The organism is Lysinibacillus mangiferihumi, from assembly GCF_003049665.1.
Classification (GTDB): domain Bacteria; phylum Bacillota; class Bacilli; order Bacillales_A; family Planococcaceae; genus Lysinibacillus; species Lysinibacillus mangiferihumi.
The window spans coordinates 1-46,349 of the sequence record NZ_PYWM01000036.1 but is presented as its reverse complement, the minus strand read 5'-3'; the positions used below and the strand labels follow the sequence as shown (position 1 = coordinate 46,349).

The following is a 46,349-nucleotide window of genomic DNA, read 5'->3' as shown; positions in this document are numbered from 1 at the left end:
CCATTCTTCCATGATATCACTCCTCTTTTATGGTTTAAGTCTTTCACCGTTATTATGAATAACTTCCAATTCAATATTCTTATATTTATTAGCAAATATTCGTCTCAGCAGGTTTACTATCTTTTGATGGTGGTTTAGAACTATTCGATGGCTTATTTTTGCCAACTGTTCCCGTATCCGTTATTCGGCCCATATTCACACCGGCAAACTCCAACGGCGGTGTTCCCAACTGACGGAATTGGTCCTTTACTTCGGCTACTTTGGTTTGGAACTTATCTTTTACGGTCTCTAGGTGTTTATTGGCTTTTTAGATAGAACAAAATCAACAAGCCTAAATCAGAATTGTTCTCCGATTTCAGACCTTAGCTTCTTCGTTCATTCCTTTTTGTTTAACTTGAGTGCTAATCTAGTTTACCTGACTTCTTTCATAATCACTTCATACATCGCTTCAATATTCGCATCGACTGGTACCCAGGCATAATAATTCTGATCATTATTTAATATAAATTGAACTAACTTTGTTTTTGTGTTCCACTCATTTTTCATGTTCGAAAGGTAATCTTCCAAATCTTCTTTATAATCCAATTGCAGTACATATTCTTTTTCAGTCATGGCAAAGACAATTAAAGTACCTAAGAGCTTTTTTTGTTCATTTTCTTTTTGGTACTCTTGTAATAAAAACCAGATTTGATCTAATCCTATCAGCTTTTTATATTTTTCATAAAACGCACAATCATCCAATTCTTTATAATCCTGTATCAACGAATTTACAAATGAGTGCCATCTGATTGGAATAAGCTTTTCCAATAAAGGATTATGTTCAATTCCTTCTTTAATTTCATTTGTCTCTTCACTCTCATGCTCATTGTCGAATTCACTTATGGAAATCGGTTTAAATTTCATTGCATTCTTATAATGTGCCAAATCATATGGATAGTGATTATTATTTATTAGGCTTGTATCATCAAGTTCTAGTATCTTCGCTAGTGCTGCGGTTTCAAAGCTCCAAAACCCTACATATCCCGGCTCTTTATGGGCATTTTTCCACTCATAATCATAATGGCCTTTAAACCATTCTTTTTCCATATACGTATGTAATCTTTTAGAAGCTTTTTTCTTATCGGTTTGCGCAAGTTCTATAATTTCTCTTGTTTTTGAATATGGATTTACTTTAAAATAATCATTTGTGATTTTTGTATATCCGATATCACTAGCATATAATAAATAGTCAATTAGTGAATCATTAATATTTTTCCTCTCAATTATTTCACCTAATTTTTCTATATTTTCCTTATCTGTTTCTAACAAAGTTCCTAATGAAACCATCCAAAGTAAATATATATATCCTACTTTTCTTGTACCAGTATGCTCTAAATCATAAATTGCATGATAGAAATCTTCTTCTAGTGCACTTATATCTTCTCCTAATGAGTACTTTGCCCGAATATCATTTACCTCATGATTAAAATTAGATAGAAATGATTCTTCTATAATACTTTTATTATCCATAAGATATCTTTGCATACCGTTTTTTTCATCTTCTTCTAAACCAACAATCTCTTCTCTATTTTCTTCAATAAACTTTTTATGATATTCAATCCCTTCTCTACATTTTTCTTCTATACATAGTTTATCTCTCATATTTGATTCCCCCTTCTTCTGAATCAAGGCCATTCTCCTATAATATTACCATGAGCATCCATTTTGTATGTTTTTACATTTCCACTACTATCTACTTTTGATAGTACTCTCTCTACTTCACCTTTTTTCAATGCTCTCGTAATCTCATTTGCTAATTGTTTGTCTCAGTCACATTGCGTGTTTTCAGGATGATGGTGAATTTCTTCAATTTCAATCCCATCACGAAAAGAATCATTCCGTTTTTTCTTATGTAGTTTACGGTAACAGTGTAAGTAATCGTCGCTGTGCTTTGTTCTTCTGTGTGCTCAGATTCGTTAAAAAACGGATCGTCATCGAGCCTTGTCCGTCTGGTGCTTGATACTTTGATTTTTCTGATTTTGAACCGTATAAAGCCTTGGTTAATTGGCGAACTTGTTCAGTTAGCACTTAAATTTTTTGATAAATCTTTGTTTTGGTTTTTCAGATACGCAAGTTGTTCTTCAAGAAGTTGGTTCACTTTTTCGTTAGAGGTGCTCAAATCATCCACCACATTTCGTTCAATATGGGCGGCTTGCTCAAACTGCGGTTTCTTGGCTGTATTATATGTCCTTTTTAAGGCTGTAAACTTGGTCTACATTTTTTGAGTAACATGGGTTGTTATTGATTGGTTACACGAAAAACTAAAGACTCATTGGGTAACACGCCAATATGACTACCTAGTAATTTATTCAACAATAAAAAAATACCTCGGAAGAAAAAACAGTTTCCGGCTTATTCTTCTTGTTCATCATATAGTGAATTCAAAAATTCATTAAGATCACTTGCAAGATAGAACATATTACTCATATTATCTGGGTTATCAGATTCTTGTTCGTGATTCCAAAAATATATATTATTACAGTACTTTTCGTTTAATCCCAAACAAATCACATTACCTGATGGGTCATTTCCAATAGGAATAAACCCTGATGGAAGTCTGCCTTCATAAATATCCATGTACTCTTCTAAGTTACTATGCATGTCTCCAATACCATAAAAAATATTAAGTACTCCTTCTCCTTGCTCATCAGAAATTTTGAACATACTTGGTGAGGGATCTCCTCCATTCGATTCTAATAGGAAATTTATATATTGCTCAGGAAAACTCAAATTAAGCTTCTGCTGAAATTTATTAATTTCTTCTACTGTGATAGGTCGATGTGATCTATCCATTTGTATCATAGTTACACCTCTTGATTATTTTATTCATTACCATTACCATTAACTTTCGATATTCCCCCACTAGGAGTAAATTCAGCGTGTACCTTTTCTTCAACTAAGATTATTGTCTTACCGTCTTGATGATGCCAAATGTAACCTGATGGTGGTTTATTAGGCTTTAGTACAGGGGGAATAGAGTCCTTACTCAAACCGGCATCCAGATTTGCTGCTTTATAATCTGCTGGTCGGTTTGTTGGTGAAGCGAATTTAATTCCATCTGGCTTGACAGTTGGATGATAATACTTTGAAAAATTAAGGTAGCCATCTGGATAACTCACAGATTGCCCCTTCTTATTAGTGTACGTCCAAATTCCATCTTCATCACTTGGAATGTTTCCATCTTTATAATACCGTTTTTTGGTAACTAAGGGGATTATCCAGCTTAGTCGGCGCTGGCTTATTTTTGCCAACTGTTCCCGTATCCATTATTCGGCCAACGTTCACACCGGTCAACTCCAACGGCGGTGTTCGAGTTGGAATAAGCTTTTCTGAAATTATCAAATAATTGTCAAGTTAAAATCATTATGTAATTTAGACTCTTCTATCAATTGTAGAGGGAGATTAAAAAATCGGATAAAGTATCACTGATCTTATTAAAATCATCTAATTCTACACTTTCATCATAAAAATATACCGCTGGATCGTCCCCATCATTTAAATTAAAAAACCAGAACATATACCCTTGATGCATCATAAATATAAATTGATTATCTGTGAGCTTTTTTATGAAATTATTTTCTTCCAAAAGTTCAAAAGCCCACTCTTTTAAATTAAAAATGTACTTCATGCAATAATTCGTACCAACTAAAAATTCAATTCCGTTACCAGCTTTATTCATAAAATCCAAATAAGTTTTAGGAAGTGTTCGAGTTGGAGACAATTTTACTAATTTTGATATATCATCCTTACTGCAGGGTTTCATTGGATAAGAATCCTTCTCTAAGGATGTCAAGAAATCCTCTATATTACTACTTTTATAAAAATTCAATAAATCTCCTCCATAGTTTACTCATCTAATATTTGTCCTCTCGAAATAGTTATGTTTGGGAAATCCTTTTGAAATTGATCAATAATATCATTACAATTATCGTTGGACGCCCCTTTTTCTTTGACTGAAGAGCATCTATACCATGTGTTGTTTTTCCAAACACTAATGGTTGAAGGGGCAGGTATCTTAAAAACCGCTGCCGTTTCGTTTAAGGACGTACCCTTTTCCATCATAAAATTTAGTACATCCATTTTAATCGCTAGTGTGTAATTTGTATATGGCTGAATAAAAGCTTCCACACCATTGTATTCATATTTTATGATCATTTTCCAAAGATTTAGCTATATCAAAGGGACTTTACATTCCACTTAAGTAACGCTCAACAGCTTGTATTTTATCTTCGGCAGTAGTTGACCATAGAAAAAACTGCACCTCTAATTGTTAGACGGTGTCTAACATTTAGGCGCAGTTCAATATCAAGCACTCAATCAAGGTTTTTTAGTATTAATCTTTAGGTAAAAATAAGTTGCCTATAAATTCTGTAAAACTTTTCGCGATCAAACTCATATATTTATAAGAGGGGTGGAAATCTTCTTCATCAAACTCCTCCATATCCAAACTCCAATAATAAACACACCCAACATCCTTACCCGAAGTGGAAATGCAAATTATATTATCTATAGGATCATTTCCAATAGCAAGTAGATTTAAAGGTATAATTTGTTCTCGATTAAATTCATTGTACGCTGAATTTAAATTTGGTTCGAAATTTTTAGCAATTGGAAACAAGAGCATAAGTGATGAGGTATGCTTCCCGTCCATAGTTTCAAATCTCCTAACAGCCGGTTTTCCTCCATTAAATTTCATTAAAAAATCCTTATAATCATCCGGCAATATGATACTCTGACTTCTCTCGAACATATTTATTTCTGTTATATTAGTAGATCCAAAGCTTACTTCGAATTTTATATTCATAATACCCTCCAAAAAATAAATTATTCATCATTTTCATGAAGCTGCTCAATTAATTCTGTAAATGTATCACATATCCTTAAAACTTATTCTCTTCGTTCTCTGTTTCGTGATCGTAAAAAATAATAATCGACGATTCTTTATCTTGTCTATTTATCAAAACAAATAAGATTCCGAAATGGAGTTTTTGCAAATGGAAAAATCCCTTCTGGTAAAAATTTAGAAGCTATATCGTTAACTTCTAAAATATTTGCTTCTTCATTTGTAAAACTTAATAAACATGAAAATACTATTTCATTGTCTTCATCGATATTAAATACGCCTGGTTCTGAGTATCCACCGTTAAAAAGCTTAACACATTCTTTAAAGTCCTGTGGGAACTTTATTCTAATATATCCCTCTTCTCAAGCTAAGAATATGAAAATACGAAAAAGCACTTGTCTCCTGTTGTAGGCAATCAAATGCTTTACGTTCATTATGTTAGCTGATTATATCATCATGATTCAAAACCAATTACTATCCATTCATCAACAATATCCCAAAAGTTAATATTATATCTAGGTTCTTCATCAGTCCACCACAAAACTGCATTTTCATTATCACAATTATTAAAATCTATTGCTACATAACCACCCATACCACTTTTAAAAAAACCAAATGTTGTTTTTAAATCTATTTGTAAAGGCTCTTCCAATTCTTCAATAATACCCCACTCATCCTCATCAAAAAAGGTTACATTTTCTAAAGGAACTAGACCCAAAGACTTACTTGCATATAAATAGAAGCCATTATGAATGTTTTGATAAAAACTTCGTAATGATAAAGGGAATTTATCCCAATTTTCTCCTAATTCTATATTATTAAATGCTTCTTTAGGATTTCTCCCTTCATAATATTGTATTTCACCGTTATCTGTTTCAATCGTATATAAAATAGAATATTTGTTATTCTCCATGATAAGATCTATTTCTTTAAGATGCCGGGATAAATAAGAAATAGTATTTCTCAGTTCTATTCCTACATATTTATTCCATATATATAAAATTCTCTCTACTCTCTTATTTAGACTTTTTTCTTGAAACAAGTCGTACCAAAAATCAGGTAATTGACTATAATCAAATGTATTAATCTCATTACACAAAATCAATTGTGCATTCTTTCTATATTTCCTCAGAAATTCAATTTTTTTATTCATATTAATACCTCATTTTTTTATTCCTGTACTACTTTTATTAGTTTATTTTTAACCATAAAATTTTATTATACTAAATACTTTGAAAGGCATATAGCCAATCAAGTTAAAGTAATATATTCTTTTTTATCTACTAATAAACCAAGACGGTACTTATCATTTTCTTCTATTTTCATTAAAAATTAGCAGTTTTTCCCATGTCGTAATCCTAAAATAAAAACCACTTGTTGCCTTTAATTGACAATCAAGTGATTTAAGTTCACCTGTTTTTAAGTAGCATAAGTTTTATAGTAAAAGTACAACACCTTTTATATATCGTGACAAGTATTTCATTAAAACATACAAGCTTGTATGGGATCGGTAGTTTCATATACATTCCATGTGTTTATATTCATCACCCAGCAAAATGTTATCTCGCTTAATCTCGTACTTCTTTTTCTACTCTATCATTGAGTATGTACTTTTAACCAGCCTATTCTTTTTCTTTCCACTTCAAACATACTTTATTCGTATTAATCTATATATTCTGCCGTACCAATAAAGTCCAACTTGTAGGTGTTCTTATCTACGAAGTTAACAATTTTACCTTCTTTATTATAATCATAATTATAAATTAAAATGATAGTATTGTATTTAGACTTTAACTTAATGTTATTGTACTGTTGTATTAATTGAATATCATATGAAAAATCTACTAAAAGCTTTTCTATGTCATCTTCGGCATCAGGAATCCAATCCTTTTCAACTAAGTCCTTATCATAATAACCTAATTTAAAATCTTTCTCAAAAATAGAGGGAATACTATCTCCATCTTCATTATATTTTATTTCAGTGTACGTTTTGAGTTCATCAAAATCACTAAAGCATCCTAACCATAAAGAAACATTCATTTTTTACCCCCCTCAAACCTTCTGGTAAATCCATAATGCCATTTTTCATTCTATTTTTAGCCCACTCATTAAGCCCTTTAACATTTATAGTCAGAAGCAGAATCAATAATCTTTAACATTTCATTATGTGCTTTTGTCGAACCTCTGCTTCCATGACGACCAGGTGGATTTATAATTTCAACATCTTTAGTCAGAGACCTCATTTCTTTAATGTCATCCATACTAATTCCTTACTGCTTAAATTTTTGAATCTCGCCCTTAATGCTTTATTATTAAAATAGCGCTTCTTGATGGTCTAGCCTTCATAAGTTATTAATTCAAATTAAAGATATCCTTGTAAACAAGTTAAAATTAAGTGTCTATCATTGTTTTTCGTGTTAAGTATAAATCGAGAAATTTTATATGGTAGTCTTTATACCACCACTTCAGCCACTCTCATGTGTCCGCTTACCATTATGAATTATTGATAAAATATTTAGTTTTCTTTATTTTTAATTGTCTGAAGATACTTTTCTAGATGTTTCTTTCCTGAGTTACTTTTTGGAACAATACCCATATTTTCGTATCTCCATATTGTCGCTTTTTCATGGGGGTCCACATTTGACAGGTCGTCATAACTAAAATCTATTTTAAACTTTCCTGTATTATCAAAAATCAAAGTGAAACTTGTCCATGGCGCTTCATCATTATCGATAAACTCTCTCCATAACTCTTTTATGCTATCCAGCAATTGATGCCATTGTATGGAATACTCCTCTTCACTTATGGTAAAGAGCTCGGTGATATCATGACTACAAATAGGATTATCATTATCTTTAGGATCGTAATAGAAGTCAGCTGTTTGAGAACCGTCATTCACTTCGGCATAAAGATATACCTTTAACCACTCCTCAGGAATTGTATCTATTATGATTCCGACTATTTCTTGATATAATCTGCCTAACTTTTCATCATTCATCTAATTTTCCTCCCGATACATTATCAAATCTCTTTTTCTCCCAACCATCTTCACCAATTTTATACTTAATTTCAAAACTATCTGGACGACGTTTTGATTCGCCTTTATAAATAGATGTTATTTTTCTTTCACTTCATCTCTTTGTCTAAGTGCGTCAGCTCACGAACTCACAAGCTTTTCCATTCACCTTTATTTAGGTTACCATTCATTGGAACAAGATTATCTATATTACCAGAACCCTTGAAAATACTTACATTCAAAAGGCCACCTTCATCGTCAGCTATGCAATCTTCTCGTCCCACTATCCTTTGAGCATAATTATTTCTTTTCCCTTTGCCCAGTTCAAGGTTACCTTCACAGCTTGAAATACGTCCTTTACTATTAGTCTTCATGAGTTATTTATTCAATTTCAAAGATATTACAAATTAAAAGTGTGCCTGCCTAATCAAGGCTTTCGTAATCAATATAAGACTTATTCGGAAATTTCTATATAATTCATGTATTTAAGTTCTTCATACTTGACCTGCAATTCTTCAATTCCCTCAATTAAAACAGATACATATCCGGTTATGTCTACTTCTATTTCATCCGAATCATCTGGTTCAATATGAATTGGATGTGAACAGACTTCCAAAGTGTAGCCTTCTCTCCCCCCAAATCCCTGTATTATTATCTGAAGCCCTAAAATTGGATAATCAATAAAAACAGCAGGGACTTCTTCATAAATATGTTCCTCTAAACCTCCGAAGGGGAGTCCACCAAATAATTTTTCAGAGATTATTCTTGCTACTTCATTTATGTCCTTATTTGAATCAATTGGAAGTAAGCATTTAAAATACGGATATTTTTTTTTCATCTCACACTCTCCTAGTCATCTTCTATTATTTTGCTTCCTTTACTCTTATTAATAAATTCTTCTTGTGTATATATTCTGAAAGTAAACTTATCTGGTCTCCCTTTTTTATCTACCTTTCTAATTCCATCTAAAGAACTTTTCAGTGTTTTGTCTATCTCTTTTTGCATCTGTCTTATTTCTTTAATCTGAGTACCAGCTTTCCATGTCGTGCTTGGCGGAAACTGAGCTGCCAATTTATCACTAACAATGAATGCATCGATATCGAAATCTGTAGGATCAAATGGAGCGTAATACGCTTTAATCCTTTTATATACAATAATTTTAATTTTATCAAATTAATTGTATTGTTATGGTATCTCACTTTTAGAATTAAGGTTTACTATTTTTTTACTACCTTGATGGTACTGCCTTATTACTTCATAATTTTAAACACCACATTGTTTTATCTCTACCAATTTTAATTTCCCCTTACTATGCAATAAGATTTCATTAACATCCTTCGATTTCTTTTTAAATCTTTGGATGTCTAATAAAATTTGTTTTGCATTTTCAGAACCTACTTCCTCTTTAGTAGGTATTGATTCAAGTTCATTTATCATACTCATTAACTCAGTTTTAATATCTTCACGAAGATGATTTCTTTCAATACTCAAAAGAGCAATTCTTAGATATATAACTAATTTTTCAACTTTACCATTCACTATCCCCCTATAGTATTCTTCAAGAAGTTTTTCAGTTACTTGTGAAATGGATAACCCTTCATTTAAAAATTCATCAAAATCTTCTATAATATATTGATTAAGCTCTTCATAACTACTCAACATTGATTTATATATCCCTTCTAATTTTTAAATTCTCCCGAGTATACATTTAATTTGATATTCGGATATTCTTCTCTAAACTGCAAAATTATATCTGTACAACTTCCACAAGCAGGTAATTGTTCCCTTAACAGTCCTATCATCGTCTAATTGCCTTGATATATCTTCAAGGATTTTACGTTCAGTATCATTAGCTCTGAGGAAGTGGCAAGTCGTTTATTTTATGCAAGCCAAAAGCTCATTCCTTAAAACAAGGAGGAATGAGCTATGAAAATTTATTAAATGTTTTGTAAAACTTTTTACCTATTGATTATATCAGGACTTACTACTCTATTATGCTAATGTAATCTTTGCTTTTAATTTCCTTATACTTTATTTTTATTTCAGGAGTTCCCTCTAAAAGGGAAGCAATATATCTTGTTATATCAATATCAATATCAATTTCATTCATATTATCTGGTTCATTGTTACTTGGATGGGAACTTACATCTAAATAATATCCCTTCGCCCCTCCATATCCTTTTAAAATAACTTCAAAGCCTAAAATACTTGAGTTTATATAAATTGCAGGAACTTCATCGTATATATAATTTTCCAGTCCTTCAAAAGGAATATTTCCAGCAATTTTACTAGAAATAACTTTTGCTAAATCTACGATGTTTTTTTCTGAAATTACTGGTAAAGAACTATAAAAATATGGATATTTTTTCATGTTTAATGACTCCTAATCTTCTATTTGATTACTCGACTTATATTTTTCCCCAAATTTTTTTGAGTGTATATTCTAATTGTAAATTTATCAGGTCTTCCCTTTTTATCAACTTTTCTTATACCTTCTAAAGAATCTTCAAGTGATTTGTCAATTTCTTTTTGCAAATTTTTAATCTCATTAATTTTTGTTCCTGCTTTCCAGGGATTGTTTGCTGGAAAATTTGATGCCGATTTATCATTAATAATAAAAGCATTAATATCAAAATCCATTGATGGAACGTCCCCCTTTGTGGGCCTTTCTGAACTGTACCCAATGTCCCTATATCCTACCTTGGCATTCGGGTTGATTAATTTTCTTCGCTGCAGGACTCATTGTAATTTTAAACGATCTTCATTATCTCAGTTCGGTTTTGAACTTTACCCGTACCCTATGTTGTAATGTTAAAATGCACTCATAAAAACAATCTATCTTCTTTTGCCATAAGTAAAACCTTGAAAGGTAATAGCCTCTTAAGATTTCATTGAAAACTTTACCTTATATTAATAAATATCTAATCTTTGACAACAAAAACTTACAAAATCACCTTCATTTATATCTCCTGGTAACAAATTGTTCTCCAATTCTAATAATAGTTCACCTAATTTCACTTGTTCATTTTGCTTATCAATTAATTTTCCTATTAATCTATAGGCAAAATAATTATCTAATTTTTCAATACTATACTCTGACTTTTCAGCTTTCACTAGATCTGAGACATTAAAACAATAAATTGACTCTATTAAATTACTTTCTTCCAAGTAATTTAATGGTTGTGCAAAACATATTATTTCAAATTCTCCATCTGTTACAACAACTTCAGCTTCTAAAGATTCTTGAGAAATCCAATGTATTTTTTTAATTTTCAAAATATCTACCCTTTCCTTACTTCTTTATTTCTATAACTAAACATGGTACTTTATTAGCAAGATCTTTAACCGACTTTTTATCGAACATGGTTATATTTCCTGTTTTTCTATCTAGCCCAACAAATCCGTATTTTGCACTTCCTTTTCCCCCAACAAGTTTCACATATCCATTCAATTTTTGTGCATATTGTCCTGTCTGAATAACGTGATAAACATCTGCAAGATATATCTTTAAATTGTATTGGTTTTTGCCTATTGCATCCATTACCTCTTTACTATGGGTTTTCATAATGTCTCATAGCCTCATTACCTTCGAATTTAATAAGTTTACTCGTACCCTTATCCTCGGTAGGCTTTTTATTCGAGCCATTTTGTGATGGTTGGGTATTAGACGGCTTCGGACTTGGAGTTGGTGTGTTTCTTCCAACTGTTCCTGTATCCTCTATGTTTATACCTGCAAATGAAAATTCATGCTGCTGTGATTGTACCATCTGACGCAGTTGCTGTTTGACTTCGGCTACTTTGGATTGTATCTGGGTTTTCACGTTCACTACTTGCTTTTTGACTTTGTCTACTACACTTCCTACTGGACCTTTCAGCGCTTTTTGAACACCTTCAGTGACACTCTTAACTACCCCGGCACCTTTTTTCACAAATTTTCCACCTGTCGCCGCCCAGCCCACAAACGGAATCATCGCGCCAAAGGAAAGGGCCGCATTGACTTTGTCACCTCTGGCCAGATAAATAATGCCATTCACGCCATCCGCTATTTCACCGACACCTGGGATTAACCCTACAAGATCTAATCCTACTTGTAGCGTATTCAACAGATTTTTAGGTTTTACAGCATTTTTCACTGCTTTGGTCGTTGCTTGCGCAGCTTTTTTCACGACTGGTAGTACCTTTTCCTTCACTACCTGCTTCGTTTGTTTGACAGCGGCCTTTACCTGTTGCTTGGCTTTTGTCACAGCCGCCTTTGCTTTTTTCACAACCTTTTTCGTGGTCAGAATCGCTTTTTTAATGGCCTTCTTCGCCCGTTTCACCAATTTACTCTTGGATAAACTATTTTCAATTTAAGGGGCTTTCGAAAGGTTTAAACTGTTGTTTTACCTATTTTCAATTAAAATAAAAGCCCTAAACCGTATGGTTTAAGGGCTAGAGCTTACCAATAATAATAACTTTAGGAGTTTAACCTAGTTAAAATGAGATTTATTCGTTCAGATAATTCGTCTTGTTCTTCTTCTGTAAGTTGTTCATCAGTTATATCTTCAGCACTAAATTTTTCCAATTCATGTTTAATCTCATTAATATCAAGTACATTTGTTAATTCAAGATTATATAAAGTTTCTGCTAATGTTGTATAAATAATAAATTTTTCACTATTAGTGTTTTTACAGTCCCTATTAAATCGTTGTAACACACCTGAAATAATAGATTCTACATTTTCACTTTTTTTTATATAATTGTCAATAAATTTCCGTACTTCTTCGTTTAGTTCGTTATAATACCAACAAACTCTTTGATAATAAGTTAACGGCTTTTTTTTCAGTTCTTGTAAAACAAAATCTTTCCGGTAAATTAATCTATTTAATTGTTCAATTGTTAAACTATTTTCTTGTTTGATTACGTTAAAATCTAGTTCATTTATTAATTGTTCAATATAATTCATAAAAGAATATAAAACTTTTTCATGAGTTATTATTATTTCTGATATTATTATACAAAACATAGCTTTATCTGTTTCACTTTTTTTTGCTAACATATCATATTCATTTAATGTTCTAGCAATCGCCTCCCCTTTACTCATTTTTTCCTCTATTAAATCATTATAATCTTCTAAAATATATTCTTCATATTCTTCATAACTATAGACCATAAGAACCCTCCTGATTATTTTGGCAATATGCTATTGTCATTATTATGAATTACTTCAATTGTAATATTTGGATATTTTTCATCAAATTGTTTGATTATTAAATTACAGCTATCACATGTATCTTTTTCAGTAAATAACCTTATTGACCCTTTAACCTCATAATTAGTTCCAATTTTATCTGCTAAATCATTTAAAATTTTATATTCAGTATCTACATCTCTTAAAAAACTTTGTCCCGCTTTATTAGGTGCTTCAGTAGCTTGAAATATTGGATTGTCTGTTTTAAAAGAAAACTCCTCAGCTCCAGGTATTTTTTTGGAAGCATCATGAATTCCACTATGGGCATAAAAATCTTTCTTATCTATGCCTGAAATATTAACTTCTGCATAGGCAAAATTACCTTTTTCCTTATATTTGTTAGATAATTGACCTCTCGCTTCTGCTACTTTATCAATAATATGTTGGTCTACTCTAGGATTAATTTGTTTAGTTGGAAATCTTGTTTCAGTTCCTAAAGTACTTTGTACATTATTTTTAGAATCATTACCCGTACCCTTATCAAGCTTCTTTGCATACTCGACTAGTTGATCAAACTATTTTTGAGTATTTTGTGCATCCTGTGCTTTTTTACTAGTATTAGCGCATATAAGCGGCACTCCATGATGATATAACCATCATAAGCTCTTTATTTCACATAAGTCTTCTTTACTGTGTTTATCAATTTTATTACATGCAAAAAGCACCTTTTGTCAACTGACAAGTAGTGCTTTCCTTACTTCATATAATACATTAATAACCCTATTCAGTTACTAATCTTCATAAATAACAGACCCCATATATTTAAGGTCCCTACCATCAAGTTTTGCTTCCTCAACAAGTTTCTCATATTCAAAATCATATAACCGAATAACAATATTGTACTGTTCTTCTAAATTTTCACCATAAAAGTCTTCAAATTCACTTATAAGTGAATCAGAATAAGAAACATTCTTTAGTAATTCAGACAAGGAAGATGTAGGATATTCATTACTTCCGGGCATAGTATCTGATGTAAAGGTTCTAGTCCTAGAAGTTTCTTTAACAAAGTTATCTTTTACAATTTTATTTAATTGCGCATTTGACAACCTTTTTCCTTCTGTTTTTTACCTGTAGAAGTTTTCTTTCTTACGCTGGGTTTCACGCTACTTTCTTTAGGTCTTATTGGTTTAGGTATACTAGTTTCACCAGTACCCTTATTCATATCAGCAAGTTTACTATCATTTGCTGGTGGTTTAGAACTATTCGATGGCTTCGGATTCGGCGATGGCTTATTTTCCCCAAATGTTAACATTCACACTGGACAACTCCAACTGTGGTGCTCCCAACTGACGGAGCTGCCCCTTTACTTCGGCTACTTTTGTTTGGAACTATTTTTTACATTCTTTAGGTGTTTATTGGCTTTTTCTTTTAATTGGCCTATAGAATCTTTGCGACGTTTTTAACACCATCAGTTATATCCTTCGTTGCATTGGCCTTTTTTTTATCCATTTCCTAACCTTGGCACTCTTTAGGCCTTCTGCTATTTCTCCAGCTCTACGAGATCAAATCCTGTTTGAAGCGTGGTTAGCAGATTTTTAGAAATATGGGTTTTTAATTCATATCAACTACTACAGTTATAAATACTAAAAGCTTATTCCTTTTTATCGTTCGAGTTGGAATAAGCTTTTCTGAATTTATCAAATAATTGTCAAGTTAAAATTATCTATTATTTTACTTAAGCATGGTAGTATTTCATAATTTCTTTTACAAAATCAGCTTTGAATACACCAACATTAGGGCAAAAATTTGCATATACGCTCGTTGAAAACTTTAATTCTTTTTATTAACATTTAATTCCACTAGTAAAGTTTCGGCAATATTGTCGATTTGTTTATTTAAATCACCTGCTATAAATCCACACAACGAATTATCTCTATGTTCAATGTAAAAGCTAATGCCGTCTTTAAAACCTATGTGATGGGTCAGGTCACTAAACCATGCTCTTTGGAAATGATATTTTTTTGAAAATTTTTCAATTATGTCAAAAACATCCGATTCATTGTGTCTCTTTATTGCTTCTTTAAGCATGTTAGGTGATCCAGCAAAGATTATACTCTTATCATAATTTAATCTTTCGTATTGACTAAAGGCACATTGAAATAAGAATTTTTCAAAGTTATCTGCAAAATAACTTACAAACTGGCTATCCTCATCAGTCATAACAATCTGAGGATTATCAGTTTGGGTAAAATCAAATGATAGTTGACCACAGAATAATTCAGTTTGAAAAAAATGTATATATTTATCACTTAAAGTGTCTGGTTCTTCTTCATGTATCCCTTCATAAGTATCAATTATCTCAGAAACTGAAGCATAACCTGGAAGTTGAGTTTTTAGTAAACCCTTATCATCCTGCCCCATATACTTTAAATAAATCTCATATTCTTTAGGAAAATGATAGTTATATTTATTAATTTGTGTTAGATTTCTTAGCGTATCTATGTCCTCTATTTTTGCGGGTTCTATTTCATCTACCCATTTCTCATCAAATTTAGATATATATTTTGACAATCGTTCAAAAAGATTTGTACAATCTCCTATGGATGGGATGAGGTTACTTTTTATTGGCATTTGCATATGTACTCCTCTATATTTTTTTATATCACTCCATGTTAAACATGGATTCATTTGGCTAGAATTATGATATGGGTTACTTTTTTAATGTACGCCAAACAGTATCCACCTGTCACTCAAACGTCTTGTCGTCTTTGAATGACCCGACCACATAGTAAGCATTAATTAAATTTTCCATTATTAAGTGTTCTATACTAATTCAATCATAGGAACCTAGTAGTTTATCCATTCATCTTTCTCCTATTGTGTAAGTGTGGATGGAAAAATGATGTAATTTCATGATACATCCATTCTAGTCCAAACGTGCAGTAAGACATGTGTTGTTTCTTTTTAAAGCATTGTTAGTAGCTTACGCCCCTCTCTCAATATATTCTTTAGCTACGGCTGCAACATAATACCCATTCTGTTACGGCGGTATTATACTTTTGCAATAAAAATTCTAGTACATACAACTTCTACATTTAATGGTGGCATTAAAATATTACACTTTAATAAGTTTTTTCCATCCTCAATTTCCAAATCGCTGACTTCAATATCCTGAATAAAATAAGGAATCTGAGGTTTAGTTAATTCTTTTAGAGGTTTTAATCTATCCTCAACACTTGTTATAAATGAAAACTTTGAACAACCAGTGAATAGTAAATTTACATTGTAATCTGTTTCCTCAAACATAATAGTAATCTCGTCACCAAAAAAACTAGTGTCCATTTGCAATACTCTTGCATCCCAATAATGCAACGCTTCTATATCACTTTGAATTTTTTTTGCTTCCAAATAAATCATCTCACTTTTTATGTATATGAGCATCGGAGCTCTTTCAATCCACAATGTTCAAGTTTAAATCAAGAGGATGACCATTTTCATCAAGTATATGAACATGGTCTTGTCTAACAGTATGCATTGTATTCTAATTGTCTGACAGTCATTAACTAATTATATATTTCATCAGTTATAAAATATTAATCAATTTTTAAACTTAAGATATATTCTACCCTTGCTTTGGTAGAATCACTAGTTTCTCTAATATCATAATTATTTTTGTTGATTAATTCTTTACAAATATGAATGTCTTGCAACAATTGTTCAACATCATGCTTTTCTACAGTCTCTTCAAATGTAATATTTTCTAGGTAATTAGCTAATTTTGAATTTACAAAATCAGCAATTTCTTTGTATTTTAAACTCTCCATTGCAATAGAAACAAAATATAATGTTTTAGTAAATAAACTAACATTTACTATTCTCCAATCTTCTTCCAAAGTTTTTGCTGCCACCTGTGCTACATTTAACCCCTCTTCTTCAATATATTCCTCAAAATCTAATACTATAGAATTTTTTATTGATTCATAACTTGTCATATTCATCTCATCAATCCTTATCTCATATTTTTAGAATAAACATTTAGTTCGATATTTGGATACTTCTCCTGAATTCCATAATTAATTTTGTACAACTTTGACATGCATTGCAAATGCGCTTTTATGTACGTACAAAAATGCTCGTTTAAACATGTACATTTTTGATTACAACTTTACTTGGAGGAGCGAACAAGAGAGCCTTGTTCGCTCAGCCTCCTCTTATTATAGCTGGGTTTTGGCTGCCGAATGATTCGAGTAGATGTCTCCATGTCAAGTTGTCATTATTCACTCATATGAATAGAGGAAAGCATTTTGAGCATGATTGTACATGCTTAGGAGAGCAAAAATGTACATCTCGATGCGGACATTTAGAATGCATCTAATTCCGTAGACAAATCTATTCGACCTTTCGTATTAGGATCTTTTATTTGAGAAGCAATATCCTCAAGAATCTTACTGTATCAGTGAATCGCGGAAACTCATCATCAACATACGATTCCAGTAATCTGTCTGTTTTGGAATAACTAAAATCTCCAACATTACTACCTGACTATCAGAAAAATGAATCTGTCTGTGTGCTTGGAATTCTTTTTTTATACCTAAAATTCTCAGATACGAAACTGCCTACACTAGATTATTAAGGACACCTAGGGGTTGGTCACCAATTCTGAATCCCCTGCACAGCAGGAGGTTTTCAAAGCATACAATAAATAAACAGCTAGTTATCGATTTATCGTAACTAGCTGTTTATTTCTATATATTAGAGTGTTCAATAAGAAACTTTACAAGTATTTATTCTATTAATATCAATAATATCATTAATATTCAATTGATCAAACTTCTCAAGTAAGGCTCCAAATCCATTTTTTAAATGATACTCCATTTCTTCTTTATATATCGGCATTACTACTAAAAATCGGACCGATTTTTCTTCACTTATCTTTAATTCAAAAAAATGTTCGTCCTCTCTAATAGGTGGTAGTAATAACATACAACAGAAGTTAGTATTATCTGAAATTGACTCAGGTGGATCTCCATTAGGAATTGTATCTCCGTAACAAAACCATGTATTTCTTTCATGAGTAAATCCCCCTAATTTCCTAAGCCATCCAAAAGGCCAATAATCATTAAATTCCATTATCTGTTCTTTCATTACTGGCCAAGATTTCGGAAGGTACATCATCAACTCTGTATGACCCCACTCATTCTCTTCCAAAGGAACATTAGCTGAAACCAAACTCATCCCATAAGTTATAAGAGTATGATAGTCTCTTTCAGCATTTGCCTTAAAAATTATCAAATGTCTATTCATATCTGACACTGTTTCAAGATTAATAAGGTTTGGTTCCCCAATATATTTTTTAATATGTTGGTAAAATTCATTGTTTTCATCCAAATCGTTAATTTTATCCATTTTATCTCCTTCTTATTAGCATAACCTTACAAAAGCTTTAATAAATAAGCAACTTACCTTCTGGCCACTTTCCTTTCCAACCACATGGAATATGTCCGCTTTCGTAAACTTTTAATAGTTCTGTATAAAAACCAACACCAACATAAGGTTCATAATAAGATTCCATAATAACAGAAAGCAAATCCCATTCAATACTTTCATATATATTTTCATCTAAGTCATTATCTTTAATAAATTGAAATCCTCTTAGTAATACATCTTCTTTAAGTAAACCTTTTGCTTCAAGAGTAACAGCATTCCATTCCCTATATTTCTCAGGCCAATTCTCATGAAGATAGGATGTTATTTTATTTCTAGCTTCTAATTTCAAGTTATCCCATTTGTCATTACAATTCTTTTCAGCATCACTCCAATTATTAACAAATTGATAATTAAAATGAGTATGTATAGTTGATTTTTTTCCACACATTGAAAAAAATTTAATTTTCTTTATACGTTCATTAATCACTTGTAACGTTTCCATAGTATTCACCTATCTTTTTAATTTTATATGTTTATAGTTGGTATCTATTTTATTATTTCCTATCATTCTCTTCGCTTCATTTAAATCCTTAGTGCACGGAATCATAGAAATTTTATCATGTAATTGGGTAACAAGTTCATTTAAAAATTTCATCATTCTTCTTTATTTTAGAATTACTTCAACACGAACCACCTTAATATTTAGAAATTATCCCCATAATTAATCAACCAATTTTAGAAACAACCGCATTGCTGCAGCAGCTCGTAACGGATATTACGTACTTGCCATTTGGGTCAGAAACCGTTGTATCTTTCAAGTATACAGGATTTATTTAATGATGAAATGATTGCCTATTCCTTTGGGGTCTGCCAAGATACTGATTTTTAACTGTAGACGTTAATACAACTTCATCATTGCCCTAAAGGTTTACGTTGCACAGTGACCAAGGCGTAGTGTATTATCTTATTACTATCAACAAACTGTAATCGCTAAAGCATTACCTTGGGCATGTCCCGTAAAGGAACGCCCCCTGTAAGCTATCGGATCACCTCATTCTGTCTTAAAGTATGAAACGTTCTACTTAGAAAATTTGCGAAATACTACGACAGCCCTAGTAGATTACTCCGTCAAAGATAGATTATTCAGACTTAGTAACCAAGTTTTAAAACATCCCCACTTCATTACTCTTCTTAATAAATATTAAGACATCCCAACATTTATTCTTTGTATATCCAAAACATCTGAGACACACTTTTCATTCATTCTTTTAAGTAAATACTGATAATCCTTTTCTAAAGCCAAATTTCTTTCTTCTTCATAAATAGGAACAAGTGTATAAATGTTAATATTCCCCTGTGCAATTTGAATTTTATCTAATCCAACTTCATGGGGACGGCATACCATTATACATGATAACTTTGTATTTGCTGCAAATGGCTGTGGAGGTTCTCCATTTGGAAGAATAACTCCTTCATCTAACCATCCATCATAAATATGCGGAATATGAGCTACCTTCCTTAACCATTGAAGAGGCCAATAATAGTTTTGATCTTCCGTACTTTCTTTTCCAACAACCCAACTTGAAGGCAATTTCAATAATAATTCTGCATATTTAAATTCACTTTCTTCATTTGAGTATTGCATAGGTGCATCACTCATACCTGTAGTTACAAGAGTTACAAAGTCTTTATCCATTGATGGAGGAATTATATGAACATTGACTGAAACCCTGCTACCAGGAATAATCGCACTTATAGTATCTTGAATAGTCCCAAAGTATTTAGCTACATGCTCCAAAACCTCATCATGTTGATTGTGATTATTATCACTTACTTCAGTCATAGTTGTAGTCAATCCTTCTTGGACCTCTAATAACTTAACAATCTCCGTTTGGCCTTGTTTCCTTGCAAAAGCTAATGCATCCATAGCCTTCATCGATTCACCAGTATATTTAACACTAACATCTATACCACTTTCGATTAAAAGTTCTGCAATATCAGGATACCCATTACTGATTGCCCCAAACAACGCGTTTCTTATTGGATCACTTATATCCAATTCAGCCCCACAAGACACTAAATATCTTACTATCTCAATATATCCTTTAGAAGCTGCGACATTTAATGCTCCGCCTCCATATGTTCCACCTAATATATTTATGTTTATACCAAGATTAATTTTTTTACTATATCTAATTGCCCTCTAGAAGCTGCGACATGAAGCCACGTTCCAAAGGGAGTTATCATATTTAAAACTTCAACATTACCGTCGATTAATTCAACAACCTTTTCAAGATTGCCACTTTTTATAGCTGAACGAATCTCTTTTGAAATTTGCATTTTATCCATAGTCTAGTTTCTCCTCATTTGTACAATATCACCAAGGTCCCTAAGCTCCTCCACTATTCAAGTAAGCTCCATAATCAAATCAATTTTACCTACGTTTTTAATAACATTATCTGTATCTTTATTTTTAAAATCTCTTTTCACCCAGGCCCTTCTTCGACATTAAGCTCCACCTCCTTCGGAAGGATAATGCCCATTATGTCGAGAGCAGAGTCTAAGTGATTAACTTTGCCACAAACGAATAGCCCCTCACGATTTACGCTAAGGAGCTGGAGTGATACTAAGTTTTATATCATTATTGCGTAAATATGTGTGCTTTTTCATTTTCTTAGCTATTTAATTTATTTTAATTTTCAGTTATTAATCACGGAATTCAAAATCATTAACATTCATACCACTTATTATCTTTATATTTTTCTATTAAATTCATAGTTTCAGGGTCATTTTCGGTACAAAAATTTAGTATTTCACCAATCAATAAATCTACTTCTTCTTGTTTTACTTCAAAACCTCTATGTTCATTCCAGTCACAATTGACAATCACATCAAAATAATTATATTCTTCCATTTCATATAAAAACTCTCTTATTATCATTGGAAAAGCTATATTATAACCTTTAAAATTAACCCAAACAACAGCATTCCCTCTATCTAATTTACTTACTTTAAATGCATAATCTCCATACCTATACCACACCGTATTATTACATCTATTTTCTTCTTGCATAAATTACTCCCTTCAAAAGAACCTAGAATCCTGAAAGAACGTCCATCCCGAACTGCTTTTTGTATTAACATATATAACTTCCCACATCAATCATACTTCGCAAATAATTAATCGGAATCTACCAAGTTGTTCAAATTCTTCTTATGAGGCTAGCTCAATACCCTATTTTAATTCATATTATTTCAATAGGTATTTCATCAGGTAGATACTTAATTTCTTTTATATCCATGGTTAATACCACTTCTACTGAAGTATTCGAAGAAATAATTGATTCCAAACTAGAAGACATACTCACTTCTCAATTTTTGAATAGGATATTTTAAGTAGTATATTTGTCCTTATAAAGCTATTTATATAACAATCACCTTCCAATATTTTGAATATAATACATAAAAATAACTTTTTCCTGTTAGAGGCAACGAAGCCCTTTTTTTAAAACTAGGTTAACTTTTAGTTAGATAAATACTGTTACAAACTAATTCATCTATATATCTCAACACTTGAACCTTCTTTTCGGGATTTTCATCAACAAAATCCAAACAAATTTCTTCCAAGCAACTATAGAAATCTGAGCTATCCATAGTAATTTCGTTATAGGATGCTGTGTTCATAAATATCATTATTCCCTCTTTAAATTCTATCTCATCAGAATGCTCTGGAAGTTCATATCCCATCATATGATCTTGCCACGGTTCTCTATTGGATAGACACTCAAGTACATCAAGCAAATCACTTTTCAAAAAAGAAAAAAAATCTTGAATAACTGGTTGTTTGTCTATTAACATGAAAGCCCTCCTCATTACCATACCTTTTCCCTTTTAATACAGGGTATACATTTCAACAAACAGTTATTAGAGTTTTTTATATACTTTATCTTCAGTAAAAAGTAATTTACCTTTTATATCTTTATGTAAAGGCTTTTTTCATAATTAAATCTATTATTTTTTCTTCAATCTTCACTAAGTAGGTTGCTCTTATTACGTCCCATTTCGGCAACTTCCATAGGTAATAATGAAGTCTTAGCTCGCGCCTCTAATTCAGTACCAACAAATTTTTGTGCCTAAAAATAATGCTCGCTCATTCCATGAGGAGAAGAATTTGGGCAACAGCCTATTTGTCGTTTACTTTGCAAAAGTTGCATTTGAGATGGATATTTGACGCAGCACCATTACACATAACCTATATTTTTTTCTCTTCTAAATTTTGACGCAAACTTTGAAGCGCTTAAAAAAAGTTCTCATGTTTATAACTTATTGAGTGTCCCAAAATAGATAGCTCTAGTACATACTCCTTTTGGTATTTTCATACATGCAACTTTTCTGACTATATTAATTGACTTTTTGATACGGTACTTCAACACCTTCATCGATAAATAATTGATTCTCGATATCTACATAACTCATCGTATTACGTATCCAATAATACGACTCATCTATTTTATAAAGCGGCACAGGCAACTGATGTTCAAATGAAATCATAAATTGTCTTTCTTTTATAATCGTAAATCTTGTGCCAAGTTCATCTCCTAATTCATATCGACCTGTAATCTCATCCTTTTTAGAGAGCGATAATATTTCGATATGTTTTGGTGCTTCTACAGAAGGTTGTATTCCCATTAAGTAATTCATAATTTCTTGTTCATATTGAGGAAACACTTCTTGATTCGTTGCTAAAACGATCACTTCCTTTGTGGATGTGTTAAGAAAAGCTTGTGCTGAACAACCAAGCCATCCTCCTGTATGACCAACCCAGCCATCTTGAATGATAAAACCATAGCCATAATTCTCAGCTAATTCTGTTGGTGTTAACATCAATTGGACATGCTCTTTGCTAATGAATTGACCTTGCAAAAATGCCTTTAAAAACCTCGCCACCTCTGCCACTGTTGCATAAATACCACCGTCACCATATGCATCATTATATTTTTCAATTTCATGAAAATACGGGTCATCCGAAACTTTTCTATATCGTTGCTCCTCATAATCATACGTGTGACCATGCGCTTCCCATTGTTTAGCAGGTTGAGTTGTTGTATAGGTAAGATTTAATGGTTCTGCAATATATTGTCGTAAATATGTTTCATATGATAAATCGCTAACTTTCTCAATTATTTTCCCAAGCAAAACATAATTCGTATTACTGTAAGACCAATACTCTTTTGGCGGAAATTGTGGTAGCCCTACTACTTCAATAAATGCTTCAACACTTATTGTTGTATCTTCTGCTATGTACTCTGGAATACCGGATGTATGTGTTAGTAATTGTGCTACTGTTACTTCTGTAAAATAAGGTGTATTAAACCAATTTGAAATTTTATCTTCTAACTGTAACCGTCCTTTTTCAATTAGCTGGAACGTCATTACGGCAGTAAACATTTTACTTAATGATGCTAAATTAAATTGTGTATTTTGGTTAATAATGTTCTTCTTCTCGAGTTCTTGATAACCATGATAATAGTGCTTGATTTGTCCGTTTTTTTCATAATACACTGCACCTTTAAAAGCAATATTTTTAAGTATACTCTCCATTCGTTAATCTCCTAAATAAATTAGTTATCTAACATATTTGGTATGAAGAAGCTTTATAATAACTCCTTCATCGAAATCTCCTTCAATTTTTTAACAATCCGCTCTAATTCATCTAACTCATCAGATGAAAGTTTGCAATAAATTTTTTCAGCAATTTGTTGTTCTACATAATCTTGCTTCGAAAAATACTCTAAGCCATTTTCAGCTAACGATATAAATACTTCACGCCGATTTTGTAGATTAATTTCTCGTTTGATATATTTATTCTTTTCCAACTTCGCTATTAATTGGCTAACCGCGCTAGAGCTAATATTCATTTCAATCGCAATTTCACCGACAGTAATACGTTTAGATAAGTATACAATATCTAATACAACCGCTTGTTGCGTTGTAATACTGCTATTTAAATATTGCTTATAATGTTTATAGATCAAACGGTTTATCGTATATTCTGCTTCATTAATGCGCTTAACCTGTTCGTATAAAGACAAAAAACCACCCACTATTATGTTAGATATCTAACATATTAGCAAGTAATTTGTCAAACGTCAATTTTATATAGAAATGTCTTTCCGTTAGCTATGTTCATTAATTATACAAGAGGTAAAAGGCTGATTTAGTGATAAATATCTTGTCACAATTATGTATGTGGTTCGTGTTACAAAACAAAGGCCGTAATCAAGGTCATAACTTTCTTCATAATCCATATATTGATTTCGCCTGTTTGAATACCAAATCCACCAATCAGCAACAGGGATATGGAATAGAACAAAATTGTCAAATTCCTCGAATAATCTATCCTTCTAGCTCTTTCAATAGAAGTTGTATCTGCCGAATCATCCTTATATTTAAGTAGTGGGATATAATAACTACCAATTTCTATTGAAGTAAGGTAAAACTCTTTATATTTATTTAGATATTTATTAGCGTTTCCTTTTCTCACGGTTTATACCTTTAAGGATACTTTTCCCCACTTTGCTGAACGGTGTTTATTTAACCAATCGTCCATTTTACTTCCCTTTGGGTAACCAGTTTTCGGATATTTAATAGGAATCAGTAGCAACAAACTAACTTCATTATCAACTTCCTTAACTTCCACAACGTGCTCAGAATGAGGATTAAATTGATAATCTGTTAGAATAAATGCATCAATGCTTTCTGGCCATTCTAGATGATTCCATTTCGTATCCGTCTTTTCAATAACCATCCCTTCATGAAGTTCATTGCCACCCAACCTATATTGGCCCAACAAAAACATTAATTGTACTGGAAATGATTCAACACATTTTTCTTCAACGAGTTGTAGATTTATTGGCCAATCATATGGGACACTCATCATCAATTCAATTCTTGGGAAGGATTCAAACACACCAATAGTAAATAGTAACTTAAATTTCTTGTCTTTTTCTATTAAGGCTGTTCTTAAATCCAGAGTATCTTTTTTTAATACTGTAGATAGTATTGAACCTACGTTATTATCAATGTGTGCTAAAATACCGTCTCCTCTTTCAATCATTAAATCCATTTGAACTTGTGCCGATAATCCACCTCTTGTCTTCAATAACTCAAATATGTCTTGATGTCCATACGAGGTGGCCAAGTCTAATGGTGTTTGATTCAATCTACGATGTAATCTATTTATGTCAGCTCCACAGTCCAGCAGATACTTAACAATTTCTCTATGTCCCTCAATTACCGCAGAGATTAATGGTGTAATAATTCCTCTGCAATCTCCATCTACCCATGCATTTATTGACATAAGTTTTTTTACCCATTCTATGTCACCCTGTCCTGCAGCATATTCGAGTGGTGTACAGTACCAACAATCAACAATATTTACACTAATACCTTTATCAATCAAATACAAACAAGTATTTTTCTTCTCACGTGATGCAGCAAAGTGGAGTAAACTTTCATTTCGCTCGGTATTTCCATATACTGGTACATTAAGGAGTTCGGGATATTTGATAAGAATATTATCAAGTGATTTTACATCGTCATTGCGAATGGAATCATAAATCTTGTAAAAAATATCAGCATTATCATTAAATATCTTTGTTATATTTTCCATTTAAAAAACTTTCCTCTCTCAGCGTTTTCTCCCCAATAATTTAAGCGCTTCTTCAGTTATCTATCTCTCTATTTCTCACCAGCTTACTTGTCATTCTTCACCCAATAAAGATTTTTCACCTTCATCCTATATTAACAAAATAATCATTTATATGTAAATATAACCATTTACAACGCAAGAAAAGAGTAGAACAACGACTCTTTTTAAAGGTTTAACTACTCTAAAACCGTTGTAAAAATTCCTCCAATTATCTAAATTGGATATAAAAAAATTTCTAACGCTTCTTTAAGCATAGATAGTATTGTTCGTATAGTTCTTTCCCAAGGTCGTCTAATGGTGCTACTGGATGATCTTCTTTAATTTCTCCTATCCAGCTACAAGGTTACCGTATTACGTTTACTATATTTTGAAAGTTATAGAAACTAATAGTATCGCATTCATCTCTTAACTAATAAAATTATATAACTCAATGACCTTCTCTTTATGAATTACTTCCAGCATATTAAATAATAACTTAACATTGTTACTTTTATCAGTATCAGTTAAAATTGTATAGATATAGTTATGAACTGGACAACAAAACTTATTATCCTCAGAGACTACACAATAGCCTTTATTATCATTTTTCTCTACATGCATCCATTTCCAACCATATTCTTTTTCTATAATAGTTCCATATAAAGAACCAATTTCAAATGCTATTTCGACAACTTCATCGTCTTTTATTTCATTATCTCTATAATCAGACAACGTTAATTTAATCGTGTCGAGTGACTTTAAATTATCAACACTATCTGTTAGAGCTAATTTTTCCTTACTTAACACAGATAGTTGTTTTATTTCATCCATCTCTTCTGTTTTTAATTCACGTACCTTAAGATTATCCTGGTAAACTACCCAATTTTCTTGCATGATTCTTTCCTCCTTAGGTATTTATTCTTTATGATTTATACACAACTGCTTTATTTGATGAAACAATAGAAATCCCCTTCAACTTTAGTTTCTCAGCTTCTTTTTTTAAATGCTTCTGAACACAGAATACAAGATTTGAGTAGAAAAGCCGCCTATTATCAATATTTTGACTACTTTTTCATTATGGATACTACATTAAAAGTCTGTATCGAATAGTCCTATATAATGAAGACCGTTGTAGAGCTTATTAACATCAGTAACCACTATTTCTGGATCGTAATAATAAAACATTGTGTTCACTTTGTTTAATCCTTTATGAATACAGATGTTTTTAATTTCAACCATCGTCTTATCGTCTACTGATAGTTCTTCAATAAATTCATCCACGTCTGTCAATTTATCTTCCCAATAGACGCCAATCCAATCCTCATCATAAAATTTTTCATTAATATCCTTACAAAATTCACAAATCTTATAGTTTGGATCATCAATATCCATGTCTGGATTACTATAGTCTATTTCAAAATATTCATTAAAGGTACCGTTATCTACGTTGCTTATTCCCATCCAAACATGAACCTTACTCATAATCGCCATAATTATTTGCTACTCCCTTACATATGTTATAATATTTTTAAATCTTGCTTCCTTAAGAATTCACCTTGTAAGAATCCCATCACTTCTTTACATATAGTTGAAATCCTCCTAATATTACCATATAGATGATTTTATAACAGAGGAAGAAGGTCTTACAGTGGACAACTTAGATGAATCCCTTACTATTATTGTAAATTTTAACGAAAAGCAGTTTGCAATATTAATACTAATCAATTCTGTCTGTGAGATAGGAAAATTCGCTTTTTTGAATATGGACATCAGATATTTTCACTAACGGGAACCATTATAGTAGCTATTATAAGAAACAATGGTATGTTTAAAATATGCTATTTATTACAGTTTAAGTCCTGTCCCTACTTTCATAAAACGCAATCCATTAATGCTATTTTTTTCAATAAAAGCTTTAAAATTTTGTGTACAGAAATAAAAGTTATTAATTCTAGTATCTCTAAATATAGTTTCATTTTCTATTTTTTCTATATTAAATCTAATGTTTTCACCTCGCAACATTGCAAGAGATTCTTGCATATCTAAACCATCAAAATTAATTGCTGTTACAACATTTATTACATTTATATAAATATACTCCTCTGAAATACCTTTAATTTTAATCGGAAAGATTTCTATAAGTTCAGAGAATTCATCAATAAAAAGCTTTGCAAATTTCTTTTTTACTATAAATGTAGCTCCATAACAACGTGAATCAAAATCTAACAATTTTCCTTTATTCAGTTTATCTTCCGAAATACCAAATACCTCTTCATTCCAATCTAGAGTAATCTTTTGTCCAGTAAAAGTTGAAAATCGACGAACATCATCCATATTCAAAAAGGTTAAATCTTTAAAATCATCATCAGGTACAAATCTATATACATCCATTACCAAAACTCCCTTTACCAAATTTTAAATAATAAATCATTCCTTACTAACTTTTATTGTCAATACCTTATGCCTACATTTCAATAATTTCAGGTCTTTTGGTAATTCCCTCTTTGACAAACAGACTTTTAGCACTTTACATGCTTATAGAGAAGTTTAATAATGGTGCAAGTTGATCAATAACAGAAAAATTGATCCCCTTCATCCATTCTAATCCTTTATATAATCAAAGATTATGGCCCAACCATCCATTGGGCTGCCATATCCCCATAGAGGCCCCGTCATTTTATCCAATTGATGAATCTTATCCTGATATTGCTTCACCATGGCTTGACGCTCTTCTTGTGTGTACGCATTCAAACGATCTTCACTTACTTTATGTCGTATATTGTGCAGGAAGTTAATCATGTCACAATAAAGTGAATTATCCTCAAAAGTAATAAAATCTGGAAAAATTGCATAGACTTCGTCAAAAGCATGCTGCAAATGCTGCAAGCCAAATTTCGCCAAAACTTCTGAAATATGCGGTACGAGTTCCGACTGATACGCAAAGATACCGTCCCAACCATCCGACTGCCAGTTGCCAATCGTATTGATAGCAATGTGAAGTTGAAATAACTCTGGCGAAACCTTCTCTTGAATCGCGTCCAGTCCGCCAATCTCCCATATTTTATCAGATAGCTCCGCTAAAGCCATTTCATCCGCTGGGATTTCCCCATCCCATATCTCTTTCAAGCCAATACTCATCGTAACGCCTCTCCTCAAATCATAATTCTACTAGTTCGCACAGCGCTATTTTCATAGCCCTCCATAAATTCCTATCCTTGCTTCTTCAACCGCTGTTTACATGTTTAGTTCTGCTATAATTTCCTTACAGTGTTTTGCAATTTCTCTCATATCATCTTCAGAACAAAACTCAGCCAAATCATAACGTAAAGGGTGATGAACAAAATCCTCTAATATTCCCCTTAGCAGTGCCAGATCTTCTTTTTCTACTTTTAAAGAAATAACAGCATTTTTGTCCAAGTTGCCTCCATCCAAATCCACAAGGCGAACCTTTTCGTTTTTTTGACATTCAACAATAATAGCTGTAACATCCATTAAAAAATTGATTGCACAACCTATATCCTGACGATGGCCGTTATCGTTACTAAAGTAAATATCCTTCGTTTGGCGAAAGTCTTTTATTTCCCGAGCATTAGTCAGTTGGAAGTCTTGCAACATATTTTTAACGTTTATCTCTACGGGGATTTCTATCTCAAATTCTCTGTTAACCAAATAATCAATTAAAGTGCAAGTATCATCTGTTCCGCCAATATATTCTCCCCACCATCGTTCAATGTACATCCTCGCTTCCATTTTGATTCCCTCCAAAGTCTTGTTATTCAAAGTAGTTCTTCAAATGACCTTTTTCTTCTCTTACAAATTTAATACTCTCCTAGCTTGTCCGTATATATTAAACAATGGACTTTATTCATATCAGAAATCATCTTCTACTTCGTCATCCAAACATTCCTCAAGATTATTGATGAATTCCGTAAAACTATTTGCTAAAAATTTAATACATCTGTTCGTCACTTCTCCTAAATCTAAATAAACTAATACAATTTCCTTTGAATCAAGGTTTATACAAAAAACATTCCCTCCTGCGTCATTTGCAAATGGAAGATACTTTTCAGGAATAATCTTTTTGGACTTAAAATCCAAAAATCCCTTTTCCAATGTGTACCCTAAATTGTTATTAAATTTTAAAGGAAGAAAAACATGGACCCTAGTTTCCAGACCTGAATTTTCTTCAAAAAAGCATGGGTTATTAGGTACACCACCATTATATTGAAGGTAATGTTCCTTCAATTCTAAAGGTAATTGAAGGTTTAATAGGATCTCAACTTCTTCTAAATCTTTTTGTGTTAACTGAGATGAGCAACAATAAAACATTTATACTCCCCCTATGCTCTATAGTATTTTTATGTCCTTCGATTTTCTGGGTCAACGACAAAATTATACTCATCGATACTCTTTGTAAAATCAAAGTGAGGTAGTATTTGAGTAGTCCTAAAATGGAAAATATATCCAAACTCAGTATTTGATTTCAAATTATTTCCACAGTAACCCGTTATTTTAACTGAATAATTGTTTTTTGACAACTGAACACTGTCACAATTGTCATAGCTTTCATCTTTTAAATTTTCATAGTTTAAGTAATAGTCTTTATCCCAATCAATTATCGCAGAGATATCTGATATAATGACATTTCCGCTTGTGACTTGTAGCGGATAAGGTATTGAAGTAAAAATTAAATTTTCTTTAGGTATCGCAATATTTTCTTTTTCAGGGTTAATTATTAATCGATAATAATCATCAAGTTCAGGAATTTCGTATATTGGAATAATGCAACCTTTTGATATAACCTCTCGACCCATTTTTTCATTTTCACTAAAAAATTTTAGCAAATCGTTTTCAAAAATATTATTTTTCTCCAAATAGTTTGTTAATGTTAGTGGATCAAATATTACTAACCCCGGAGCATATAACATCAATTTTAATTTTTTCACTACTACTTCTTACAACTCCTATTAAATTTTCATTATGTATTCTATTACAAATACGGTGCGGGAAGGTTGTTCTTAAAAATCCGCTACTCGATTTCCATCTTTAATCTCCTAGACAGAAATTATTCCTTTCTTTTTTAAAAACATAAACCAATCATCATTTTCAGAATTCGGGATAATGTTACAATAACCAGATCCCAAAACGGAATTTTTTAAAAAGAAATTAAATTCTCCAAAACATTCCATAGAATCTTCATCTACGATATATTTAAAAACATTTCCATTAAATCTGTTCATTATTAATGGTTCATAAAGAATCTGGCCAATGGATAACCACGATTCTTTGTCATCCTGTATATTTAAGAGAACAAATTGATTTTTTTCTAATTCACTGTAACTCCACAAATCAATATCGCCACACCGTGCTCCATTAGTTAAACGTAATAAATTGTAATAAACGCCTAATTTCAAGGTATTTGTTTCATTCATTTCTCCGATCCCATCATTTAATTTTCCAAAAACAATACTTGAAGGATCTTCTTCTAATCCTTCTTTTAAGCAATCTATAATTTTTTCTATTTCTTCATACATTAAAATCAACCCCACTTCACTTTTTGGGACGCGCATTACTTTTTTGAATCCACTTTTTGATTTATGGACTTATTTGATGAGCATATATACCCCAATAGTTTTTGCTTTTTTAAAACCTAAGGATGTTGTATCTGGACAGCATATTAAGTTGTAATTACTAAACCTCAGTACACAAAAATTCCCATTATTTCTTTTAACCATATTATTTTCCCTTCTATTATTCAACATAATTTTGAAAAAATAATACTTAAGTAACCTGCTGCCCTCTTTCTAAACATGATTATTGTATAAATTCCCTTTTGTTTCTCATGTAAAAAGTTTTACCACATGCAGGTTATATTTCTAACAAAAAACACATGTAATGAAATCACTACATGTGTTTTGGCATTGAAAAATCGGACACTTTTAAAAAGATTTATTATTCCTAAATATTACTCATAATAAATTTACATTCTTTCAGTACTGTTGCTTATTTATTTATTAAGATCCACTGACCAATCAATCTCTTCATTAAACCAATTACCCAATTTTGTTGAACCATTATCCATTTTCAAAGGGATTTCTCCAGCCCATACTTTAATGTCACTTATGAACCTTTCTTTTTCAAGCCCTTCAAAGGTGTATTTTTCTAACGCAGTGTTTAAAAATTCTATAAATAGTTTTCCTAAATTATACCTTTGCTCTACTTTATACATTTTTTCATATTCTTCTACCGTAACTGCAATATCAATAGTCAGATAGTTATCTTTTTTAGTATATCTAATAAATGACTTTCTTCCATATGATTCAGGTAAGCATCTAAAGACTATCCCAATCGAAACATCGACATTACTATATTTTGAATTAATATTAGTTTCCAATGCGTTTCTTAATTCACTAGCTAATTCACCAACTCTTGCACCAGCGGTATCTGTAACTATTGAAAAAACCATATAATAAACCTCTACTTTAAATTTAGTGTTTGTAATAAACTTAACGGTTATATTTTTATGTTTATATGCATAACTTTTATTCCAGCAAACTTGACGAAATAAATTGAAGTTCTGCTATCAATGTTAAATTATTAGACCGACTGCATATTTCCCACACCATTTCAACTTACCAATCATAAAAACCTTTTAAATCAATTAAGAGAGTAAAGATTTTTACTATTTATTAGGAAAGTCATCGGGAAATATAGGACAAATAATGTTTTCACTTAATATGTCATAGAGAAATTCAATCATAGAGCCTTTATATTTAAAATAATTACCTGAGTTATCATCTACCATTATAACCCAGTCCCTTTGATTAATATCCACAATCCAATTCAATGTATCTCCATTTTCTGTTCGCCCCCAAGGCAATAATCCGCCGCCATTTGATGGGAATACTTCATATGGAAAGTCCTCTGGGAAATTCACCTTTAACGTTAGATAGGCTTCTTTATTTATTTTTTGTTGATTCAATAAATTTATATTCTCATTTTTTGTAAAAGGAGAGTAAATCATTATAAAGCCGCCGATAGTACAAGATCCATATAAATTGATTAACTTTTTATAGTCTGATGGCAATACAATGCCTAATTTATTTTCCACTTCCCTCCATTCACAATCATTATATGGAACTTTTCTTGAAATAGATTCAGGTAAAATATATTTTAACTTTTCAAAAGACATAGTCCCTCCTAAATTAACCTTTAGTATTTGCGCTTGGCTGGTTTACTTTAATAGCTCCCCGTTAGCATTGAAAGCTAATAATCTCTCTTGTTCCTTCGTATTTGTTTATCAAAGGCTTCGATAGGAGTTTTCCAAAAATAATTAACTTCTCTCAGTTTATACCTTTAAGGATACTTTTCCCCACTTTGCTGAACGGTGTTTATTTAACCAATCGTCCATTTTACTTCCCTTTGGGCAACCAGTTTTCGGATATTTAACTGGAATCAGTAGCAACAAACTAACTTCATTATCAACTTCCTTAACTTCCACAACGTGCTCAGAATGAGGATTAAATTGATAATCTGTTAGAATAAATGCATCAATGCTTTCTGGCCATTCTAGATGATTCCATTTCGTATCCGTCTTTTCAATAACCATCCCTTCATGAAGTTCATTGCCACCCAACCTATATTGGCCCAACAAAAACATTAATTGTACTGGAAATGATTCAACACATTTTTCTTCAACGAGTTGTAGATTTATTGGCCAATCATATGGGACACTCATCATCAATTCAATTCTTGGGAAGGATTCAAACACACCAATAGTAAATAGTAACTTAAATTTCTTGTCTTTTTCTATTAAGGCTGTTCTTAAATCCAGAGTATCTTTTTTTAATACTGTAGATAGTATTGAACCTACGTTATTATCAATGTGTGCTAAAATACCGTCTCCTCTTTCAATCATTAAATCCATTTGAACTTGTGCCGATAATCCACCTCTTGTCTTCAATAACTCAAATATGTCTTGATGTCCATACGAGGTGGCCAAGTCTAATGGTGTTTGATTCAATCTACGATGTAATCTATTTATGTCAGCTCCACAGTCCAGCAGATACTTAACAATTTCTCTATGTCCCTCAATTACCGCAGAGATTAATGGTGTAATAATTCCTCTGCAATCTCCATCTACCCATGCACCTTTTAATATAAAATCTTTTATACACTCTAAATCACCATGAGAAGCGAAAAATTTTAATGGTGTATGATTAAAACCGTCTACGAAATTAATATCAATCCCAGATTTAATTAAATAGATGCATATATTTCTTTTTTCAAGAAAAGCAGCAAAATGTAACAAACTCTCATTTTTTTTCTCATCTCCATAAACGGGAACATGAATAAACTCTGGGTTTTTAGACAATAAATTATCTAATTTGTTAATATTGTTCTCACGAATTGCAGTATAAATTTCATAAAAAACCTCTTCGTTTTCTTGAAATATTTGTTCAAGTTTTGTCATGTTAAACACTCCTTTCTTGGCCGCTTCGAATAGATTTTTATGTAACATTCCATTTTTTACCTATTTATATATTAATCAACCTCAGATGCTTCAAGGTTATTTATAAAAGTGACAAAGTTATTAGATAAAAAATTAATGCTTCTTTCTGTAACCTCACCCAGGTCCATCCAAATAAGAACAACACTGTCGTTTTCTAAATCTATACAAAATAAATTTCCACCCCAATCATTTGCAAATGGGAGATATTTATTCGGGAGTACATCTCTATTTATTAAATCTAGGTACCTTTCTTCTAGTAATTTTGAGCTATTTTTATGTTTTATAGGTGAAAACTCTGCAATTTCCGTTTCAAGATCAACTTCTTGCGCGTAATAACAAGGTTTGACTGGTACACCCCCATTAAATTGTAAATAATGTTCTTTAAGCTGTTGTGGTAATTTAAATCCCAATATAGTCTCAACATCATTTACATCACTTATCGTTAGTTGAGTAGAGCATTCCATAAACATCCTTTTCACTCCTTAGTAACTGCTTACATGGCACTTTTGGGTTTAATTCTGATTCCGCGTTGATTTCAAGTCTTTATGAGCATCGTTAGATTATAGGGCGATAAAAATCTTTCCAGTAAGGAATCATTTCTTCTGAAAAAATATAAACAAAATCTTTAGAAGAAAGGTTTCCTAAATTGTCTAATGCAATGCCAAACTTGAAAAATATTTTATAGTTTCTGTTGATAAAGTACTCTTCATTTTTCAAACTATCCAATTTAGAGCCGATTTTTGATAACAATTTATTATCAATAAAAACATCCTCTTTACAATTTAAAGCTATTTGAATTAACTGTCCTTTTTCATTATAGATTGCTTGACTATTCTTCCAGTTTTCTGTTGTTATACCTTTTTTAGTATTCTTGCTTGTTTTTAAAGGCATTCCCCATATATTTTCAACTTCACTCGGCTGCATACCGAATTTCAATAATCCCACAGATTGATACGGAGTAATTTCATATTTTAAGTTTTTCAGCTGATTCTCAATACTTCTGAATTGAGTACCTAATTTTATTCCTTTCTCATAAATATATTTTTGGTTATCTAAATAAATTGTTATTTGAATGCCATCATTAGTACAGTCTAAACCGTAAATCGTCATGTTATATTGTGGAAATATATAGCATCCATCCACAAAATACGGATTTTCTTTGAATAAAAATTGCTTTGATTCATTCATTAAATCTATTTTATGTTCATTCAATAAAATAATCTCTGGATTGTTTACTGATATACTTACCAAAACATCCTCTACAAAATGAAATATAGAATCATCATGAAATTGAAAAAATTCTTTTCCTTTGACAGGTTTCTTTTCCAATTCACCTAAGACATATTTTAAGTCTGAAGATGTCATAGATAGCCTTACTTCGTTTATCCCCATTTTAGGTAGTATTATTAGCTCTCTTCTCATACCTTTTACCTCTCTGTAGTTTTATAAAATCTACGAAATAGGTTCTAATAGTTGCTGACGTTTAAGGGGGAGATACCCCTCTACCATTTGCTAAACGGAAAACAATTATTTCCTATAACGTACTCCTCCATTTTTTTCAACGGGGGATTCTTCTTCTGGATATTCACTCATCACCTGTATGAATTTTAATATTGATTTTTCTAATTGTTTCATAAAAAAGTCTATCCTACCGTTTATATTTGATATATTGCTACATCATTTTTTAACGGTCTATGATTTGACATTATTTAACATCTTTATTTGTAGTTCTATAATAATCCAAAAATTCATTTTCTACATTTAGTCTTCCATTGTCCCTACCTTTCGGAAATTTAATCCGTTAATTCTCGTTTCCTTAATAAAATCTACAAACTTTTGTGTACAATAATAATTTGAACTAACTTTAGCATCTCTAAATAAAGTTTCATTTTCTACTTTATCTAAATTAAATCTGATGTTTTCACTTTGCATCATTGCAAGAGATTCTTGCAAATCTAAACCTTCAAAATTAATTGCCGTCACCACGTTAGTTACATTTATATATACATAATCTTCTGAAATCCCTTTAATTTTTATTGGCAAGGTTTCTATAATGTTGGGGAATTCTTCAATAAATAACTTTTCAAATTTCTTTTTTACTATTAATGTAGCTCCATAACAACGTGAATCAAAATCTAATACCTTTCCTCTATTAAGTTTATCCTCAGAGATACCAAAAATCTCTTCTGTCCAATCCAGAGTAATCTTTTGCCCCTTAAAAGTTGAAAAAAACCGAACATCTTTCATATTTAAAAAAGTTATATCTTTAAAATTATGGTCATTTCCAAGTCTATATATATTCATTAACATCACACCTTTTTTGTAAATAAAAAACATATGTAATGAAAGCGTTATTTAGCGTTTTCTTTACATATGTTCAAAATATTTATCCTTATTTTACCATAATATTTTAAATATCTCTATTTGTTCAGTAATATTTTTATTTCTTGTTGCGCTATATTAACTCAATATTTTTTACTAATTTTTCTCTGGACTAATTAAAATAACATTCTTTGAATTACAAACCTCTATACAAAAAACTTGATAGAAAACTATTCTATCAATTTTTCCAATATTATACATCAATAAATTGAGGTAGTTTTTTTATCCATTCTTCAAAGTTTTTATTATATTCTTCCACATCAAAATTGTCACTATAGTAGTAATATACAGGTGATTTCGGACATTCTTTGGCACTAAGACAAAAATAATCTCCATTTCCTACGTCTAGGAATGGGATCAAATTTGCATCCCAATTACCATTCTTAATCTCGTAATCATAAACAAATCCTATTAAATCATTGCCATTATTTTCTCCAGTTGATACATTTAAAATTCCCGGAAGCACATATTTAGACATTAATGTAATAAATATCTTAAAGTCGTCACTAAATTTACAGTTAAATTTATATTCTAGTGCCTCCCAATCCCGTGTAGAAGGGGAATCAAAGACCTCCCATTCTTTGTCCAACACTTGTGATAAAATAGCCTCCACTTCATCATAAGTCATCTTAAATACCTCCCTCACTTTATGTTTACAGCCGGTATATCTAAAATACTAATAGACAACTGCCTCTCCTTAATATAAATTCCTTTATTCATTAGATGCATAGTTACTAAGGATGCTTTTCTTTTTTATATCGGAATTGAACCGCCACTTGCTGTAAGAACTTTTGCAGGAATAATATTACCTTGAGCAATAGTAAAGTCAGTGTTCCCTGTCGCAAGGTTTCTGAATGCTAAGTAGTTCACTTGGAAAGTAATAGAAGCGTAGTTCTTATTATCAAGGAAAATTTGCATTCCTTCACCTAGCTCCTTTTTCCCTTCCTCTGCCACTCGTTTAACTTCACTATTTTCCCATTCGTTTGCACTTGCAAGAAATGCTTTTGTGCTACTGAAAGAAACCGTTGCATTGTATTCATAATGTGCATAGGAAGCCGTAATGGAATGATTGGTTAATCATCTAACACTCTATAAGGAAAATTTTGATTCAATTTAACAACCTTATGGTACTTAATTGCACTTGGAGCTGAAGAAGTTGAAGTTTGCTAATGGTGTTATAGTGATTGATTTTACTGAGCCTATTGATGAGTTATAGATTGCGATAAAATATTTCCTCCTAAAGTATTGTTAGAACCAACAATCTATAAAGGGAAATTCGCAGAAAATAACAAACAATTTGCAAAAAAGCTTATTAAAAAATGGTAATAAGTCAATCAAAGCTATTGAACAAGCCTAAAGTTCAAAACGTAATGCTTTTTTCATTGAATCACTTTTTCAACTTAAATTCTACAAACAATGAGAAAATCGCAAACAGTGGAAAAATCAAAAACATAGAAGTTAATCCATCAATTTTCAACACCCAAAGGTTGATACACCCTACTATCGCCACACCTATGATATTGAATAAAATAAAGTATAGTATTTTACTGTTGATTTTGCTCAATAAATAAAGATCAATAGGTACTGTAATGATTAGCGTAAATAAATAAACACCTAAAAAAATCAAAACAAATAGCATGAGATTTTCAAACATCGTAAAGTGGAGTAATTCCGATTCTGAATTGCCCGTGACAACTTGACTAACCAAGGTAGTAACAAATGCCACTAACAAAGGCAAAAACAGAAGCTTAATTGTACTGTTGTGATTTTTTTTCATGTAGCTACCTCATATCATTGTTGTGAAAAACATCGCTAGACACATATCTTCTTTTAATTATCAGGAAGATGAGAAGATTTTAAGCTTCTGACCCTCCCTATGTATTTGAACGAAAAAGTATTCCGTAAACACGAACCATATTATTAATATTGCGATGCATATATTAATCCCATCTTTTGCATAAATATTGCTTATAAAAATCGTCAATATTTTCCTGACTTAGTATTTTCATATTATAAAAAAGACTGTCATGAATATCTTCAGCAATCTCTAAGTCTTCTGTACAACCTGTATTTTTTGCCAGAAGTTCTACCCCCCACTTTTATTTCACCTTAATATATACGTTCTTCTTCCTCATCTTCTAGTATCTGATGAAAAAAGTCAGAAAAATCCTCCCATACATCTGGCTTGGAAATAAAGTCTTGCTGTTCTAATTTATTTATTTCTACAGAATCTAGCCAAATGATTGATGGTGTTTTTTCAGTATCCATAACAATAATACTTTCAGCTTGTTCAGCAATAACAACGAATCTATTCGGTAAACCAACAGCTTCTCTTATTCTTATAGTTTCGCGTATAAAATTAGTTGGCTCAGAAAATTGAAAAGAATGGATATCTATTCCACCAACAATACCTCCACTGTAAAAGCCAGATATTTCACGAAAATCATTAGGTAGCTTTATTTGGAGTTCATGTTCAATTTTATCTAAAGACTCTTTAGTAACTCCATCAAAATCATATAAAGCCTGGTATTTATTTTGTAATTCATTCATATCTTTCATATTTTATTTACCTCCAAAATTCTATTTATCGGAAAAATAGAATCTAGTTTGTTTCTTCTAAATACTTCTGTTTTGTATCTTTGAATATTTCTTTAATCCAATTTATTATTACTTTTTTTATCTTTTCAATGTTATTATTGTTCAATGTACATACTATTACTAACTCGTTCGGGCTGCTATTTTCATTAATCCAATAAGAAAATACATCATCAATATTAGAGCTTTCTTGGATAATTTTTATTATTTTATTCTCTTTTTTTGATTTTGCCGAAAATATCGGATTTCCATCCATCATTTTTTTCCATTACTGAAGGTAGTGTTGTAATAAGGACATATCCAATCACTTCCCTCAATATTCTCTTGATGCAACCACATAAAAAAAATATCCATCCAATATTTTTCTAAAGAAGAATACACATCTTCATCATCTAAATAGTTAACAAAATCATGAAGCCCATTGCTATTTTCCACGACACTTCTCTCCTCCAGCATTATCAAGTAAGTAAGTCATGCACAAACGGATTTGAATAAAGTAACCAGCAGGTGCGCATTTTACACGTTAATAGCAAGGTTGTTCAAGAGCATTGCCAGAAACCAGCAATGACCTCTCCTGTTTCATTATGCTTATATAGATATAATGAACCGTACATAAACACATAATCCATATTATCACTATAGCCTTCCTCTTCTATTTGTAGAAAAAAGGAATAATTATTATTTTCCAACTCTTCATAATAATAACTTTTTGGTTGAATAAGACGTGGTTCTCCTAAAACTTTAATAAACAAAAAATTATTCCCTTGTTTTTGCGAATAATCGCTTATGGAGTTCATACCTAAATCTAAAATGCTCTTATCCGTATTGCTTCCAATTTCGGAGTAGTTATGCTCTATTACCTTTACTTCAATTGAAGGATATATATTTTTTTCCAATAAAGTATCAAAATCCTTATGAATAATAATTGAAAGCATAACATCCTCCTTTTCTGGATGAATTAGAGTTGCATAAAACCTGTAATCATCAGGTATTTGTTCTTCAATCAATTTGGGAGGATTACCACCTATTCTACCCCTCACATTATCATCAAAAGGAATACATTGAGCAAACAATTAAAATCCTCCCTTCCATTTTATTAGTTTTCTTAGTAAAACTATTTTGTATAGCACTTTTCAATTACGTATGCTCCATTTTGTAATTATTTTGAATAGCTGTAATGTTTTTTCGAATTTAGCTCAGTCAATGCAATAGAAGAGTTGATTTTCCTAATATTACTATTTATAGCTATACTTATCATTACCAGTAAACAGATGTTTTCAAATCTTGAAGGCTGATTGCTTGATATGCTTTTTGTATTCCTCTTACCATATTCAATGAACGTTGTACTTTATCTTGACCAACATAAGGTGCTTCAATTTGAAATATTTCATATTTTCCAGAATATTCATTTACTCTAAATTCTAAAATTTTGTTTCTCTCAAGAAGAATTACTCCATATTCCCAATCCTTTTCATCATTTTTACAAACATATACTAAAGTATTTTTGGATTCTATGTATTTTTCAAAATTAAATAGAGTCGGAGAATCTTCATAGAATTCAATCGCATGTAAATATCGCTTTCTTTCTGAAAAGTATAACTTCAATTCAACTTCTTGACCATTTCGAATACCTATATAATATGATAAAATCACATCAAACTTCTCATCCCCAGATATGTTATCACAATACCTTTTTAATTTATCATAGGATCCATTGTACACACTGTTTTCAAATGCAATAGGCTCCTCAATAAAATGATAAACTATTTCATATATATTATGTTCTTCTAGCTGGCTACTAAGCCTTTTTCTTATTTCCATGATAAACTCCTCTTTTACTTAATCTAAAATAGAACAAATCTATAAGCAACCTGGAGTAGTTCCATTTTTTAAAGCTTTTCTAAAACGCTTGATACGCCTTAGTTGTTGAACTGCTGCATATCATAGAGGATCTATTGTTCACCATAGCATGCATTGTTTAAGAGCAAAAGAATAATCCCCCTGCTTGTTCAAATAGCGTTTTAAAAAATTAGCACAATACCATGTGGAAAGGACATTGTATGAATTACCTAAAGTAATATAACCTTTTTTATCTTTAGAACCTGCCAAAAACATTTTCTATAATCCTATAACTTTGTTCATACATATAAGAGGGTTCTTTTTCCGCAAATCCTTTGCTCCATTTCTTCACTTTACTTTGAATTTTTTTATAGAGATTGCTTTACCAATCTAAATCCCTCCTAAAGTGTACTAATTATTTGGATTAACAATACAATTCATGCTTTTTCCATCAGCCTTTGATAACGTCAGATTTACTACCTACATGGTTAGGTGGTCTCTTTATTTAATTTGGAAAATTTTCTATTATTTTAACATTATTTGAAATTACAAACTAGAATATATCATATGTATATTGGCATTTCCTTTCTACAAAGATTCCTGTACGCTAATAAATAAGTAACTGACATATAAAAAGTGAGGTTTTTGTATTTTTTAAAATGTCATGGAGGTTTTGATATGGACGATTTTATATTTCCTATTCACAATAATGAGGCGAAGTATAAGCAGATTTATCAGCAATTAAAGACTTTAATTGAGCAAGGAATCTTAAAGTCGAATGATTGCCTTCCTTCTATTCGACGATTGGCACAGACGTTACAGGTCAGTCGTAATACAACATTGACTGCTTATGAGCAGTTGGTAGCGGAAGGATACATACGTGGTGAAGGTCGTAAAGGCTATTTCGTTAATGTATTGGAACAAGTGTTTTTACAGGGAGAAGAACAAACAGGAAGTAAAGAAAAAATGCAGCAGGTGTTGCCAGCTATAAAAATTGATTTTCGGGCTGGTGCTGTCGATCAATCACATTTTCCGCTAAAGACTTGGCGACAATTGGCCAATCGAGCACTCCAGTTAGCAGATAGTTTTGTCTATGGCGATCCTTTTGGGGAGCCTTTATTAAGAGAGCAGCTTGTTCATTACTTACTCCAAGCACGTGGGGTGAAATGCGAAGCGGATGATATTATTGTTGGTAGCAGTACACAGCAACTATTATTGTACCTCGGTTTTATTTTGAAGCAGGATTTTGCAAGTGTAATTGTTGAAAACCCTGGCTATGTCGGTGCACGTCAATCATTTACATTAAACGGTTTTGAACTGGAAGCACTACCTGTTTTGGCGCATGGCGCTGAACTTCAGCTATTAACACACATGCAATCACGGCTTTTATATGTAACCCCCTCCCACCATTTCCCTTACGGTGTTTCGATGTCTATTCAACAACGCCAATTGATGATTCAATGGGCAAAGAGAGTACATGGTTACATTATCGAAGACGATTATGACAGTGAATTTCGTTATACGCAGCAGCCATTTCCGGCACTTGCCTCTATCGATCATTCGCGCGTTATTTATATGGGAACTTTTTCAAAATCTTTTTTACCAGGTATTCGATTAAGCTATATGGTACTGCCTAAGTCACTTATCCATCGTTACAAAGAACAATTTGATCAATTTGAACATAATGCCTCTTCTCTCCATCAATTAACGATGGCGGCATTTATGGAAAAGGGTGAGTGGACACGTCATATTAAAAGAATGCGTATTATTTATAAACAAAAAATGAACTGTCTTGTAGAAGAACTTAAAAAGCACTTCGGGCACAGTATGACGATATTGGGGGAGCATTCAGGTCTTTATGTATTGATTAAGTTGCATGTGCAGCAAACCGAAGAACAGCTACTCCAAGCTGCTGAGCATTGCGGTGTAAAAGTGTACCCAACTAGCCCGTATTATGTGCAACAGACAAACACTGAACCAATATTACAGTTAGGATTTAGTATGTTGTCAATCGAGGATATCAAACAAGGCGTTCAATTATTATCACAAGCATGGCCGTTGCTACGTTCCAAACAACATTAAACGCGGGCTTTCAAAAACCCGCGTTTTTACTATGTATCATTTTTGAGCGTATTTTTGCAAATGCTTTGGTATTTCCCGTAAATCCATTAACAACGGCATCATCATCAGTAATGTCAATAAATAAATAGCAATTCCTATTGCCACAGCCGAACTTTTCACTTCATCATCAATAACATAGGGCATTGTAATATAAGGTACAAAGACCAAAAGTAAAATAGAAATACGAGTCATTGAAGTGAGCATTTGTTTTTTTGCGCAATAAGGGCAACTGATAAATCGTGAAAATGTTACAATCGAACGCATCGATTGCTTCCAAGTCCATTTCTCCTTACATTCAATACATTTTGGCATACAGTGCATCCCCTCCATTCACTAATTATGCCATATTCTTTCACAAAGAAGCACTCCATTAAAGCAAAAAAGAATTGCACAGGTTTTCCCTGCACAAATTCTTTTAAAAATAATCTATAAATGTCGGGATACCTACAGGTAGAACAGCTTCTAAAAGGGCCAATTCAATTGCATCACCTTGTAAGCGCTCGATTTTTTCTAAATAGCTAGGTCGTTTATAGCCCAATAGCATCGTAGCTAACGTCTGTACGGTTAGTTGTATAGCATTTTCGGATAATTGTTCGCTCACCTTCTCAACAGATACTTCGCCGTTTTGCACTGTGACAACAAAGGTACCATTATTCCAAGCGACAATACGGTCAGTTACCGCAAAGCGCAGTTGGAAGTCACTTCCTATAAACGGATATCGCATTAAAAATTCCTTTACGTCCACAATACGTGCCATAAAGTAAGGAGAAACCTTTTGAATAATTTCACTATCCTCTAGTAAAAAAGCGACTGCTTCATTGCCCGTTGTTTTCCCATACACATTGTAGACCATTGAGCTATGGGCAGAGACAAAATTCCATAACCCTTTACGAGCTTCTTCCTGCATATAAACAATCTCATCAATATAGAAATTTTCTTCCATTATACGGTAGAACATATAACCCTGCGGCACATCGTCCTCATCGTAATAGATTGCTGCTTGCAGTTTGACATCACTGTCTATAAACTTTTCTTCCCAAAAGTCTTCTTGAAATTTTTCATTCCACGCAATACTATTACGCACCATAACGCCATGTGTTTTTTTGGCATAGCGTGCATAAATAGCGACTACATCCTCATCTTTTGGATCGACTCGGCGAATTTTACCGTTTAGTCCACCATAATGAGGGAGTTGCGTATCTTTTACTTGAAACTCCACAATATCGCTCATAATTTCCCAACCCTTTTTGCGATAATATGGAATGGAATAAGGAAATAAATAAGAAATATATCGACCTTCCTCTCGCATTTGTTCAAGGCATTTCAAAATAAGACTTTCCATCAAGCCGTGTCTAGAATATTCTGGATAGGTACCAACAGCCGTAATACCACCCATTTCATAAAATTTCCCATGTACATTTACTTGAAAAGGTAAATTTAATATTTGTGATACAAGTTGAGAGCCGTCAAACCAGCCAAACGCATGCCCTTCATCGAACTGTTTACTTTTGGCATTGACGAAACGACGATCCTTATGAATGGACATAGACATTTGAAATACATAATTTAGTAAATCAATTGACTGTGCCATCTCATCAAGTTTTATTTCTCGCATTACTAAACCTTTTCGTTGATTCATGATTCTCTCTCCTCATCAAATAGCTCTGCAAAAATAGTGTCTGGTGCATTTAAAAATCGCTTCGTTACAATATAATGTATAGTGTTTTCGTATCGAATCGATTCAATTCCCCCATCATCAAAACTGTAAATGGTCGCATTCGGATAACCAAGTAAAATGGGCGAATGGGTAGCAATAATAAACTGAGCTTCATGCTCTAAATCTTTCATGATTTTAAGAAGACTAAGTTGTCTCGTAGGTGATAAAGCCGCTTCAGGCTCGTCCAATAAATAAATCGCCTTGCCTTTAAAACGGTTCATAAATAGCGATAAAAAGGACTCGCCATGTGATTGGTGGTGTAGAGATTTGCCACCAAATGCAGCATACTTATTCGGATGTTCTAACAAATCAATATGACTTGCAAATTGATAAAACGTCTCCGATCTTAGAAAAAAGCCGTTCGTCACTTTAGGCCACCAAGATAAGCGAATATAATCTCCTAATGCCGATTCCGCCTTATGTACTTCATAGGTATTTTGACGTCCCCCACCTGCTGTATTAAATTCACAGCAATCCGCAATAGCTTCCAGTAACGTCGATTTTCCAGAGCCATTTTCCCCAACGAAAAACGTCACATTCGTTGGAAACGCTAACTCTTGTAAATCCTGCAAACTAGGTATATTAAAAGGATATAGGTGTTTTTCCTCTATGTTGTCCTGTAAAACTTTGCATGCTTTTAAATACATCCTTATTTCCCGTTGCCAAAAATTTATAAAAATCTATAAATCTTGTTTCATTCTTGCTTCTGCGTGTTCGATTTTGCCTAAGCTACTTTCGGTTGCTATAACACTCCACAAGCGTCAATTCGGATACAACGAATCCTACATATTAATAGCTGTCTTGTCTGTGACTATACTATCAATTTTCCATAATTAACTAAGTTTATAGTTGCATTTAAATCCCTATCTACTTCTAAACCACATTCACATTTATATACTCTATCCGAAAGTTTTAAGTCTTTCTTGATCGTGCCACAACATGAACATGTTTTAGAAGATGGATAAAAACGACCTACTTGAACGAATTCAATGCCGTAT

At 31.9% G+C, this 46,349-nt stretch carries 60 protein-coding genes and 3 pseudogenes; 1 reads left to right on the top strand and 62 read right to left on the bottom strand.

The features are described 5' to 3' along the window. Nucleotides 1–411 precede the first annotated feature (411 nt). From C9J37_RS23385 to C9J37_RS23085, 58 genes and pseudogenes are all read right to left on the bottom strand, one after another. Nucleotides 412–1,641 (bottom strand): PoNi-like cognate immunity protein, encoded by a 1,230-nt coding sequence (locus C9J37_RS23385; RefSeq protein WP_107897326.1) that lies wholly within the window; start codon nucleotides 1,639–1,641, stop codon nucleotides 412–414. 167 nt (nucleotides 1,642–1,808) lie between these two features. Continuing rightward, nucleotides 1,809–2,167, bottom strand: a pseudogene (locus tag C9J37_RS29865) (IS66 family transposase); the annotation flags it as partial. A gap of 224 nt (nucleotides 2,168–2,391) precedes the next feature. Further along, nucleotides 2,392–2,841, bottom strand: a complete 450-nt coding sequence (locus C9J37_RS23375; protein WP_107897325.1) for an SMI1/KNR4 family protein — start codon at nucleotides 2,839–2,841, stop codon at nucleotides 2,392–2,394. A gap of 20 nt (nucleotides 2,842–2,861) precedes the next feature. Then, nucleotides 2,862–3,158 carry an HNH endonuclease gene (locus C9J37_RS23370; protein ID WP_167397416.1) on the bottom strand — a complete coding sequence of 99 codons (297 nt, stop codon included), beginning with the start codon at nucleotides 3,156–3,158 and terminating at the stop codon, nucleotides 2,862–2,864. Between the two features lie 266 nt (nucleotides 3,159–3,424). Further along, a complete protein-coding gene (locus C9J37_RS23365) occupies nucleotides 3,425–3,868 on the bottom strand; it encodes an SMI1/KNR4 family protein (RefSeq protein WP_235617219.1) in 444 nt (147 codons plus the stop codon). Nucleotides 3,869–3,965: 97 nt separating this feature from the next. Next, nucleotides 3,966–4,182: pseudogene (locus C9J37_RS23360) on the bottom strand (helix-turn-helix domain-containing protein); the annotation flags it as partial. Nucleotides 4,183–4,372: 190 nt separating this feature from the next. Further along, nucleotides 4,373–4,843: an SMI1/KNR4 family protein gene (locus C9J37_RS23355; RefSeq protein WP_107897322.1), complete on the bottom strand. Its 471-nt coding sequence runs from the start codon at nucleotides 4,841–4,843 to the stop codon at nucleotides 4,373–4,375. Between the two features lie 146 nt (nucleotides 4,844–4,989). Beyond that, a complete protein-coding gene (locus tag C9J37_RS29145; RefSeq protein ID WP_268808045.1) occupies nucleotides 4,990–5,232 on the bottom strand; it encodes an SMI1/KNR4 family protein in 243 nt (80 codons plus the stop codon). Between the two features lie 104 nt (nucleotides 5,233–5,336). Continuing rightward, on the bottom strand, nucleotides 5,337–6,035 hold the full coding sequence (locus C9J37_RS23345; RefSeq protein WP_107897321.1) for an SMI1/KNR4 family protein: 699 nt from the start codon (nucleotides 6,033–6,035) through the stop codon (nucleotides 5,337–5,339). A gap of 509 nt (nucleotides 6,036–6,544) precedes the next feature. Then, complete coding sequence (locus tag C9J37_RS23335) at nucleotides 6,545–6,922, bottom strand: immunity 22 family protein (RefSeq protein WP_107897320.1); 378 nt, start codon at nucleotides 6,920–6,922, stop codon at nucleotides 6,545–6,547. Between the two features lie 475 nt (nucleotides 6,923–7,397). Then, complete coding sequence (locus tag C9J37_RS23325; protein ID WP_107897319.1) at nucleotides 7,398–7,880, bottom strand: antitoxin YezG family protein; 483 nt, start codon at nucleotides 7,878–7,880, stop codon at nucleotides 7,398–7,400. A gap of 167 nt (nucleotides 7,881–8,047) precedes the next feature. Next, complete coding sequence (locus tag C9J37_RS29140) at nucleotides 8,048–8,272, bottom strand: DNA/RNA non-specific endonuclease (protein WP_235617218.1); 225 nt, start codon at nucleotides 8,270–8,272, stop codon at nucleotides 8,048–8,050. A gap of 80 nt (nucleotides 8,273–8,352) precedes the next feature. Next, nucleotides 8,353–8,736, bottom strand: coding sequence for a hypothetical protein (locus C9J37_RS23315; RefSeq protein ID WP_107897318.1), 384 nt, complete (start codon nucleotides 8,734–8,736; stop codon nucleotides 8,353–8,355). An 11-nt stretch (nucleotides 8,737–8,747) separates the two neighbouring features. Beyond that, nucleotides 8,748–8,969 carry a hypothetical protein gene (locus C9J37_RS23310; RefSeq protein WP_107897317.1) on the bottom strand — a complete coding sequence of 74 codons (222 nt, stop codon included), beginning with the start codon at nucleotides 8,967–8,969 and terminating at the stop codon, nucleotides 8,748–8,750. 192 nt (nucleotides 8,970–9,161) lie between these two features. Continuing rightward, nucleotides 9,162–9,560, bottom strand: coding sequence for an Imm3 family immunity protein (locus C9J37_RS23305; protein WP_107897316.1), 399 nt, complete (start codon nucleotides 9,558–9,560; stop codon nucleotides 9,162–9,164). Between the two features lie 322 nt (nucleotides 9,561–9,882). Next, the gene (locus tag C9J37_RS23300; RefSeq protein WP_107897315.1) at nucleotides 9,883–10,269 is read right to left on the bottom strand and encodes a hypothetical protein; all 387 of its coding nucleotides are present in this window, start codon (nucleotides 10,267–10,269) and stop codon (nucleotides 9,883–9,885) included. Nucleotides 10,270–10,289: 20 nt separating this feature from the next. After that, nucleotides 10,290–10,538, bottom strand: a complete 249-nt coding sequence (locus tag C9J37_RS23295) for a hypothetical protein (protein ID WP_107897314.1) — start codon at nucleotides 10,536–10,538, stop codon at nucleotides 10,290–10,292. Between the two features lie 270 nt (nucleotides 10,539–10,808). Next, entirely contained in the window at nucleotides 10,809–11,174 is a 366-nt protein-coding gene (locus C9J37_RS23290; protein ID WP_107897313.1) for a hypothetical protein, read from the bottom strand. Nucleotides 11,175–11,190: 16 nt separating this feature from the next. Next, nucleotides 11,191–11,463 (bottom strand): hypothetical protein, encoded by a 273-nt coding sequence (locus C9J37_RS23285; RefSeq protein WP_107897312.1) that lies wholly within the window; start codon nucleotides 11,461–11,463, stop codon nucleotides 11,191–11,193. Then, on the bottom strand, nucleotides 11,450–12,217 hold the full coding sequence (locus tag C9J37_RS28525; protein ID WP_167397412.1) for a DUF4112 domain-containing protein: 768 nt from the start codon (nucleotides 12,215–12,217) through the stop codon (nucleotides 11,450–11,452). The genes C9J37_RS23285 and C9J37_RS28525 overlap by 14 nt, the downstream gene beginning before the upstream one ends. Before the next feature lie 137 nt (nucleotides 12,218–12,354). Beyond that, a complete protein-coding gene (locus tag C9J37_RS23275) occupies nucleotides 12,355–13,050 on the bottom strand; it encodes an Imm3 family immunity protein (RefSeq protein ID WP_107897311.1) in 696 nt (231 codons plus the stop codon). A gap of 14 nt (nucleotides 13,051–13,064) precedes the next feature. Next, nucleotides 13,065–13,505 carry a deaminase domain-containing protein gene (locus tag C9J37_RS23270; RefSeq protein ID WP_235617220.1) on the bottom strand — a complete coding sequence of 147 codons (441 nt, stop codon included), beginning with the start codon at nucleotides 13,503–13,505 and terminating at the stop codon, nucleotides 13,065–13,067. A gap of 354 nt (nucleotides 13,506–13,859) precedes the next feature. Further along, nucleotides 13,860–14,174: an immunity 22 family protein gene (locus C9J37_RS23265; RefSeq protein ID WP_107897310.1), complete on the bottom strand. Its 315-nt coding sequence runs from the start codon at nucleotides 14,172–14,174 to the stop codon at nucleotides 13,860–13,862. Beyond that, nucleotides 14,156–14,380, bottom strand: coding sequence for a hypothetical protein (locus C9J37_RS23260; protein WP_107897309.1), 225 nt, complete (start codon nucleotides 14,378–14,380; stop codon nucleotides 14,156–14,158). The genes C9J37_RS23265 and C9J37_RS23260 overlap by 19 nt, the downstream gene beginning before the upstream one ends. A gap of 518 nt (nucleotides 14,381–14,898) precedes the next feature. Then, nucleotides 14,899–15,699 carry an SMI1/KNR4 family protein gene (locus C9J37_RS23255; protein WP_235617217.1) on the bottom strand — a complete coding sequence of 267 codons (801 nt, stop codon included), beginning with the start codon at nucleotides 15,697–15,699 and terminating at the stop codon, nucleotides 14,899–14,901. 420 nt (nucleotides 15,700–16,119) lie between these two features. Further along, nucleotides 16,120–16,485 (bottom strand): PIM7 family immunity protein, encoded by a 366-nt coding sequence (locus tag C9J37_RS23250; RefSeq protein WP_235617216.1) that lies wholly within the window; start codon nucleotides 16,483–16,485, stop codon nucleotides 16,120–16,122. A gap of 176 nt (nucleotides 16,486–16,661) precedes the next feature. After that, on the bottom strand, nucleotides 16,662–17,060 hold the full coding sequence (locus C9J37_RS23240) for a hypothetical protein (protein WP_137067853.1): 399 nt from the start codon (nucleotides 17,058–17,060) through the stop codon (nucleotides 16,662–16,664). A gap of 769 nt (nucleotides 17,061–17,829) precedes the next feature. Further along, nucleotides 17,830–18,474 (bottom strand): suppressor of fused domain protein, encoded by a 645-nt coding sequence (locus tag C9J37_RS23235; RefSeq protein ID WP_107897306.1) that lies wholly within the window; start codon nucleotides 18,472–18,474, stop codon nucleotides 17,830–17,832. A 37-nt stretch (nucleotides 18,475–18,511) separates the two neighbouring features. Then, complete coding sequence (locus C9J37_RS23230; RefSeq protein WP_107897305.1) at nucleotides 18,512–18,997, bottom strand: hypothetical protein; 486 nt, start codon at nucleotides 18,995–18,997, stop codon at nucleotides 18,512–18,514. Between the two features lie 699 nt (nucleotides 18,998–19,696). Then, nucleotides 19,697–20,844: pseudogene (locus C9J37_RS23225) on the bottom strand (suppressor of fused domain protein). Between the two features lie 379 nt (nucleotides 20,845–21,223). Then, nucleotides 21,224–21,568, bottom strand: a complete 345-nt coding sequence (locus C9J37_RS23220) for a hypothetical protein (RefSeq protein WP_107897304.1) — start codon at nucleotides 21,566–21,568, stop codon at nucleotides 21,224–21,226. Nucleotides 21,569–22,011: 443 nt separating this feature from the next. Then, nucleotides 22,012–22,353 (bottom strand): ribonuclease toxin immunity protein CdiI, encoded by a 342-nt coding sequence (locus C9J37_RS23215; protein ID WP_107897303.1) that lies wholly within the window; start codon nucleotides 22,351–22,353, stop codon nucleotides 22,012–22,014. Nucleotides 22,354–22,896: 543 nt separating this feature from the next. Next, nucleotides 22,897–24,096 (bottom strand): serine hydrolase domain-containing protein, encoded by a 1,200-nt coding sequence (locus C9J37_RS23210; protein ID WP_107897302.1) that lies wholly within the window; start codon nucleotides 24,094–24,096, stop codon nucleotides 22,897–22,899. 53 nt (nucleotides 24,097–24,149) lie between these two features. Further along, on the bottom strand, nucleotides 24,150–24,587 hold the full coding sequence (locus tag C9J37_RS23205) for a MarR family winged helix-turn-helix transcriptional regulator (RefSeq protein WP_167397415.1): 438 nt from the start codon (nucleotides 24,585–24,587) through the stop codon (nucleotides 24,150–24,152). 167 nt (nucleotides 24,588–24,754) lie between these two features. Beyond that, nucleotides 24,755–25,039: a hypothetical protein gene (locus C9J37_RS23200; protein ID WP_107897300.1), complete on the bottom strand. Its 285-nt coding sequence runs from the start codon at nucleotides 25,037–25,039 to the stop codon at nucleotides 24,755–24,757. 3 nt (nucleotides 25,040–25,042) lie between these two features. Then, the gene (locus C9J37_RS23195) at nucleotides 25,043–26,167 is read right to left on the bottom strand and encodes an ankyrin repeat domain-containing protein (protein ID WP_107897299.1); all 1,125 of its coding nucleotides are present in this window, start codon (nucleotides 26,165–26,167) and stop codon (nucleotides 25,043–25,045) included. A 444-nt stretch (nucleotides 26,168–26,611) separates the two neighbouring features. Further along, the gene (locus C9J37_RS23190; RefSeq protein ID WP_107897298.1) at nucleotides 26,612–27,079 is read right to left on the bottom strand and encodes a hypothetical protein; all 468 of its coding nucleotides are present in this window, start codon (nucleotides 27,077–27,079) and stop codon (nucleotides 26,612–26,614) included. Between the two features lie 195 nt (nucleotides 27,080–27,274). Further along, the gene (locus tag C9J37_RS23185) at nucleotides 27,275–27,676 is read right to left on the bottom strand and encodes an immunity 22 family protein (RefSeq protein WP_107897297.1); all 402 of its coding nucleotides are present in this window, start codon (nucleotides 27,674–27,676) and stop codon (nucleotides 27,275–27,277) included. Nucleotides 27,677–28,030: 354 nt separating this feature from the next. After that, a complete protein-coding gene (locus tag C9J37_RS23180) occupies nucleotides 28,031–28,576 on the bottom strand; it encodes an imm11 family protein (protein ID WP_107897296.1) in 546 nt (181 codons plus the stop codon). A 210-nt stretch (nucleotides 28,577–28,786) separates the two neighbouring features. Next, complete coding sequence (locus tag C9J37_RS23175; protein WP_107897295.1) at nucleotides 28,787–29,323, bottom strand: hypothetical protein; 537 nt, start codon at nucleotides 29,321–29,323, stop codon at nucleotides 28,787–28,789. 96 nt (nucleotides 29,324–29,419) lie between these two features. Continuing rightward, nucleotides 29,420–29,935, bottom strand: coding sequence for an imm68 putative immunity domain-containing protein (locus tag C9J37_RS23170; RefSeq protein WP_107897294.1), 516 nt, complete (start codon nucleotides 29,933–29,935; stop codon nucleotides 29,420–29,422). A gap of 120 nt (nucleotides 29,936–30,055) precedes the next feature. Beyond that, entirely contained in the window at nucleotides 30,056–30,514 is a 459-nt protein-coding gene (locus tag C9J37_RS23165; protein WP_107897293.1) for an SMI1/KNR4 family protein, read from the bottom strand. 29 nt (nucleotides 30,515–30,543) lie between these two features. After that, nucleotides 30,544–31,131 carry a hypothetical protein gene (locus tag C9J37_RS23160; RefSeq protein ID WP_137067893.1) on the bottom strand — a complete coding sequence of 196 codons (588 nt, stop codon included), beginning with the start codon at nucleotides 31,129–31,131 and terminating at the stop codon, nucleotides 30,544–30,546. Between the two features lie 108 nt (nucleotides 31,132–31,239). Continuing rightward, nucleotides 31,240–31,719, bottom strand: coding sequence for a hypothetical protein (locus tag C9J37_RS23155; RefSeq protein WP_107897291.1), 480 nt, complete (start codon nucleotides 31,717–31,719; stop codon nucleotides 31,240–31,242). A gap of 473 nt (nucleotides 31,720–32,192) precedes the next feature. Beyond that, on the bottom strand, nucleotides 32,193–32,651 hold the full coding sequence (locus tag C9J37_RS23150) for an Imm44 family immunity protein (protein WP_107897290.1): 459 nt from the start codon (nucleotides 32,649–32,651) through the stop codon (nucleotides 32,193–32,195). Nucleotides 32,652–32,867: 216 nt separating this feature from the next. After that, nucleotides 32,868–33,377, bottom strand: a complete 510-nt coding sequence (locus tag C9J37_RS23145) for an SMI1/KNR4 family protein (protein WP_107897289.1) — start codon at nucleotides 33,375–33,377, stop codon at nucleotides 32,868–32,870. Nucleotides 33,378–33,533: 156 nt separating this feature from the next. Further along, nucleotides 33,534–34,658 (bottom strand): ankyrin repeat domain-containing protein, encoded by a 1,125-nt coding sequence (locus C9J37_RS23140; protein ID WP_167397414.1) that lies wholly within the window; start codon nucleotides 34,656–34,658, stop codon nucleotides 33,534–33,536. Nucleotides 34,659–34,729: 71 nt separating this feature from the next. Then, nucleotides 34,730–35,167: an SMI1/KNR4 family protein gene (locus tag C9J37_RS23135; RefSeq protein ID WP_107897287.1), complete on the bottom strand. Its 438-nt coding sequence runs from the start codon at nucleotides 35,165–35,167 to the stop codon at nucleotides 34,730–34,732. Nucleotides 35,168–35,252: 85 nt separating this feature from the next. Beyond that, nucleotides 35,253–36,119 (bottom strand): hypothetical protein, encoded by an 867-nt coding sequence (locus C9J37_RS23130; protein ID WP_107897286.1) that lies wholly within the window; start codon nucleotides 36,117–36,119, stop codon nucleotides 35,253–35,255. A 339-nt stretch (nucleotides 36,120–36,458) separates the two neighbouring features. Then, entirely contained in the window at nucleotides 36,459–37,001 is a 543-nt protein-coding gene (locus tag C9J37_RS23125; protein ID WP_107897285.1) for an imm11 family protein, read from the bottom strand. A 271-nt stretch (nucleotides 37,002–37,272) separates the two neighbouring features. Further along, nucleotides 37,273–37,707, bottom strand: a complete 435-nt coding sequence (locus tag C9J37_RS23120; RefSeq protein ID WP_107897284.1) for an SMI1/KNR4 family protein — start codon at nucleotides 37,705–37,707, stop codon at nucleotides 37,273–37,275. A 125-nt stretch (nucleotides 37,708–37,832) separates the two neighbouring features. Then, entirely contained in the window at nucleotides 37,833–38,033 is a 201-nt protein-coding gene (locus tag C9J37_RS23115; RefSeq protein WP_107897283.1) for a hypothetical protein, read from the bottom strand. Between the two features lie 433 nt (nucleotides 38,034–38,466). Beyond that, nucleotides 38,467–38,856: a pilus assembly protein PilB gene (locus C9J37_RS23110; RefSeq protein WP_107897282.1), complete on the bottom strand. Its 390-nt coding sequence runs from the start codon at nucleotides 38,854–38,856 to the stop codon at nucleotides 38,467–38,469. A 332-nt stretch (nucleotides 38,857–39,188) separates the two neighbouring features. Further along, on the bottom strand, nucleotides 39,189–39,638 hold the full coding sequence (locus C9J37_RS23105; RefSeq protein ID WP_069508488.1) for an SMI1/KNR4 family protein: 450 nt from the start codon (nucleotides 39,636–39,638) through the stop codon (nucleotides 39,189–39,191). A gap of 43 nt (nucleotides 39,639–39,681) precedes the next feature. Next, nucleotides 39,682–39,930 carry a hypothetical protein gene (locus tag C9J37_RS23100; protein WP_107897281.1) on the bottom strand — a complete coding sequence of 83 codons (249 nt, stop codon included), beginning with the start codon at nucleotides 39,928–39,930 and terminating at the stop codon, nucleotides 39,682–39,684. Further along, nucleotides 39,930–40,109, bottom strand: coding sequence for a hypothetical protein (locus C9J37_RS23095; protein ID WP_107897280.1), 180 nt, complete (start codon nucleotides 40,107–40,109; stop codon nucleotides 39,930–39,932). Before C9J37_RS23095 ends, C9J37_RS23100 begins: the two co-directional genes overlap by 1 nt. Before the next feature lie 104 nt (nucleotides 40,110–40,213). Further along, nucleotides 40,214–40,747 (bottom strand): hypothetical protein, encoded by a 534-nt coding sequence (locus C9J37_RS23090; RefSeq protein WP_107897279.1) that lies wholly within the window; start codon nucleotides 40,745–40,747, stop codon nucleotides 40,214–40,216. 184 nt (nucleotides 40,748–40,931) lie between these two features. Beyond that, nucleotides 40,932–41,495 carry a hypothetical protein gene (locus tag C9J37_RS23085; protein ID WP_107897278.1) on the bottom strand — a complete coding sequence of 188 codons (564 nt, stop codon included), beginning with the start codon at nucleotides 41,493–41,495 and terminating at the stop codon, nucleotides 40,932–40,934. A gap of 696 nt (nucleotides 41,496–42,191) precedes the next feature. Here C9J37_RS23085 and pdxR point away from each other — a divergent pair. Then, complete coding sequence (pdxR, locus tag C9J37_RS23080; RefSeq protein WP_107897277.1) at nucleotides 42,192–43,595, top strand: MocR-like pyridoxine biosynthesis transcription factor PdxR; 1,404 nt, start codon at nucleotides 42,192–42,194, stop codon at nucleotides 43,593–43,595. Between the two features lie 36 nt (nucleotides 43,596–43,631). Here pdxR and C9J37_RS23075 read toward each other — a convergent pair whose 3' ends face one another. The 4 genes from C9J37_RS23075 to C9J37_RS23060 form a co-directional block, all read right to left on the bottom strand. Beyond that, the gene (locus C9J37_RS23075) at nucleotides 43,632–43,946 is read right to left on the bottom strand and encodes a TIGR04104 family putative zinc finger protein (protein WP_167397413.1); all 315 of its coding nucleotides are present in this window, start codon (nucleotides 43,944–43,946) and stop codon (nucleotides 43,632–43,634) included. A gap of 103 nt (nucleotides 43,947–44,049) precedes the next feature. Beyond that, complete coding sequence (locus C9J37_RS23070) at nucleotides 44,050–45,273, bottom strand: GNAT family N-acetyltransferase (protein WP_107897275.1); 1,224 nt, start codon at nucleotides 45,271–45,273, stop codon at nucleotides 44,050–44,052. Next, on the bottom strand, nucleotides 45,270–45,998 hold the full coding sequence (locus C9J37_RS23065; protein WP_107897274.1) for an AAA family ATPase: 729 nt from the start codon (nucleotides 45,996–45,998) through the stop codon (nucleotides 45,270–45,272). The genes C9J37_RS23070 and C9J37_RS23065 overlap by 4 nt, the downstream gene beginning before the upstream one ends. Nucleotides 45,999–46,162: 164 nt before the next feature. After that, on the bottom strand, nucleotides 46,163–46,349 hold a 187-nt coding region (locus C9J37_RS23060), incomplete at its 5' end, for a zinc ribbon domain-containing protein (protein WP_153063513.1).

Excerpts from the sequence above, each read along its gene's own strand:
- C9J37_RS23145 (WP_107897289.1), bottom strand. The coding sequence starts at position 33,377 with ATGTCTTTTGAAAAGTTAAAATATATTTTACCTGAATCTATTTCAAGA.
- C9J37_RS23275 (WP_107897311.1), bottom strand. The coding sequence starts at position 13,050 with ATGGTCTATAGTTATGAAGAATATGAAGAATATATTTTAGAAGATTAT.
- C9J37_RS23100 (WP_107897281.1), bottom strand. The coding sequence starts at position 39,930 with ATGGATGGAAATCCGATATTTTCGGCAAAATCAAAAAAAGAGAATAAA.
- C9J37_RS23065 (WP_107897274.1), bottom strand. The coding sequence starts at position 45,998 with ATGTATTTAAAAGCATGCAAAGTTTTACAGGACAACATAGAGGAAAAA.
- C9J37_RS23305 (WP_107897316.1), bottom strand. The coding sequence starts at position 9,560 with ATGTTGAGTAGTTATGAAGAGCTTAATCAATATATTATAGAAGATTTT.
- C9J37_RS29140 (WP_235617218.1), bottom strand. The coding sequence starts at position 8,272 with ATGAAGACTAATAGTAAAGGACGTATTTCAAGCTGTGAAGGTAACCTT.
- C9J37_RS23170 (WP_107897294.1), bottom strand. The coding sequence starts at position 29,935 with ATGGAAGCGAGGATGTACATTGAACGATGGTGGGGAGAATATATTGGC.
- C9J37_RS23075 (WP_167397413.1), bottom strand. The coding sequence starts at position 43,946 with ATGCCAAAATGTATTGAATGTAAGGAGAAATGGACTTGGAAGCAATCG.
- C9J37_RS23190 (WP_107897298.1), bottom strand. The coding sequence starts at position 27,079 with ATGCAAGAAAATTGGGTAGTTTACCAGGATAATCTTAAGGTACGTGAA.
- C9J37_RS23235 (WP_107897306.1), bottom strand. The coding sequence starts at position 18,474 with ATGGATAAAATTAACGATTTGGATGAAAACAATGAATTTTACCAACAT.
- C9J37_RS23355 (WP_107897322.1), bottom strand. The coding sequence starts at position 4,843 with ATGAATATAAAATTCGAAGTAAGCTTTGGATCTACTAATATAACAGAA.
- C9J37_RS23285 (WP_107897312.1), bottom strand. The coding sequence starts at position 11,463 with ATGAAAACCCATAGTAAAGAGGTAATGGATGCAATAGGCAAAAACCAA.
- C9J37_RS23110 (WP_107897282.1), bottom strand. The coding sequence starts at position 38,856 with ATGAAAAAAAATCACAACAGTACAATTAAGCTTCTGTTTTTGCCTTTG.
- C9J37_RS23185 (WP_107897297.1), bottom strand. The coding sequence starts at position 27,676 with ATGGCGATTATGAGTAAGGTTCATGTTTGGATGGGAATAAGCAACGTA.
- C9J37_RS23165 (WP_107897293.1), bottom strand. The coding sequence starts at position 30,514 with ATGTTTTATTGTTGCTCATCTCAGTTAACACAAAAAGATTTAGAAGAA.
- C9J37_RS23120 (WP_107897284.1), bottom strand. The coding sequence starts at position 37,707 with ATGACTTATGATGAAGTGGAGGCTATTTTATCACAAGTGTTGGACAAA.
- C9J37_RS23255 (WP_235617217.1), bottom strand. The coding sequence starts at position 15,699 with ATGCCAATAAAAAGTAACCTCATCCCATCCATAGGAGATTGTACAAAT.
- C9J37_RS23375 (WP_107897325.1), bottom strand. The coding sequence starts at position 2,841 with ATGATACAAATGGATAGATCACATCGACCTATCACAGTAGAAGAAATT.
- C9J37_RS23345 (WP_107897321.1), bottom strand. The coding sequence starts at position 6,035 with ATGAATAAAAAAATTGAATTTCTGAGGAAATATAGAAAGAATGCACAA.
- C9J37_RS23105 (WP_069508488.1), bottom strand. The coding sequence starts at position 39,638 with ATGAAAGATATGAATGAATTACAAAATAAATACCAGGCTTTATATGAT.
- C9J37_RS23325 (WP_107897319.1), bottom strand. The coding sequence starts at position 7,880 with ATGAATGATGAAAAGTTAGGCAGATTATATCAAGAAATAGTCGGAATC.
- C9J37_RS23140 (WP_167397414.1), bottom strand. The coding sequence starts at position 34,658 with ATGACAAAACTTGAACAAATATTTCAAGAAAACGAAGAGGTTTTTTAT.
- C9J37_RS23175 (WP_107897295.1), bottom strand. The coding sequence starts at position 29,323 with ATGAGTATTGGCTTGAAAGAGATATGGGATGGGGAAATCCCAGCGGAT.
- C9J37_RS23220 (WP_107897304.1), bottom strand. The coding sequence starts at position 21,568 with ATGCAAGAAGAAAATAGATGTAATAATACGGTGTGGTATAGGTATGGA.
- C9J37_RS23385 (WP_107897326.1), bottom strand. The coding sequence starts at position 1,641 with ATGAGAGATAAACTATGTATAGAAGAAAAATGTAGAGAAGGGATTGAA.
- C9J37_RS23070 (WP_107897275.1), bottom strand. The coding sequence starts at position 45,273 with ATGAATCAACGAAAAGGTTTAGTAATGCGAGAAATAAAACTTGATGAG.
- C9J37_RS23300 (WP_107897315.1), bottom strand. The coding sequence starts at position 10,269 with ATGAAAAAATATCCATATTTTTATAGTTCTTTACCAGTAATTTCAGAA.
- C9J37_RS23150 (WP_107897290.1), bottom strand. The coding sequence starts at position 32,651 with ATGGTTTTTTCAATAGTTACAGATACCGCTGGTGCAAGAGTTGGTGAA.
- C9J37_RS23295 (WP_107897314.1), bottom strand. The coding sequence starts at position 10,538 with ATGGATTTTGATATTAATGCTTTTATTATTAATGATAAATCGGCATCA.
- C9J37_RS23335 (WP_107897320.1), bottom strand. The coding sequence starts at position 6,922 with ATGAATGTTTCTTTATGGTTAGGATGCTTTAGTGATTTTGATGAACTC.
- C9J37_RS23315 (WP_107897318.1), bottom strand. The coding sequence starts at position 8,736 with ATGAAAAAAAAATATCCGTATTTTAAATGCTTACTTCCAATTGATTCA.
- C9J37_RS23260 (WP_107897309.1), bottom strand. The coding sequence starts at position 14,380 with ATGTTAACATTTGGGGAAAATAAGCCATCGCCGAATCCGAAGCCATCG.
- C9J37_RS23155 (WP_107897291.1), bottom strand. The coding sequence starts at position 31,719 with ATGTATGAAGAAATAGAAAAAATTATAGATTGCTTAAAAGAAGGATTA.
- C9J37_RS23240 (WP_137067853.1), bottom strand. The coding sequence starts at position 17,060 with ATGACAAGTTATGAATCAATAAAAAATTCTATAGTATTAGATTTTGAG.
- C9J37_RS23195 (WP_107897299.1), bottom strand. The coding sequence starts at position 26,167 with ATGGAAAATATAACAAAGATATTTAATGATAATGCTGATATTTTTTAC.
- C9J37_RS23250 (WP_235617216.1), bottom strand. The coding sequence starts at position 16,485 with ATGATTTATTTGGAAGCAAAAAAAATTCAAAGTGATATAGAAGCGTTG.
- C9J37_RS23130 (WP_107897286.1), bottom strand. The coding sequence starts at position 36,119 with ATGAGAAGAGAGCTAATAATACTACCTAAAATGGGGATAAACGAAGTA.
- pdxR (WP_107897277.1), top strand. The coding sequence starts at position 42,192 with ATGGACGATTTTATATTTCCTATTCACAATAATGAGGCGAAGTATAAG.
- C9J37_RS23085 (WP_107897278.1), bottom strand. The coding sequence starts at position 41,495 with ATGGAAATAAGAAAAAGGCTTAGTAGCCAGCTAGAAGAACATAATATA.
- C9J37_RS23125 (WP_107897285.1), bottom strand. The coding sequence starts at position 37,001 with ATGAATATATATAGACTTGGAAATGACCATAATTTTAAAGATATAACT.
- C9J37_RS23215 (WP_107897303.1), bottom strand. The coding sequence starts at position 22,353 with ATGTTAATAGACAAACAACCAGTTATTCAAGATTTTTTTTCTTTTTTG.
- C9J37_RS23210 (WP_107897302.1), bottom strand. The coding sequence starts at position 24,096 with ATGGAGAGTATACTTAAAAATATTGCTTTTAAAGGTGCAGTGTATTAT.
- C9J37_RS23230 (WP_107897305.1), bottom strand. The coding sequence starts at position 18,997 with ATGGAAACGTTACAAGTGATTAATGAACGTATAAAGAAAATTAAATTT.
- C9J37_RS23180 (WP_107897296.1), bottom strand. The coding sequence starts at position 28,576 with ATGGATGTATATAGATTTGTACCTGATGATGATTTTAAAGATTTAACC.
- C9J37_RS23135 (WP_107897287.1), bottom strand. The coding sequence starts at position 35,167 with ATGTTTATGGAATGCTCTACTCAACTAACGATAAGTGATGTAAATGAT.